This is a genomic window from Legionella cardiaca, assembly GCF_029026145.1.
In the GTDB taxonomy this organism is placed as follows: domain Bacteria; phylum Pseudomonadota; class Gammaproteobacteria; order Legionellales; family Legionellaceae; genus Tatlockia; species Tatlockia cardiaca.
In genome coordinates this window covers 1,255,001-1,312,671 of sequence record NZ_CP119078.1, presented here as the reverse complement: position 1 = coordinate 1,312,671, position 57,671 = coordinate 1,255,001, and the positions used below count along the sequence as shown (strand labels likewise).

Here is a 57,671-nt window from a genome sequence, read left to right as displayed (position 1 = left end):
AATGCTAACATCATTATGTGGTGATACCGTCTTTGCATCATAAGAAAGGTAAACCTCCATTGGCGCACACAAAGATAACAATTTTAATGTTAACTTACCAAAAAAGCCTGAAGTTACAAATCCATTTAAGCCTGATGAGGCTGCTGAGCTTACAAAAATATCATTAATAGATTCATCTTCCTGAATACCAAAAGATAGTTGTTTCTTAAAAAAGTGCATGATTCTCGCGGGAGCAGTAAGAAAAAGCCTAGTCAGTCCGATTTTCCAACCCTGCTCAAGCAAAATAGCAGTGCCTATTACGGCAGTCAGTAAAGCGGTAAATGGAGACACTGCAAACGAAAAAAAAACTTTACCTATTTTGCCTTGATATAACAGGTCTATAAAATTAAATAGTCGAGATATGGTTGCTAATACTATAAGAGGAGTGAAAAGTAGTGTTAATAAAATCGCACCTAACACTTTATTTAAAATTTTAAAGACTTCCATAACATCTTCCAAAACGAATGAACGGGGAATGTAATTTAATAGCGCATATTTGTCAAATATAAAGCAACTATAGGCTGGGCTGAAAAACCGCGTCTATTAACATTTGATTAATCGTAATAGCAGAAAATATTTCCGATTTGAATGAATTGAGACTTACTTGAAAAAGCTATTACCAACACCAAGGAATTCCTCTTTACAGTTCCAAAGTTCGGGCAGGTTTTCCCTCCCCTGCCCATGATTATATCGAATCTTACCTCGATTAAACGAACATTTAATTAAACACCTGCTTCTACTTTCTTTTTAATCGCCGCAGGCGATTCGATGACCGATGTCGGCATTCAACCAGGCGATATGCTTATTGTTGATAAAAGTATTGAGCCTACCCAGTCGCGAAGATTTAACGCAATATTCCAATTCAATCGGGTTTCGCTTGGTAAATCCAACCGATGATGTGAGGTATTTAACAACCGCTGCTAAATTTTGTCTTAAACGCATCTATCGCAAAGATATTCAATATCATAAATGTGGTGCGCTATTGGCAGATTTAATTGATAAGCAATATCGGCAAATGGATTTATTTCATCAACCCGCAGACGAGGACATTCTGCAAACAGAAAAAGTGATAAAACATATTGATGGGATTAATCAAAAATACGGACCGAGAACGGTGCGACTGGCAGCCGAAGGGTTTAGAAAATCATGGTCAATGAAGAGACAATTAAAGTCTCCCCATTACACCACACGATGGTTTGAACTTCCTGTCGCCTATTTAAAGTAAGTAGCCACTTAACGTTTTAAACGCTCATCCAATATACGACGAATCTCATCAGGGGAAGGTAGATTTTCGGGGATAAATATCCTACCGCCGGAAATATTTTTTAAATTATCTTTTTTAATTTTTCCTTTGGTCTGATTTTTTGAGGAATTTGGAGATTTTTTCATGATTTTGTCCTATAACAAATAAGGTACTTTTTAAGAGTAGCTCAAAATTTAACAAAGGGTTTTAACCATGTGTGATCGTTTCAACATCGATATCGATTATGAAAAATCAAAGAGCAATTCGGCATTCACCAAATTGAACCGCTTCCCTTTTCGTGCAATAGCTATTTCCTGTATTCTCTCCAGTGTGAAATGCTTTTAGAAAGAATTTCTTAAACCGCTGAGCTTACCCAAAAGCATATGCTTCTCACCTCGATTGAGCTTACGCTAATCTGAAAGATCTTGTCGCCAATTCACTGATGTAACGCTTCAGATTTACTTTTTCTAACGTTTCAACAAAGACCTGGTAAATTGTTTAATTGCAATCCAACCATGTTGCGGTTTTATAGGAACAATGACCTGTAGACCCTTTCCACTGGTCGTTTTAATGAACGATACCAAATTTAACTCATTAAAATATTTTCGAACTTCAAAGGCCGCGTCGACCACTGCTTTCCAAGGCACACAAGTGCTGGGTCCAAATCAATACAATCACATCAAAACGGTATTGATTTCGAGAATAAAGACGCCCTTTGGGTTCGGGCGTTTTTGAAAAATCCCTTTTAGCGTTGCTCTAACCCCATGTCATTCATCCATTTGATAAAGGCAAAAAAAAACCACCCGAAGGTGGTTGCAGATCAGGACGAGGCTTGCGCCTCAACTGAATCTACACTTTAAGTATAGTAAATAGTTAGACTTTTGCCTCACGAGATTTAGCACGGAGAAAAGCTTTTGCAATTGTTTCGCACGTCTCGTATTGTCTATGTCCCATAAGGTTTGTAGTTGTTTTGCAAGCTTTAAGTCAATGACATCACTTAATATAAAATCTCTCAATTGATAATCTAGACTTGTTATCGTGTCCCGAAATCTGTCATAGGATTCATTGCACCATAATCGTTTATCTCGCCCCACTTCTCTCCAAGTTTTACAAACAGTCAACTCACTTATAATTTCTTTTTTAGGCAGAAAATTAAACATTGTGAAAAGAATATCTCAATTATTCTGTAACATCGCAATAAAGGTCCATTAGACAAATGTTGCAATTTTAATACATTTTGAACAGCAATCAGATGGGTGATTTTACCCATTTAATTATAGAATCATCTAAGTTTTCATTGTGCCAGATAGTTTTTACCGCATATCTGGCAATGAGATAGCTAAAGACCTTAAGTACCCCTAGGTTGAACGGAGGATGGATTCCAGGTTCGAATGATCCTAGGGAAAATATTTATCTCTTAAAATTTATATAACGAGGATAGCGCCTGCAAAAAAAATCACGGATATGTACACTTTAGAGAACATGTTAGAATTCCGAACATTTTAAACCAGCTATAGGATTTAATATGCCCAACTTATTTTATAAGGACGGAGTAAACGCATTTCATGAAAGTAATTATGAAAAAGCTAAGAACCTATTTCTGCAATCAACTTATGAAAATCCTGAACATGCAAAAAGTTATTTTTATTTAGGTCAATGTCATTTTTTCTGTGATGAAAAAGAACAAGCTATTAACCCTTTAAAAAAATTTATTTACTTAGAGCAAAATAATTCTTCAGAAGTAGCTAATGTTTCTTATGCATTTGATGTAGTGGGTCAATGTTATGAGGCTGCAAATAAAGATACTGCGGCCTTAAGATGCTATGAGACAGCAACTCATGTTTTTCCATCTTGTGCTTCTGCTTGGCACAATATGGGCTTGCTATATCTAAAATCTGCTCAGCATTACCTCGAAACAGACCTACCAAAAAGTGCTAAATTTTTTAATGGAGCACAGAATTTTATTAAAAAAGCCTTAGAAATTTGCAGCGATAATCCAATGTTCTTACGTAGTATAGCCAATTGGTACGAGCAATATATTGAGCTTCTTAAAAAAGCGATTGAGGATGAAGAAACGACGCAGAAAAACATCACTAATAATTTTAATTATGCAATTCAGTATTACAAGAAAGCATTAGATGTATGTAAAGAAGATGATATTGGTCTAAAAAATATTATTTTATCAAATCTTACAGAATGCTTAGCGCAATGTGGTCACCATCTTTATAGAAATAAAGATTACAAAGAAGCACAAAAATATTATTTAGAAGCAATTCACTTGGATTCAGATCACCTTATTGTAATTAGCCAAATGGGAATGTCTCTTTTCAAACAGGAGTGCTTCCAAGAAGCAAGAAACTATTTTTCGTCTATTCTAGAAAAAACTCAAGATTCACAAGAAATCGCTGACGCCTGGTTAAATATTGCTTGCACCTATCGATTAGAAAAAGAATGGGATAAAGCAGAAGCGTCACTTAAACAAGCTAAAACATTAGCACCTGAAGATTCTTCTATTGCCGATGAAGAATTAAAATTAACCGATGCAAAACTGTCATCCTTGCTCATCTCTACACCGCAAACACTATTTAGTAACCTAAACTCTGTTCCCCAGAGTAGTGGAAATAAAGTTATTCAAGAACCAAATTTTAGCCCTATGTAAAATTATATTATGATTGATAGGCTTATTGCAGAAGATACTGAGCTTGATTTACTCAAAAAATTAATAAAATTACATCATGAAACACAGGGCCCTGAAGTAAAAAACAAAATTGTCCAAGGCTTAATGCTTTATAATCAAAGACACAGAAAGGATAAGGTTTATATTTATGATGAAATTAAAGGATTATTTAAATGAAGTTCATTACAAATATACAGAAAAAGGGATTAGAGATAATCCCAAAGACTTCCATAGAGGAACAACAGCTCTTATTATTTCGAATTACTTAAAAATATGGGTACCCCTTGACGATGCCTTTTATATGACTAATTAACTCATAATTGACCAGAGCGTTTTTAAACTTATAACCGAGATTAATAAACTAACCAAGAACATCAATAGATGTGCAGGAATAATTCGAGTTATATAAGCCGAGATGGGTGCCGCAATTGCTCCCCCTACCACTAATCCAATAATAATTGGCCAATACTTAATGCCAATAGTCAAAAAGAACATAATGGAAATGCTAATAGTTACTACACATTCTGCCAAATTTACTGAGCCAATGGTGTAACGAGCTATTTCGCCCTGAGCAAGTAAAGTCGATATGACAATAGCGCCCCAACCACCACCGCCTACGGCATCACAAAATCCCCCAACAAAACCAAGAATAATTAAATGCCATTTTCTCCGGGCTAATTTGTCAGGTATCTGGACGTCATAGATCACCACTGGATGTATTTTTTTACGCTGACGGATAAAATTAACTGCTTTATACACAATAAAACTTGCCATGATCAATAAATACAAAGCAATAAAAGGTTTAATTTGCACAGTGATTATGGTCAATAAGAAACTGCCAATAATTCCACCAAGTGCTCCAGGAATAACCAGAGAACGAAATAAATTATAATCAACATTTTTTAAAATTAGATGAGAGGCGCCCGAGAACCCCGTTGTAAATATTTCAGATGTATGCACAGCGGCGCTAGCTAACGAAGGAGGTATCCCTAAGGCCATTAGTATGCTCATACTGATCATGCCATAACCCATTCCAAGACCACCATCAATCATTTGTGCGCCAAAACCTATTAATACAAAGATAAAAAACCATGTATCCATTATTGTATTCACCTTGTATTTACTGGCTCTTTATCCTTGCCTAAACGCTCCTCCCTATCTTTAAAATTAAATTGAGTTGATTAGGCTAAATAAAATTACGGACTAATTTGTTTAGTTATCTCCTGTAGGATGCCAAGAACGTATCAACTCACCATCATAGTAAGGTACAGTTTGTGTAACATCTTGTTGTGCACAGGTTAAAATATCTTTTTCATAGCCTAATTTATGTAATCGTTTTGCAGCTTCTGTCCCTATCATTGCCGAATACAAATCATCTACTCCTTGGTATTTAATAACACCTGTTAAAAGCTTTTTGTGGGGAATATTATCGAAAATAAGCGAAGCAATATATAAATCATCCAATGCAATTTGCCCCCGCCAACCAGCCAAAACAATACTAATAAATCCACCATTGTGAATAGCAATTGAGCTAGCCAGAGCAGCACTTGCTTTTGCATTGAGGGCTGAACCAATGAGTACATGATTATTTATGCTTTTTGACGCCATGATACAAGCAGAACCATTTGTGGTTTTAATGGCCACGACTTCATGACGATTAAAGGACATTTCCTTAACCTCAGTCGGAGAGTTATTTAAATGACAACCATTTATTCGCTGACCATCTTCCTCACCAATGATCAACCCATCCCAATGGTGGATTGATTCAACAGGTTTAATAGCTTGAACACCTTTATCGAGTAAGGTAACAATCGTGCTGCTCGCTCTTAATACATCAATGACCACTACCGTATGATTTCGTTTCGCAGCAATTTTTGCCCCAGTTACACCAAGCAAAAACTCAACAACTAATACTGACATAATGTGTCAGCTCTTAACTGTCGTCTTAATGATTCAAGACTAATGACATCTTCAGGAAGAATATTACCAAGATTAACATCTACCCCTAGTTGATTAATAAACCAGGCTTGCTGTGATTTCTTAGGTGCTTCAAATATTAATTTTTCTGCTGGTAAAGCATTGATAAGAGTAAAAAATTCATCTGTGTTTATTTTTCCACAACTATCGAATAAGCCAACCGTACCTGATTCTCGTGCTTCAATAATAACTTTCCAACTACCAGTCTCTAACTCTCGATTTACCATATCTATTCTTTCATCAATGTGAATCGCATTATCAATATCAGGATTCTTATTACCAACTTCGCTCAACACAATGAAACCACAATCGCTTGCTTGCTTTATGCAATCAAGCTTTCTTTGATAAGGAATTGGCACCGCACCATCAGATATTTCAATGTAATTTAATTCTAGTTGCTTACATAAGTTCAAATAGGCATCAAAGCTCCCCTGTTTTTCTGCAATTTCATACAGAGTGCCACCAAAACAGACTTCACAATCTTTTTGTTGCAAGTGAACAATTTTTTCCTTAAGAATATCCTGTGATAATACAACAGCTGTCCCAAAACTAAATTTCACCAAATCAATATACTCCGAAGCAACGTTCAATAAGTCATTGAGTGCACCCACACCTAATCCTTTGTCAAGAAGTGAAGTTATCCCTACATCCCTCTTTTTAGAAGTTCTCTGAGGACAATTGATAAAGTCAAATAAAGTATTCATGTTGGTTTCCTCATCTTATCAACAATGCTGCATTACGCTCTATCCGCCAATTGAAAACGTTGGCTTAATTCGGTAAAAGCATTTAAGGTTCTATCAATATCATCATTGTTATGATTAGCAGTGGGAATCAACCTGAAAACGAGAACTCCTGCTGGAACAATTGGATAAGTCACCGCTATACAGAAAATATGATATTCCTCTCGAAGAGCCTGTAATATTTTTTTACCTAACTCGAGGTTACACTGTTCTCCGCTAAATCTTATTGCAGTAATGGGAGACTCTGTGGAGCCCAATTTAAAGCCTAGCTCCAACAAGCCTTGCTGTAATTTTTTAGCATTTGTCCACATTTTTTGGCGCAAACTATTATCTTTTACGAACTCCAGGGTTTTGAGTAACGTTGTAATCATTGCTAAAGGAATTGATTTTGAAGATAAATCTGCTCTGGAATTAAATGAAATATAAGAGATAATATCTTTCTCGCCTGCAAGCACTGAACCGATTCCAGCAAAAGTCTTTGCAAAGGTTCCAAAATAGATATCAACATCATCATGGCAACCCAAATGCTCAGCAGTACCACGGCCATTTTCACCCATTACGCCAAAACCATGCGCGTCATCTAAGAAAATTCTGGCATTGAATTGTTTTTTTAATTCACAAATTTCATTCAACTTGGCCAAGTCCCCGCTCATTCCAAAAACTCCCTCTGTAACGACAAGAGCACCTCCGTCACAATCATCAGCAGCCATAGTCAGCTGACGCTCAAGGTCATTCATATCATTATGTTTAAAGGGGTAAACCTTGGCATACTGTCTTGCTTGGGCTAAAAAAGCACCATCAATCATGCATGAATGAGATAAACTATCGATAACGATTGCATCTCCAGGCTTAACCAACGCAGAAATCGCTCCTATGACTCCCAAATAACCATAGTTAGAGAGATGACTTTGAGGTTTTTGTAGAAATTCAGCCAGTTTATTCTCAAGGAGCAGATGTTGGGCTGTGGTGCCTGTTAACTTTCTTGCCCCCATAGGAGTACCCAAACCATAACGAGCAGTAGCTTCTGCGGCTGTAGCAATAATTTCTTTATTATTTGCCAATCCAAGATAATCATTAATTGCCCACATTATCATTTCCTGACCATTAAAAATCATAGTCCGATCCGGATTCCCCTCAAGAATTGGCTCAATAAAATAATGATCAGAATTATTGTTAAATGCGGAAAAATTACTTGAAGCTTCCAAGCATTTCTCAAATAAATCGTGTTTGAATTTTTTACTCATGGCTAATTCCTTAACTATTGAGTGTGCGATGTTGCTCATCAATTAAATCATTAACTACAGCAATCACTGAGTTAATACAGGGTTTGGTAATTTTTTCCGGTTTAATTAGAATGTTTGCTTGTTTTAATAAATGGTTAAGATTATTAATTAGTTGTACTATCACCAGCGAATCAATGCCCATTTCAAAAAAATTATCATCTGTACCGATAGGTTTATTTTTATCCAAACCACTGACATAGCGAATTTCTTTTTCAATAATCTGCTGTAAATGCTTATTTCTTTCACTGATAGGTAAATCAAACCAGACAATACTTTCCTGAGTCAGCCTCTCTTCAGCGTTATTTGCAGCTGATGCTATCCTCGCGGTGTTACCCTTGTTTTTACTCTGCTTTTTTTGTTTTATGACTTGGTCATCAAGCCAATGTTTATTGGGTAAAAAAGGATAGTAAGGCAATGGTAATTCTGGTGTATTAAAAGAATCATAAACTCTCTTCCAATCAATGCGGCAATTAGCGAGGTAGAGAGTTTGTAACGCCTGAGAAATTTGTAACCAATCATCTTGATTTTTTCTTAAAGAAGGAAGAAGTTTTGTGGTTCTATCATCAGAATAACCGATAAAACCGCAAAGCACGGGCTGTGGCCCAATTTCCAGATAGATATTGCAGCCATTATGTTTTAAGGTATCGGCTACTGCAACAAAATTTACTGGTTTACGAATTTGATCCCTCAAGTAGGTCGCATCAAATGTTTTAACAATGTTGCCAGTTAAATCTTCAACCAAAGGTATGTGACCAACTCGATAAGTTATCTTGTTTGCTGATTCGTAAAACTCATCAAGGATTGAATCCATGCATTGCGAATGAAATGCACGAGTTGATGGCAACATTTTTGTGGAAATTTTTTCCTGTTTTGCCAACTCCGTTAGCCGTTCGATCTGCTCTAGTTCGCCGGATACTACAATTTGTGTAGAGGTATTGATAGCAGCCACATCTACTTTCTCTAAAGCATTCATCAAAATAAGCTGATTCACTGAGCTTAGCGTTGCTGACAACGCCAACATAACTCCGGTAGACGATGTCTTCTCCATCAACTTCGCTCTCATGCAGACTAGTTCTATAGCCTCCTCGAGATCCAAAATCCCACTAAAACAGGCTGCAGCATAAATACCAAGGCTGTGACCCGTTACATAAGCAGGAATTATCCCCCAATATTCCCACATCTTTGCAAGAGCATATTCAACGCTAAACAATATTGGCTGTACATATTTAGTGTCATTTAAAAGCTCCTGATTCTCTTTAACTAATTGTTCTATCACAGAGAATCCAATTTGTTTCTTAACCAAAATATCGCATTTATTCAAAACCTTTCTAAACTGCTGTGAGGTAGCATAGAGCTGTTTACCCATTTGCAAATATTGAGCGCCTTGTCCTGTAAACAAAAAGGCAATTTTTCCTGTATTTATACTTGGTGTTAGTTCTGGTGTGGAATGCTGAAGTTTATTGATCATCTCTTCTTTTTCAGCGGCATATATTGCAATTCTGTAGTTGAGATGTTGTCTCTTTAGAGCAGTATTAATGCATAAAGTCTGCAGGTCAGTAGTGGAATTTTTCAATAATTCAACATAGGTTGATTTTAGTGAAAGCAATGTTTCTTTGTCTTTAGCCGATATGACTAATAATGATTGAGGTAATTTCAGACCAGTCGTTTCAGCAGGTCTTTGTTCATACTCAGCTAAAGTGACGTGGACGTTTGTACCAGTAAATCCGAAAGAACTGACACCAGCATAACGTAGCCCTTTATTATTTTCCCATCGCAAATTTTCAGTGGGAAAAATTAGAGGAAAGCGAGTTGAATCAATGTGTGGATTAATCGTGCGAAAATGCAAATTAGGTGGAATTATCTTGTGTTTTAATATGAGCACGGTCTTAATAAACCCTGCTATCCCTGCCGCAGACTCTAAATGACCTATATTTGATTTAACCGCACCAACAATTAATGGATTATGTGCCGTCCGCTTGCTTGAAAAAATAGCACTCAGTGCGGCAATTTCAATAGGATCACCTAATTTGGTTCCCGTGCCATGACATTCAATGAAGCCTATTTCTTCTGGCCCAACTCCCGCATTAAGCAAACATTTTTTAATCAATGCTTGCTGAGCCAGGCCATTTGGGGCTGTTAAACCATTGCTCGTACCATCTTGATTAATACTGCTTCCCTTAATCACTGCTAAAATAGAATCCTTATCTTTAATAGCTATTGACAATGGTTTTAAGATAACAAAACCAAGTCCTTCGCTGCGGACATACCCGTCTGCATCCTCTGAAAAAGGCTTACAATGGCCCTCTGGAGATAACATATGTGCTTTCGTTAAAGCGATTGATAATTGAGGGGTAAGAATTAAGTTCACTCCTCCCGCAATCGCCAGTGTGCAATCTCCTTGTCTTATAGCATTGACAGCCTGATGAACAGCCGCTAGTGAGGAAGAACATGCCGTATCAATTGTCATACAGGGGCCATGAAAACCAAATAAATAAGCAACCCGTCCGGCGATCGCACTCAACGCATTACCTGAACCTAAATAAGGACTGATTGTTTCATTACCCTGCTTAAGTAATAAATGAGCATAGTCATTATTTGAAGCACCGATAAACACCCCTACATCTTGTTTACGTAAAGATTCAGGTGCTATGCCTGCATTCTCAAAAGCATGCCATACTGCTTGCAACGTTAAACGTTGTTGGGGATCAATATATCTGGCTTCATTTGCAGTGATATTAAAAAATGTTTCGTCAAACTGCTCTATTCCAGTAAGAAAACCACCTGATTTTGAACCTATTTTTCCCGGTTCATCATAATTTTCCGAATAAAATTCCTCTGCTTTCCATCGTTCACCAGGTACAGAACCTATCCCATCTCCCTTATTGACAAGAAAACTCCAAAATTCTTCTGGCGTATTAATATTACCAGGAAAACGGCATGACATGCCTATCACTGCGATATCTGTAGATACTGATTGTTTCTGTGGCGCTTCAGAAGGATTTATAGCCAATTGAGATGGATTAGATAAGTACTGTGCCAACTGATAAATAGTTGGATAGTTATATAGAATTGCAGGCTCAATGGCTTGACTAAACTCTTGCTCTAAAATGCCAGTAAGTTCCACCGCCTTGATAGAGGTTAAGCCAAATTCCGATAATGGTCTTTCTATATCCACAATCGAACTATCGCCTAAAACCTGAATTACACAATTCTTTAACCGCTCAACCACAGCATCATTAAGCTGTTGAGCTACCTCTTGAGATTCTATCTCCTCAGGTGAGAGCGTCATTTCATCTGCATGTAATTGGCGTAAACTAAGCGTTATTTTCAGATTACTCTCTAGATATTTTTGTTTTACCTTAAAGCGCTGTAATTTACCGCTGGTTGTTTTCGTGATGCATTTTGTAGTAGTTAATACAATGTCATAACTTTCAATATGCCAGGAAGCAATAACGTTCTCATAAATTTTTTTGATTATCTTTTTCTGCTCATCTACCAAGAGATTGCTTGATATTTCAGCAACAATAATTAGTTGTTCAGTTCCCTCCTTGATAATTGAAAAGGCAGCATAACCACCTTTTCGAATATTATCACTGACTCCAGCAATGGTTTCTTCAATGTCACTCGAAAAATAATTCCTCCCGTTGATAATAATTAAATCCTTAATTCGCCCGATTGGATATAAATGGTTATTCCATAAATAACCTAAGTCACCTGTACGAAAAAAAGATTCTTTTTTGCCGGAAATTTGGGCAGAAAAAACAGCTTGAGTCAGGGTTGGTTTATTCCAGTAACCATGAGCGACAGAGGAGCCGTTAATCCATATTTCGCCAATTTCCCCCTCTTTTTTCTCACATAAATTATCAGGATCGACAATGGTAACGTTTTGGTAGACATCTCCACAGTCAACCCTTTTTTCATATGAACCATTCACTTTAGTATCGGTTTCTTGATAATAACCACAGCTAACCATTAAAGTTGCTTCGGCCAGTCCATAGCATGGAAATAGAGCTTTTTTGTTGAATCCTATAGAAGCAAAGCGGGACGCAAAAGAGTCAAGGACCTTATGATTTATTGGTTCAGCACCACAAAAGGCATTCCGCCAGCGACTTAGATCAATACCTTCTAATTCTTCTTCTTTTATTTTTTTTACACATAACGCATAAGCAAAATTTGGCCCCCCACTCACAGTCGCATCGTGTTCTGAAATCATTTTTAACCAATTCACAGGCTTTTTTACATACTGGAACGGTGACATTAAAACAGCCTCTGCTCCTAAATAAAGTGGTTGCATGATGGCTCCAATCAATCCCATATCATGATACGGAGGTAACCAATTAGCGATGATATCGTCTTTTCGCAAACCAAATCCGTTTTTTATTTGTAATTGGTTACTCATGATATTTCCATGGGTAACCATAACACCCTTAGGGTCACCTGTAGATCCAGAAGTGTATTGCAAAAAGGCCAAATCAGAACCAACAGGTAATTTTGACTCGTCAATCGATAAATTTCGCTCTGGTGTTAAATTATCCGTAGAAAGCCAGTGAAACGTATCAAAATCCCAGTTAATATCGATAACGTTATTATTTTCGATGTAACGATTTGCTAATCTCTCAATCAGTGGAAAATTTCTCAGTGTTTTTAGCCATTTTAACTGTTTGATTTTGTTAACTATATCACTTGATGAAAGTACAAGCGTGGGCCTTGAGTCAGAAATAATATGTTGTAATTTTTCGATTAATTCTTTAGTAGACGGCGGGTAGACGGGAACAGCTACGGTATTAGATAAAAGGCAAGCGTAAAAAGCAACGATGTAATCAAGCCCAGGTGGGAAGACCAATAATACCCTATCTCCCTGCTTGGCATACTGTCTGAGATGATTGGCAACAGTCAATACTTTAGCTATCAAACCACCATATGATAAAGTCGCCACTTGGTTATATTCAACAAATCGGTAGGCTATTTTATCTGGCTCATTCAATGATCTTTCGAGCAAAACATCGATAATACTCGTTGTCATAATGTATGTTCACTTAAGGATTATGTTTTAAGGATTTCAGTATGAATGCCACACTCCCCTCCCTGACACTCCGTACCTCCCCATCGACCGTCACGCTCATGTTCTGCTGAGTCAATTTCCTTTTGTGAGCAATTTTTGCATCCCAAGCTACGATAGCCTTGTGCATATAAAGGGTGCACATCAATATGATTAACTGCTATATATCTCCAAATATCCAATTCAGTGAAATAAACAAGGGGATTAACCTTTTCCAAGCCTTGAGCAGACTCAATCGGTTGAATGTTAGCGCGAGTCTTTCCTTCAGTATTACGAACACCACTAAACCAGCATTCCCTATCTTGTACGGCTTGCTTCATTGCAGCAACTTTTTTATCTCGACAACAAGTATGTGGGTTTTCTTGAACATATTCTCTTTGTTGAAAATAAATTTTTTTGCAATTGATATTCCATTGCTGAATCAATCTATCAATATAATCATACGTTTCTTGAAACTCAGTATCGGAAATAAGAGAAAGGACAGTAACATTAGGAATAATACTTGTGACAATATGCATTAAAACCACAGAATCTTTACCGAATGAACTAGCAAGAAATAGTTGCTCCAAGGTATATTTTTTTGCAGTTTGAATAACAAGCTTGCGGGCGAATTGTACTTTATCGACATACCGCATAAAACACCATTGACGAAAAAACCAGAATATCTAAAAATGTAGAATCCAAATCCGATAAAGTCAATTTATTGATCAACTTGATCATATTTAAATCATAGAATCTGTTAATGTGCATTTACCCTCTATAGCCTTCCAGATAAAATGCCAACTTCCTCATGCATTCTGGCTTAAATCGTCCCAGTTTTAAGCTCATCTGCAACCGTCATCTTTTTATCGTCACCCCATCAATGGAGAAAGCTTTCGAGCCTTTTTCTCTGACTTCAGCGAGTAGCAAGACTTAGAGCAATGTATTAAGTACCATTCCATCACTTTTTTAAGATTTAGACTTGAATTTTTTTCAATAACCCTTATTAAGGATTCAACCAAAAACATATTTTATGGAGACAGCATGAACACATTAAGAAGAATGCCCATGTACCGTGATATGGGCCAGTTTTTTGATGATTTTTTCAATCTTCAAAAGCAGAATGATTCATCCTACATTGAAACAAGCACTTGGTCGCCTCTGGTTGACATTAAAGAAGAAAAAGACTGCTTTTTAGTCCTCGCGGACATTCCTGGGGTAAAAAAGGAGAACATTGATATTTCTTTAGAAAATCACGCTCTGACCCTTAAAGGCGAGCGTCAGTTTGAAAAAACCGAGCAACATCAAGGCTATACAAGAAGAGAGCGTACTCAAGGTCAATTTTATCGTCGCTTTACCCTTCCTCAAACTGCGGATGATGCAAAAATCACTGCACGATATATTAATGGAGTTCTTGAAATCAGAATACCTAAAAGAGAAGCTGCGACCGAGAAGAAAATCGAGGTTAATGTAGAAGAATAATCCACTAAGGCCTCTTTATGAGGCCTTTATATTTATAATGCAATAAAAACATAGTTTAAGATTTGACTAATTGAGCAATCGCCTCGACCCAAGATTTATTGTTATTCAAACAAGGAATTAAAGTAAATTCTTTTCCTCCTAAATCAATCCACTGCTCTTTAAGGCGCATCCCTACTTCTTCTAATGTTTCCAAACAATCAACTACAAAAGAAGGACAAGCAACTGCGAGATGTTGCGTTCCCCGCTCAATCAGTTCAGATAATAATTCATCCGTATAGGGTTTTATCCAAGGTGTTTTTCCAAGTCTTGATTGAAATGCCGTAGTATATTGATGTGCGTCTAACTTTAATTCTTTCGCAAGCAAACGACTTGTTTCAAAACATTGCGCCCGATAGCACGCTTGATTTTCCAAGCTTATTGAAGGGCAGTCTTTGGAGCATACCGTCTTGCATCCACTTTTAATAATGTGACGCTCAGGAAGGCCGTGATAACTAAATAATAAATGACAGTCCTTGTTTAAATGGCTTTGAATGACTTCACTTTGTGAAGCAATGTAGGCTGAATGATCATAAAAATCACGAACTACATGAAGCGATGGAATCACATCTCTTTGAGATAAGACGCGCATTACTTCTTCAATCGATGAGCCCGTGGCAGCAGAAGAATACTGAGGATATAAAGGAAGAATGGTAATTTCGTCGCATGTTTTTAATTGCTCGAGGGCTTGCTCTATGGAAGGAGTGCCATAACGCATGCCTAATGCCACGTGATATTGCTCTCCCAAGCGCTGTTGGGTAGAAATTGCCAAGTCCTGACTATACATCATTAAAGGCGAGCCTCGAGAGGTCCATATCGATTGATACGCATGAGCTGTATTCTTTGCTCTAAAAGGCGCGACTAGTCCATATACCAAAAGATAACGAACCATCGCTGGCAAATCAATCACTCGTTTATCTGTCAAAAACTCTCGCAAATAACGCTTAATGTTTCGCATCTTAGTAGAATCTGGAGTACCTAAATTAATTAATAACAATCCTTTCTTCATATAGCGGTTCTTTTAAAAAAAGTGCATCATAACTTATCATCAATACGCTTAACAGCAGTAAATACCTCTAAGGGTTGCAATAATCACAATAAGTAGGGTCGGCTTTTAACAAACCATCTCGTCGCATTTTGTATTCTTGGTGTTCACAACCAATACAACCCCAAACCTCTTCTTCATAAAAGGAGGTTGGAGAGCCACACAGCGCGCAAGGTAATGCGCCTTTAGTCGTTTTGAATCCAAAGCCTGGGCGTTGACATCGAGCACAAAGACTAGCAATTCGTTGTGTTAATTTATCCGCTAGCTCTCCAATCACCACCATTCGAGTAGGATTCATCATTGCACGCATGTCGGTTGCTAAAAGGAGCTCTTTTTCAGTTTTAAACCCAAGATCCAGATAGCGAGCCAAGCATTCTAAATTATTAACCCCCTTCGCCAACACATATTTATTGGAGGTCGCTTGTATAATGAGTGCATGAGATGGAAATCGAACTTGCTTAAGAAAGGCATTCAGATCCGTATTTTTGTTAATCGTTAACATTGCATAATTTGTTTTTTGACTTACTAGTTGCTCTGCTATCACCCAATCTCGCGTTCTATCAACAAACACCATCAGCTCGTGGGAGCTTGGAACAAACGGAAAGGCAGGATGAGGCCCAAAGCTTCCCTCAGAGGCAACAGCAAGTGCATAGTTATAGCGTTTTGCTGCTGTTTTAGCCTTTAAGAGGCAGGTTTCATAAGGGCTCCGAATTCGCGCAATCTCTCCGGTAAACGTCCCAAACTGATCTGTATCAAACTCGTGCACCCGTAAGGTGCACGATAATCTAGTCATAAAAGGTGCAGCCATTGCTTGCTCCTTTTCATGTTTTGACGCTAATAAAATATTTTTATTTTTATAGTACATGATTAAGTATTCATAATGTGAAAATAATCAAGCCTTGCCACCGAAACATCGGAAACAAACATGACCCCAGACTCCTTTTGAAACAGAGTTTTCATGCCTAAGGCTAAGGTTACGATCACCTCCTCAGGCGCCACTGCGATAAATAAGACTAATGAGGATTTATCATTAAACATCATTTTTCCTTCATGAAAGCCATGATGTCCTTTTCCAGAAACGTTTCGTATCAGTGTATATCCTGTCACTGATGCTTCGTCCATCATAGACGTAATCAGGTGCTCGTGTTCTCCTGCAACAATAATCTCAATTTTTTTCATTGGGTGTAAATTAATTCCAACATCTTTTCGCTCTTGAACTTTAACCACATTCATTTCTGTCTCCTCACTATTATTCTACGTAATTCCACTCACCGAATTGGTTTAATTGATACGGACGTTGATTGGTGGGATCGATTACGACTAAGTGGACCCATTGATTGAAAAACAGGTTTTTTAAGATGGTATGTTTTTTAATCACTTCAGAAACCATCTCTTTCGGGGCGTAAACAACCGTCAATAAACGCTGTGGTTCATGATAGACGTGTTTATCAGAACTCATCACCGATTGCAGGGGAAGTCCATGCATCAAATCGCTTCCATTCCCCTGCATCACTCCAATGGTGCCAACAACATTGTGAGTAACCTTGCTCCCACTTCCAAAGGCAACATTATCTAAGGTAGAAAACAAATATTGGGTATTTATCCATTCAGCCACCACCATGGGCGCAGTCAAAATCGTTTCGAGCAGCGACCCGTCATGGTCTTGCTCAAAGCGATACGAATGTAAGAAGCACCGGCCATCAAGAATAATATTTTTGGTTAAATACCGAGGTGCCGCAATAAAGGCAGCATTTCGTGCCAAGCCCCATTCAGGTCGTGTCTCAGACCAGTCTAAGCTTCGCCGTATGATGTCTTTATGGGGCGCACAACTCTGTAATTTGATCCCCCGCTCCTGGTTGGTTATAAGTCGTGCTTCTTTTAGATCCTTTTTAAGTTGACTTAAAAGCTCGGGATAAACAGGTTTTGCTACGTCCTCTGTATACAGTTCCACGCAGTCAGTCGTTGTATTATGGAGGGCTCCATAAAACACCGTATCCAATGGGATGTGCATGCCACAGTCTTCTAAGCCTTGTCGAACTTCGCGTTTATTAAGAATAGATGCTAATAGTCGCGCGTTGATACCCCCATGATTCCCACCGCAAGCCCCGCAATCAAGGGCCGACGCATACGGATTATTTTCGGTAGTACTTCCATGCCCGCAAAGAATAATGAGTTTCGCAAAACCAGAGGTAAGTCCCATAAGACGTAACACCGTTTCAGCATAACTAATCTGCTCTTGCAGGGACAAACCTTGCTCTCTATCAGTTTCACTTAACTCATAAGCGACTTTGGTCGGAATAGTAGGTTTCAACCAGCCCTTGATAGCGGATAATGAGTGCTCACTTAATTGCGGTGATAAAGATTTTAATGTCATGTTCAGACCACACCAAAGCCCTAAGGATTCGACGAGGGCAAAGGGTGTAGAGACATTGTGTTTGAGTTGCGTATAAAGGCTTTTACAATTGTTAATGAATGTTCTTCCTTGCTGATAACGTTCATAATCATCTTTATTTGCAGCGACTGGTATTTCTTTAATGGCATATTTTGGTTTTAACAATACAGGGCAACATTCTTTGTTTTTATTGGTATCAAATTCATCAATACGCACAGGCAGACCAAAAAATCCGGCAAAACCAAAGGTTTCATACTGCCCTAAAGATTCAATGGCGCGACGAAATGGCTCTGAACGAACATCAATACAAAAAACCAGTTGCGCGTTTCTTCGAGGAACCGGAGCAGGTTCCTTTTTTACCTCTGGCAAAAGCAGACTTAATAGCTTTTGCCGATAGGAATCTTCATTACTTTTTAATTGCGCCAACACTTTTTTAACCCAAAAACCATCGTCGATGCTTTTTTTTTCTTTAGCCGCATCAGGCCAGAGGATGCAGGTAAGCACTAAGCGAACTGCCAGAAAATCAGTGAGCGTTACTTCTGCTTCATCAGTTTTTTTTGAGTTCTGCCAGTCTGTTTTCCATTTGACGAATCCGGCCCATCCGGGTAGATAGGAAAATGTCTTTGAAAGAAACGCCTCTTCTTGTCCTTTTGCAACATGAAGTCTTTGCAGGCAAATTTTAATTGCCTCTTCTGCTGACTCAGGCAATTGCTTCAGAAATTCTTTGGCATCTTTTTTATTTTGGTGCACTTGCTTATCAAAATAAGCTAACTTTAAAAATCCAAAATAAAATCCTTTGTCACGATGAGGCATATCAATACTGCCTTGGCCAGCATCAAAAAAGCCACCACACCATTTTATCATTTGCAGATTAACCTCTTCCAATAGCAAGTTGCGTTCTACTCTTTGGCGCCTAAATCCACCTTGAGCTAATGCCTCCTCAAAGGTTTTTGCCTCAAATCCTTGCAATGGATTACACGCAATAAAAGTTTCAAGAGGCCACACAGGTGCGATGCATTTTGCTGCGTTATGTACTAACACCTGTAGCTCAAGATCTTTATTTTTTCCCGGGTGGAAGGTCATGCCATTTTTTTCAATTCCTGACTTTATCGTATCTTGTGCCGTTAACATTTTTGCAGTAGACATAAATGCTCCTCATACCGTTAGTAGTTGTATTCGTTTCGCAACGCAGTAACCGTTTTTCTTGAAGGTTGGCTTGAGTTAAACAAGTTCATGTAAAGCCAACAGCCCAGTTTTGATTGACCTATAAATTGATGTGCTCCTAGATTAAAAGCAGCCCATAAGGCGCCAAATAAAGCCATGATGATCCAATGAAATATCGATAACTGAGGTGCTTGCAGTGTTGAAGTGCTTGGAATTAACCACTGAATCAGTTCGATGCTTGCGCCATACATAAGACCTGAAAATAGGGCAAAAATAAGACCTGTGACTATACTTAACACCTTTTGGTGCGTGCCAATCCAGGTGAGCATGAGTTGTGCACCAGCGATAAAAACAAAGAACAAAACAAAGCTACTTGCCTCATGCACGGAGATAGACTTATGCGTTGCGACAGCAAAGGAGAGCATTGCTACCACACCACCGAGCAGAGATGTGAGGAGCATAAGGAGAGAGACTTTAGAAGAATTTGGCTCTGATTTTTTTTGTTTCACTGCCGAGCCAGAGCTTAAAAACAGGTAGGCTTTGAATAATCCATGCCAACACAGATGAGCGATGGCTGCAGCAAATAAACCCACTCCGCACTGCATCATCATAAACCCCATTTGTGCCATAGTGGAGCAAGCCAACATTTTTTTAATATCGTGCTGCATCAACTTCCAAATCGTACCCAGTAATGCGGATATAGAACCGATTATGAACAATACAGTTAACAATCGCGGATAGAAGATCATTAGTGGTGCAAATTTAACGATTAGAATTCCTCCACCATTAACAAGACCTGCGTGCATTAACGCTGAGACCGGCGTTGGTGAATTTAACGAACTGATAAGCCATCGATGAAAAGGGTATAACCCTGATTGGGCAAGTCCACCAATCAATATAAGACCCATTGAAAGTGAAGGTAATGCTATTTGCCCAGTGTTAGGAAGGTGGGTCAAAGTTGAAATAGAGCTTGTTGAATACGTGACACTTAAAATAATAAAAGCAATTAACAAACACACACTTCCTATTGACAGAGTATAAAAGGCTAAGAGCCCGGCGTTTTTCGAAGCCACCCATTCTTTCTTATGCATCATCAACAGCACGAGAAATAAATTAGAAAATGACCAGGAGGCCCAGAATAAAAATAAATTATCGGCAAGAACCATAAGCACGGCAGTTAATGTAAGTACCGATAAAAGAAGAAAAAAACGCCTGTAGATTCTGTCCCCATGCATGTACCTTAATGAAAAACGATGGACGATAAAACTCACTAGTAGTACTAAACTACATAACAACAAGCTCAGTGTATTGAAGCTAATTAGTATGTACACTCTAGGATTGTTTGATAAGGATAAATAAGAAAGTAACCCTAACCCAGTTAAAAATCCTACCCCAATACAATAACCTGCCCAGCGCGCAGCAGTAATTGGCCGAGAAATTAAAACCCAGTTAAAAGCGAGTGCACTAATTGGACAGGCCAACATAAGATATAAAAAAATTAGAACTATTGAATTCACATCATTCCCCATTAGAAATTGTTCTGCTACAATCAAAATGTATTAGATACACTGATATAAGTAAAATTAAAAATATTTATGTTTATTATTAGGAATTCTAATGTCATTAGACACAGTAACCTTACAATGCTTTTTAGCGGTGGCAGAAACTCTAAGCTTTACTAAAGCAGCCTCTCGCGTGGGCCGAACTCAATCGGCCATCAGTCAGCAAATTGCGAAACTTGAAAATTTAATTGAAAAAAAATTAGTTACCCGTGGCCGAGAATTGTCCTTAACTTCAGATGGCGAGCTTTTTTTAAGCTACGCGAAACGAATTTATGAACTGCATCGTGAATCGCTTGATCGATTTAAAACCCCAGAACTTCAAGGTGCACTTCGTTTTGGCCTGCCAGAGGATTTTGCCTCGATATTGCTCTCGGATATCCTGGTGGAATTTTCAAGACTTCACCCCAGAGTCATGCTTAATGTAGAGTGCGATTTAACCTTAAACTTAATTGAGCGATTTCATCAGGATGAATTTGATTTAATCTTGATTAAGACGAATGAAAAAAATCAAATTACTGAAGGCGTGAATGTATGGAATGAGCCCGTAGAGTGGGTAGGTAAAAGGGAGCTATTGCCCGTACTTAGTGATAAAACAATTATTCCATTAATTCTTTCACCTACTCCTTGCGTCTATCGAGGTAATGTTATTGAGTCTCTGAATCAACATCAATTAAAATGGCGCCTAGCGTTTAGTAGCCCGAGTTATGCTGGTAAAATGGCAGCGGTTCGCGCAGGCCTTGGGATCACCGCCATACAACGTAGTATGATTCCCAACTATCTGGATAGACTCGATAATTATTTTCTACCTACTTTAAAAGACATCCATGTATCCTTGATTAAAAAAGAAGCGGCAAACAAAGCAATTGACTCCCTGGAGTTTTTTATCATGGATAAATTAAAGCATTAAACTAAGGATATGATGAATCAAGGAATGAATTCGATTGTGGAGGTTTTGGATAAAGCCACCATTGCATCAATAGTCATGATAAGCGTGATAGCAAGCCTGCTTACCTTAAGCATACCTATTGCAGCCCAAACGTTAGTTAATTTGATTGCCTTTGGTAAATTAATGCAACCTGTGGTCACTCTAAGCGTCATGGTGCTTGTATTAATGATTGCGCTAGGAGCATTAAATGTATGGCAAAGTATTATTATCGAAGTCATTCAACAAAAATTAATGGTTAAAATGAGTCTTAACCTGACCCGTCAATTTACTCAATTATCATTAAATAATTTCTCGTCTCATCATGGCCCAGAGCTCGTTAATCGTTTTTTCGAAGTGCCCACCATTAACAAGGCCTTATCAAGTCTTTTACTCTACGGAGTGAATTTAAGTTTACAGCTTTTGTTTGGTTTAATCTTGTTGCTTTTTTATCATCCTCTCTTTCTTGTATTTGATGGATTTATCATATTAAGTATGATTTTGATTGTGTTATTACCTTATCGTAAAGGACTAGCAAGTGCTGAAAAAGAATGCACCGAAAAACATCAAATAGGCGCTTGGTTAGAAGAGTTGCTGACCAATCGGTATTTATTTCGCTTTAATAGTTACCATCGTTATGCGACTCAGCAAACGGATAAGCGCTTGGTTTCGTTTTTAAAAGCGCGCAATATGCATTTTAGACAACTCATCAAACATCAGATTGGTTTTTATCTCCTCTCAGCACTTGCCAGTAGTCTATTACTTGGCTTAGGAGGCTATCTGGTGATTAACAACCAATTAAGTTTAGGCCAACTCGTTGCGGCAGAAATTGTGCTTGGCGCATTAATCTATGCGTTTAAACGTTTTGGTGTTCTTTTGGAAAATTATTACGACTTAGTGGCTTCGGAGCATAAAATTGACATGGTTTTAAATCTCCCAACGGAACCTATCAATACGGCGTTAAGCGAACTGATTATTCCCATAAAGAACATCATGCTAGTTACTAAAAATCAAGAAAAAAAAATATCGTGCACTCCTGAAAATCCGCTTGTTATTTGCGCGAATGAAACACAACAACAAGGATCATGTACCGATTTTATTTTAGGATTTAAAAATAATACGGACCTCGCTCTTTATATCAACGAAACCTTCTGCCATGAAGAATACAGACGCTCCCTGCGGGAGCACACTCTACTGCTTAGAGATAAAGAATGGTTTGCTGGCAGTGTCTATGACAATCTATGCCTTAATCAATCGTCTTTTTCTATAAAGCAATTAAAAGAGCTTTTAATATCCTTGGGGCTAATGAATAAAATCATGCGCCAGCCTAACGGCTTAAAAAGTATCATTTACGATTGGGAGCAGGTATTTACAGAACTTGAGCTCATTCAACTCATGGTGATTCGTGCCTTGGTTGCTAAGCCGCAACTTATTATTATTGACGGTCTTTTTGATAAACTGACTACGAAAGACATCGAATTACTACTCGACCATTTAGCAACACTCAATGAGACGATTATAATTATAATAACTCACTATCCAAATCTCATTCCATTGTCCAATCGCCTGGTGCTCTCATGAAGCTACACGCTTATCAAATGATTGGCAAATTACCCAATCCTCGGAAAATTGCCAAGATCATTTTTTTAGTACTTTTGATTTTAATTTTATTTTTGGGTTTTACCCCTTGGCAACAATTTGCCCTGGGGAGTGGAAAGGTGATTGCTTTTTCTCCTACTGAGCGACTGCACACCGTTAACTCGCCTATTTATGGCAGAATTAAAAAATGGTACGTTGACGAAGGTTCACGCGTTAAAACGGGCGATCCTATTGTAGAGATTACCGACAATGATCCTGAATTACTCAAAAGATTGGAGCTCGAAAAAAAGGCTATTTTACTTCGCATCGAAGCGGCACAACAATCATTAATTGCAGGAAAAGCGAATGTGGATCGTCAAAAAAATTTATACCAGCAAGGTATTAATTCAAAACGCCAATACGAATTGGCGCAAATTGAATACGCCAAGTACCAAAATGAATTAGCACAGGCCAATATTGATAAAGTCAGCATTGATGTTCGCATCGCCAGACAACAAACCCAGCTCATTAAAGCGCATATCCCAGGAGTCATCTTTAAGCGTCTGACCGGACAAGAAAGCGTTGTAGTTAAAGAGGGAGAAATAGTAGCTGAGATTATACCTGAAACTGAATCAAGAGCCGTAGCACTCTGGATTAATGGCAATGACATTCCATTTGTTCATCTGAATCAAAAAGCACGCCTTCAATTTGAAGGGTGGCCCGCTATTCAATTTAGGGGTTGGCCGCAAATTGCTGTGGGTACTTTTGGTGGCAAGGTGGCCTTTATTGATCCTACCGATAATGGTATGGGGCTATTTCGTGCAGTAATTGTACCAGATGAGCCTTGGCCAGAGCCTGCCTTTTTAAGACAAGGAGTGCGCGTACATGGCTGGGTTCAGTTAGGCGAAGTGCCCTTGTGGTATGAATTATGGCGTCAGTTTAACGGCTTTCCTCCTGAGAGCTCAGCAGAAGAGGCTAGCTCATGAGAGCCTCAGACTTACCTAGGTTAATAATTATCCTTATCGGACTGAATGCTTTTTTGTGGGATTCAAAGTCCTATGCCTACACCCAGAAAATGCAAAAATTAAGCTTAATGCAGGTATTAAAAAGCATCGACACGCATTACCCTCAAATAAAAATAGCACGTCTTGAAGTAATTAAGGCGAGTGGCGCGTTTGTGAATGCACAGGGACAATTTGACCCCTCATTAGAAGCCAGTACTCGCTCGCAACCCGCCGGCGGTTATATAAATAATTACGGCGATACACAACTAACCATTCCGACCCTTTATAATGGCGTAAAACTTTTTGCCGGCTATCGTAATGGAGAGGGTAACTGGCCTATTTACTATCAAAACTATTTAACCAACTCCGGTGGAGAATATCGAGCTGGATTATCGCTTCCTTTGCTTCGTGATCGGCTAATTGATAAAGAACGAACCGGATTATTGTCTTCTGCTCAATTGATGTTGATGAAGGAACAGGATGCCAAGGCAATCAAAATAAGAATTTATCAAGAAGCGATTAAAGCCTACTGGCAATGGGTAGAAGCAGGCCTTCAATTAAACACATTTAAAGACCTTTTGCATTTAGCTCAAAGACGGCAACACGCCATTGAGCAACAGGCGAGCCTTGGGGATTTGCCAAAACTTGCCATCAGTGAAAATTTACAACAAATCATTCAACGAGAACAGCTGCTCAATCAAGGTCAAATGATATTTGAACAAGCAGCGATTAATTTATCTCTTTATTTTCGAGACCCAAAGGGCAAACCCCTGGCTCCCGGAGAACAATCCGTACCCTCCCTAACCAGCGCTTCAAATAACATCGCAGGAACACGGATATCACTTAGAGAACATCCTGGGATTAAAAAGCTTAACCATTACGCCAATATAATGAAGCTCAAACGCAATCAGGCCCGTAACGAGCTGCTACCTCAATTAGATGCAACTGCCTACACCTTTAAACAAAATGGAACAGGTGGCTACCCTTTATTAATTCCACAAGCAGCAATGGTCGGTGTCTCATTTAAATTTCCCTTGTTGCAAAGACAAGCCAAGGGTAATCTAGTCCAGGCAGAAAGCGAGTTACGACAAGTTCGCGTTGAGAAAAGATTTTTGTACGAGCAACTTAACAATGAATTTACAAACATGCTGATTGGTATCAACAGAAGTAGACGACAAGTCAGTTTGCTGAAAAAAGAATTAAGTTTGGCTCAAAAGGTACAGCACGGAGAAACAAAAAAATTTTATCAAGGGGACAGTACTTTATTTTTAGTCAATCAACGCGAGCAAATGACCACCCAGATAAAACTCAACACCTTACATGCACAGGTCCAATTAGAGGAGTTAAAGGCCAGGGCTCGCTATTTCGCTTCAACTCACAGAACAAATAGGTCTACACAACAAAATAAAAAAGGATAACATGAGTAGCGCGTTAGTTTGGTTTAGACAGGATTTGCGGTTAGCTGATAATCCCGCCTTTTTTGAGGCATGCACAAATTACGAAACAGTGATTCCAGTCTATATTTTGGATGAAAAAAACAGCTTTCTTGGCGAAGCCCAAGCTTGGTGGCTTCATCATAGCCTTCAGGCGCTCAATGATTCGCTTACTAATCAGCTTGGATTAACGCTTATTCTTCGCAAGGGAAATCCATTAGACATTATTTTAGATCTAGTAAAGACTTCAGGAGTTGAGGCGATTTATTGGAATCGATGCTATGAACCAAAGAGTATCGAGCGCGATAAAAAAATCAAAGCAATACTTCAAGAATCGGAAGTTGATGTCTTTAGTTTTAATGGAAGCTTATTGAATGAACCTTGGACCATAAGCAATAAAAATGGTGACTTTTTTAAAGTTTTTACTCCTTATTGGAAAACCTGCCGACAATTACTTTTTTCTCAGCCAGAACAATTAATAACCCATAATCCTGTTTCAATTGATGTGGTCAGTGATAAATTACAGGACTGGAAGCTTTTACCGCATCTCGATTGGGCATCTCGATTTGCTGATTTTTGGATGCCTGGGGAGAAAGGTGCACAACAACGGCTGAATGAATTTATTACCCGACACCTACAGGGCTATAAAATCAATCGTGACATTCCCGCAAAACAAGCGACCTCTCACCTATCTCCTCATTTACATTTTGGTGAAATAAGTCCCTGGAGTATTTTGAGAGCCGTTGAAGATGCCAAACTCGATCCACATTGCGATTTAGCAGGCGCCGAGCACTTTTTGTCAGAGCTTGGCTGGCGCGAGTTTTCTTATTATCTGCTCTACCATGTACCCTCATTACCCTATCAAAATTTTAAAAATGAATTCGATACCTTTCCTTGGCATAACAATGAGTCCTTATTAAAACAATGGCAAAAAGCGATGACAGGCTACCCCATTGTCGACGCGGGCATGCGGGAACTATGGGCTACCGGATACATGCACAATCGAGTAAGGATGATAGTTGCTTCTTTTCTCACTAAAGGTCTATTCATTGATTGGCGATTAGGTGCTGATTGGTTTTTAGATACTTTAGTTGACGCTGATTTAGCAAATAATAGTGCCAGTTGGCAGTGGGTTGCTGGTTGTGGAGCTGATGCTGCCCCTTATTTTCGTATTTTTAATCCCGTGCTTCAAAGTCAAAAATTTGACCCTAACGGGGTTTATATACGTCGTTGGGTACCAGAGCTTGCTTGCCTAAATAACATTGAAATCCATGCACCTTGGGAATCGACGAATGCTACATCCATTTATAGTACCATCAATTATCCTAAGCCCATTATTAATCACAGTGAATCACGTTCCAAAGCCCTGATCTATTACAGTCAATTAAAAAAAAGGACTAATCCATGAGTCTTTTTTACAATACACAATTTATAAAGAGGGGTTAACCCAAATTTGGAGAACTGATTTTGCGCCTCAATAATCTAATGAAATTAATCTTCTGGATTGTGCTTTTTGAAAGCATAGGCTTCCTACTGGGTTTACTAACGCGTGCGAATATTCATCCCTGGTATGCAAATCTTAATAAATCCTCCCTAACTCCCCCTGGGTTTACTTTTTCGATTGTTTGGACTTTATTATACGGACTTCTTGCAGTGATTGCCTGGATTCTATCAACCCAACGTCGAGCATATCCCAAAAATGTTGCAGTACTTTTTGCATTACAAATGCTTATGAATTGGGCCTGGACACCGCTATTTTTTGGGCTACATTGGTTGATTTCAAGTGCGTTTTTGCTTATTTGCCTTACCTGCTTGAATGTACTTTTAATTATTGAAGCTAAAAAAACACACAAAGCCATTGCTTGGTTATTAAGTCCCTACCTGTTTTGGCTGGTGTTTGCCTCGTATCTCAATGTAGTTATTGCATTAATGAATTAAAGAAGCCAAATCATAGATATTCGTATTGCAGGAACCTCTGGATTTATTGACACTTAGTTAGTGAACCCGGTTTGGTGAACCTTGCTGTGCTCTTGGATCTCCTTTTGACTACATGAGTCATTTTCTCCCTGTCTAAGCTGCTGTTGACAAGGGCTTTCAATAGTCTGGCATTACTAAATTCGAACGAAAGAATAGTCATCTACCTCTATTTAGTATTTCTAGTGATAGTCCCCTGATGACTTTCCTCGAAATAGATGATACGCATAAAGCGTGTATGCAAGAAGTATAGGAAGCATAATGATCACACCAACTAAAATAAACTTCAGCGTTGAATCCGGGGCTGCAGCTTCCCAAAGAGTCACCTGATGTGGGATTAAATAGGGATAAACACTAATTCCAATGCCTAAATAAGCACACAAAAATATAACGATACTGTAAATGAACGGTTTGTACTCACTTGCCACATTTAAGTTTTTCCAAGCTTTATAAATAGCAACGGTCGCAAGCAATGGTAGCGGACTTAACAAAAATACGTTAGGGACACTATACCAACGATGAAATATTTCATCACTATGTAAAGGGGTCCAAATACTCACAAAAATTAAGAATAAACTTACTAATACTAACAATCCTTGTGCGTGATGAATCATTTTACGCTGAAGCCTTCCTGTGCTTTTAATAATCATCCAGGTCGCCCCTAAAAGAGCGTACCCACAGACCAAAGCAATCCCCGTGCACAGACTAAAAGGGGTTAACCAATCGGGACTGTTAATAATCATTGACAACTCATCAATAGAAAAACCTTGGACAAAAGCACCTAGAATAACACCCTGGAAAAATGTCGCAGCAACCGAGCTGACTGAAAAAGCCCAATTCCAGATGGCTTTTGTTTTCTTTGCTTTGAAACGAAATTCAAAACTCACGCCTCGAAATATTAACGCAATCAGCATCAGCATGATTGGCATATAAAGAACCGGTAATAGTAGACCATAAATTTTAGGGAATGCACCATAAAGCATCGCTCCGCCAAAAACCAGCCACGTTTCATTGCCATCCCAAACTGGTGCTATGGAATTCATCATAGTATCACGTTCCTTTTCATTAGAAGTAAACGGAAAGAGAATGCCAATGCCTAAATCAAAACCGTCGAGGATGACATACATCATAATAATAAACCCAAGAAGTACTGCAAAAACAAAGGGCAACATTATTTTTTCTCCACAGGAAGGTCGGTCATGTACTGAAATGCATGATGCTCAGATTTATCTTCTGTTAATCTCTCTGGTCCATGGACAATTAGCTTGAGCAAATAATAGAGATAAAACCCAAAAACCACCCCATAAGCAAGAATAAGCAATGTAAAGGAAATCAACACCTCTTCATAACCTATTGAAGAAACTGCATCTTTTGTCTTTAAAAGATTATACACTACCCATGGTTGACGGCCTATCTCTGCAGTTAACCATCCAGCAATACTGGCAATAAATCCTAAAGGTACCATTGCAAGGCACCAACGATGGAACCAACGACTTACAAACAGTGTGCCTTTTAAATTCAAAAGAACGCCTACTAGAGCAGTAAGTAACATCAAAATTCCTATGCCGACCATAATCCGGAATGAAAAAAATACCGGAAGCATGCGCGGTTGCTCAGCTGCAGGAACTGAACTCAAGCCTATAAGTTCACCATCCCACTCATGGGTATTAATCAGGCTTGCAAGTTTTGGGACTGCAATTTCATTAAAGTTTGTTTGCTTTTCTTGCGATGGGATTGCAAACAATAAAAGGGGCGCTCCTTTTTGGGTCTGCCACACCCCTTCCATTGCCGCTGTCTTTAAAGGCTGGTAATGATGAACATTAATACCTACTATATCTCCAACCCCTATTTGTAATGGGACTACAATCAGTGCTGCCCATACACTAAACGATAAACACCTTTTGGCAATTAAGTTAAACTTTTGTCTTAATAAATAATATGCAGCTACGGCCATGATGACAAAACAAGTTGTCACATACGAAGCCAATAGCATGTGAATAAAACGTGGAATAAAACTAGGATTAAACACTACAGCCCACCAACTATCAACAATATATTTTCCCTCAATAAACTGATAACCACTAGGCGTTTGCATCCAGGAATTAGCGGACATGATCCAAAATGCAGATACAGTGGTGCCAACAGTTACCAAAAAAGTGGCTATAAAATGAAGCGTTGGCGGGACTCTTTTCCAACCAAAGAGCATCACTCCCAAAAATCCAGCCTCAAGAAAAAAGGCAGTTAATGTTTCGTAGGCAAATAAAGCACCTAAAACGTTTCCAAACTTCGTGATAAAGGGTCCAAAATTAGTGCCAATTTGGTAAGCTAGAACGATTCCAGAAACTACACCCATGCCAAAAGTCAAAGCGAAAATTTTAGTCCATAGTTTGCAAATCTCGAGATAAATTGGGTTTTTTGTTTTCAACCAGGTTGCTTCCATAATCACAAGAAATACAGCAAGACCCAAGTTTAATGTGGGAAACAAAATATGAAAACCAATGCTAAACCCAAATTGAATGCGAGACAGAATTTCTACAAGCATAAGTGGCCCCAATTGCATGAATCAATCAGTAAAATTCTAACATATTTATTCTTATGGAAGCGTTTGAAAAGGCAGTAATCATAAATTTTTATCCATTTGCCATTTAATCTATTAATATCTACTAACCAGAATTTAATGTGAAGACATTTTTATATCCGCTCAGCATCTAATGCGGTCAACACTTCATCTGTTTTTAACCAGAATGGTCTTTTTCTTTTCTTGGTTCATTTTTTCCAATTAAGGTACACACATTCAAGGCGGGGATTCTTTAAGCTTATCTGTATGTTGGTCTATAAAGCTCCAATAGAGGGAATTAATGGACATGCGCTTTCCCCTACTACTTCGGCAGGATTATAAACACATGATTTAAAAAAATTGCTCACTTTTGAATGTATTTCTCACTGGCAGCATAGGGCTTACTTGCCATAACCCCTCCGTCCGCATACAGCGCCATCCCCAATGTAGTTGCGCTCATGACGCCATTAAAGAACAATTTCGAACTCATGAAAATCTAAGGAAAGAAACAACTAATCCTTCATCAACACGAAAGAACAATGAGGGGCTGTTAGCATTACATACCTACAGCGGAATTCAAAAGGTAACTTATCTTTGGAAACATGAAAAGCAACTTTCCTGCTTACTCATAAGCTTTTACAGGTGAAACAAAACCTTGCGGTTTAATAGCCCAAAGGGAGCAATTAATTTTTTGTAAAATATTTTCAGCAGTATTACCAATAATAAATCCGGGAATGCCCGTTCTAGCGACCGTTCCCATAATTAAAAGATCAATTTTTTTCTCAGCAATAACGGAGGGAATAAGCTCCGTTGGACTCCCTTTTAAATAATGGATTGTAGGTTGTTTTTTTATGTTTGCCTCATGAATAAGGACTTGTAACAAACTATAATACGTCTCACCTTCAGACTTAACTGCATCATCAAGTTCTTTTGGAGAGATATCAACTAATACGCTATGGCGCAAATAATTTTCTAAAACGCAATCCCAACAAGAAATAATATGTAAGTTACTCTTATAATGTAAGGAAAGAATCTGTCCTAGTTTTAATAATTTACGCGCAAGATCATGCTCCTCAGGCTTCTCACTTTTTGGATCAACAGCAACAGCTATATTTTTGACCTCATCAGAAGTTGTTGGGTGATATAGAAATACAGGACATGGGCACTTTCGTAATAAAGCCATGTCTAAAGCTCTAAAACCTTTATGTTCGCTAGTCGTATCAGCGGCTTTAACGACAAGATCGTAAGAGTTACGAATTACTCGTTGAATAATACGAATATCAGGCGTAGTTCCCCACTCAATATCTAATTTAATTGATTTTGGTTTAAGCATATTCAAGTCTACTTTTGTTTTTTCAATGTTTTGTGCCATTCTTTCTAAAAGAAAAGTTTCATAAGAATTTTTATATTCAGCAAGACTATTCTCTAATGGTGGGCATACCATCAAAACATTCAATTCAGTATTATTATCTTCAGCTAATTTTATTGCATGTCTTAAGGCTTTAACTTCTTCTTTAGTAATATCACTTACAAACAAAATATTTTGAAATTGCTTCATTTATTCCTTCTCCTTAAGTTAAAACCTAAAGGGAGTTGAGGTAATCTCGACAGTGTTTCTTGGGGACCAATCTTTATTTCCGAGATTTTCAAGTGCTTGAAGCAGTGCCATATCTGTTTGGTATTCAGAATACGGAGGTTTAACTTTATTAGTATTGTCATTATAAGCAGAGCAAGTAAGTTACCAACTTCAAGTTCACGAAGGCTATTGCGAGGACTCCCAATTTCAAATTGGATTTCTTCACCATTTGCTGTTTCTTTTAACGCAATTAGCGAGTCTTTATAAGTTTTATTACGGTTATTTGTGCCATTTTTGGAGGTTCCTTGTAAGTGGTATAGGCCACATATCTGCTCAGTTTTAGCATAAATAGCTGTACAACCACCAAACCCAGACGAGAATAATTCTATTGATGAATCCAATTCCTGTATGATGCCAGGTGCATTCACGAAAACTTCCCTTTTTTCTTGCATCATCTTCCTATATACGAGGCTTCTATTTAAATTTTAAGGCAAAATAAAAATTTTTCCATGAAGCAGCTCAGATGAAACATTTCTGTATTATTGGTAATTTTACTGTTCCCATGAAATGATTGGTTGATAGTTAGAAAGTCTTATCATTAAATATTTTTAAATAGAGGGAGTTAAGCATGCTACATATCACAAAGGATCTGGAATTCCCTGAAAAATTGAATACTTTGTATGCAAAGGCAACTAAATATGAATGGATTTCTTTTTTATACATGATAAGTGCAACCATTTTTTCTTTTACTGTTATGGCAAACTCTCAAACGATGAAAACAGTTTGGCTGGAAGACATGCTGGGAATAATTCCCCCTGCTTCATTTTTAATTGCAAGCCGTATAATAAAATGGAATGCAAACCGACAATTTCCTTATGGTTATCATAAAGTCACAGGGATATCCTATTTTGCCAGCTCTTTGGCTTTATTTGGTTTAGGCGTTTATTTATTGCTCGATAGCGCTATTGTCTTGATTAAAAATGAACACCCATTAATCCCCTATGTTCATTTTTTGGGCTATTCTATTTGGCTTGGATATCTCATGATTATTGCTTTATTATGGTCAAGTCTCCCCTCCACAATTTTAGGTCATATTAAAATTCCTTTAGCTCATAAACTATATGACAAAATATTATTTGCCGACTCGAAAATGAATAAAGCAAGCTGGATGAGTGGCTTCGCAAGTATAATTGGAATAATTGGAATAGGTTTTGGATTCTGGTGGGCGGATGCAAGTATCGCTATTTTAATATCTTTCAGTATCCTTAATGATGGATTTTCCAATTTGAAAAATTCAATTTTGGATTTAATGGATGAGATTCCCAAAACCATCGACAAAAATAAAACCGACCCTATTCTTTATGGTGTGCGAGCGTTAATTAAAAAGAAAGAGTGGGTAAAATCATTTGAAACACGTTTTCGTGTGGTTGGCCATATCTTCTTTGGCGAAGTTTTTATTATTCCCAAAGAAGATATGATTTCAGCAGAAAAAATTCAAAATTTGCGTAATGAGATTGAGCAATATCATTGGAGGCTCCATGATATCACCATTACCCTTCTTCCCAAGTCAGCGGCAAATTAATCTATCTGATAATTTAGACCCTTAGGGAACCACGAAACGCTCTGGCACTATAATAAGACGGCGCCCTATTATGATATACAAAAACATGGTTATAACGTCGATCAGCAAAGAGCGCACCACCAAGCTTTCTAATATCTACAGGAGTTTTCAACCAACTTGACGTTTTTGTGTCGAAATTTCCAAGTTTCTGTAATTCGCGATATTGCTCTTCGTTTAAAAGTTCAATGCCCATGGCAACTGCCATATCAATAGCATTACTTTCTGGCTTAAATTCTTTTCTTGCTTCCCATCCTTCCCTGTCATAACAAATACTTCTGCGCCCTTTCGGACTTTCCGCTGAGCAATCATAAAAAATGTATTCACCTGTATTTTCATCATAGCCAACAACATCTGGCTCACCACCTGTTCTTTCCATTTCACAAAGCGACCATAATTTTTGGTTATTCGCCCCAAGCTTTGCCTGTACTTTTTCCCATTCAAGGTTTTTATGGCGATTCATATTTTTTGCAAAACGTTCCTTCAATACACTGAATAGCTCTTCACGTTGCGCGAGCGATAATTCCTTTTTGCTGTTACTATTGTTCATTGTTTACCTTTGAAATGTCTTTAACTTAACAATCTACTTTCTTGACTATTCTGCAGCAGCTAGAATGATATCTTTTGGCGATCGTATAACACCACCCGTATAATTCCTATTACCCGCAGCAAGATATTTATCCATTCTCTCTGGAGTTACATTGTTAAGACATTGCAACAATTTATTAACCTCACCATTACAATAGTAACTGTTGTAATCATAAAGTTTGCTGAATATCAAATTAGAACCTTCGGCTGAGAAATGAAACGCTTCATAGTTTGATAACTGCCACTGTTCGTTTTCTTGAGAAAGATAAAATGTTTTTACAGAAGGTTCATTTCCATGTGATGTTGATAACCCTGCAACCAGATAGACCCCCGCAATGTTATTTTGCGACCTATCCTTAATAATTTTTAATTCCTCGGCATGAGTATGTGAGGCCAACAAACCAATAACAGTTTGCTGGTACTGATTTACCGTTTTTAAAAAAGCAGTTTGTTCTTCGCCCAACCAAAAACCACTATGATCCTGGATGTTATTCCCGGGAGGAATATGCATAATGATTAAGGCTTTTTCGTGATTATTTTTGGCTCTTTCCAATTGTTTATCCAACCATTGAAGTTGCTCAGCCGCCTCTTGCTTTGTTGTTTTACGGCTTGGTGAAAATAGAACACTGTTTATGGAAATTAACTGAAGATGGGATTCAATGTATGCAGAATAGTAACCACTTATTGTATTTTCGGTAATAATGCAGGGGTAATGCTCTGCCTTACTGACAGCGCACATTGTTCCAACAGATAAAAAGCCATCGGACCAACCGCCAGCATATTTGGCAATCTCATAAGGACTGTTATATTCGCCGCGTGATGAATCCGTAAAAGGACCATAGTTTGTTTTGGGGGAGTCATTATTCCCAAATGTATAAAAAATAGGTATGTCAGGAAAAGTATCTTTTAAAACTCTAAAAACAATCGCTTCATTTTCTGACGCACTTTGTTGAGAATAGCGCATGTGTCCCGCAATATCCCCTAAAATTAGAATGAATTTAGGCTGTGCTACGACACCGTTCTTTATATTGTTTTCAACATCTAAAATTAATTTTTCAAATGAGGGATAGTCAAGATCATTATTTCTATCAGCCTTCAAAGGACTAATGTCCATTACATGTGTTGATGCCTGATCCAAATGAATGTCAGAAATGACTAAAAAATTACTTTCTTTATCGCTATATTGAGCTGTCACTGCTATTGGACATAACAAAAAAATAAAGAGAAAAAATAAGAATGCGGTATTTTTTTTCATCTTAATCCCATCGCTTAATTGGCCAATATTCTAACTTTTTTGCACAACAATGACAAAGAGTGCAAAAAAATTAAATTATTACGCGTTCCTTTCAGCAATTTACTTTTAACAAGTTGCAATTTAATATAAGTTTCATCTCATATGAAAATAAATTGTTATTCAATAAGTTACTAAAAAAAGCATGAAAAAAAGAGAATCCATTTTAGGTGCAGGAGCCATTTTATTAGCCACTCTGTTTTGGGGTATGACTTTTGCCTTTATTAAAGATGCCGTTGCCACATTAACACCATTTAATTTTTTATTTTGGCGATTTGGCATAGCAAGCATTTTGTTATTAATTATTTTTTGGAAAAAAATCAAATTTACCAAGCCAATCTTACACAACGGTATATTATTAGGTATCTTTTTAGCAGGTACAGTTATTTTTCAAACAATCGGTTTGCGCTATACAACAGCTTCTACCGCAAGCTTTATTACAGGCTTATCCGTTATTTTGGTTGCTCTCTTTGAATCTTTATCTAACAGGAGTTGGCCCTCTATCTATGTAATCAGCGCTGCTTTCACTGCACTTATTGGAGTGGGATTTATCACACTTTCAGAGGGACTTGCCATCAATCAGGGTGATCTTTGGGTTTTACTTTGTGCATTCTGTTTTGCAGGCTACATTCTGTACGCAGGGAAAGCTTCTCGCATTCATCAGCCTTTATCTTTAACTTTCATTCAATCCTCTTTTGTTTGCCTAATAGCGGGTTTAGCCAGTTTACTCACAGCAAGCATTGCTATTCCTCGCGAAACTAATGTATGGATTTCTATTCTATTTTGTAGCATTTTCGCATCCATTTTAGCGTTTATTTTACAACTTCAATTTCAAAAATATGTCAGTTCAACGAAAGCGGCGATTATTTTTTCTCTTGAACCTGTATTTGCCACTATCACTGCTGCAATTTACCTGAATGAACGTTTAACTCCACGATTCTTTGTAGGTGCTTTACTGATATTTTTTGCTATTTTGCTTTCAGAAAAGAGAAGCAAGCAAAAAGTAATACCACAAGAGTAATTTGCCTATTATCGCAAGAAGAATTTTATTGAAACAACTTGGCTTTTTATAATTAAATATGTATTAATTTAATACTTCCTTAATAATTCTCCGCTATCCTAACGCCCAGTTTATGTTCGGAGAAAATAATGTTTAGAGCTAGTGTTAATAGCAACAATAGAAAACTAAAAAATTATGCCTTACAAAAAGAGTACTTAATTATCGATCCAACGAATGAGAGACCTCTTTTAGGCACAGAAAGTGTACGCAGTTGCTGTGCTATATTTATTTACCACCCCAGTCGCAGTGCTATGGTGCATTGGGATGATAATACCTGTCATAATGATCTCGATCTTTTTGTCAAAGAGTTTCTAAAGGACGATTTAGCTTTAAAAGATTGTACAGTCACCCTTGTAGGCGGATGGCCTGATCATCCTGAGTCTAAAAAGTGCAGTGAATTTATAAAGACATATTTTACCCTGGATGGTGTTAAACTGAATTTAGAGCATTTTCAGGCAAAACGCTCAAAAGGTACCTGGTCTCAGCAAGGATTTTTTGAAGTTTATCTGGATGTGCGCACCGGAGAGATAGTTGTTAACTCTAACTGGCCAAAGAACCCTTCTCTGCCCGAAGATGTATACCGCGGTTTAGATTCACAAAAGCGCGATGCGAATAGAGAGATGCTCGATCTCACTCATTTACAAGATGACCAATTTCCAGATTCAGGAACACATATTTATCCTAGGGATAATTTTCATGACCTTCAGCAAAAGCAAGCCACTCAACTTTGCATGGCTGCGAAAAAAAATGATATACCTGCATTAATTAAACTTATTGATGAAGGAATTACTCATGTCAATGTCTCACCAAACAATGCAAAAGGCTGCACACCACTTCATTATGCTTGCCTGGCAGGTAGCTTTGAGGCCGCTTACTTACTTATTAAAAATGGCGGCGATTTATTGAAAACAAATGACGCGGGACGAACGCCACTTCATTATATTAATAAGGAAAACAACGCTTTAGAGTATAGAAAACTATCCACACTTTATCGCTTAGTGAAGTTTAATTCTATACAAAATCCGACATTCCTTATGGAGTTTTCTGTTTTCTCAAGACACCAAGAGCAGGTTAAATCTTCGCAGATAAGTGCAATATTAGGGTTAATTGAAAATGAAACAAGTTTAGCTGAGATCGAATCACAGCTATCAAATTTCGAACTAAACTAATCATAAAATATTTAACTATAGTGTAATTACATAGAGGCTGAGGAATAGTTTGATTAAAACAAGGATGTTTATAATGTAGCTGAATATCTGCTATTTCCCAGGCTTTATATAAATGCTTTGTAGAGCGTTTTTAAGTAGTCTTACCTAGACTTGATTAATTCCCACTAAATGAACTGTCAGATTTTCAAATCTTTCTGCTCAAGTGCCTTTTGCATGCTGTCATTTCAATTCATTACCTGAAAGAATTAATGTCTGTTCTAAAATATTTTATTTACCAAGTTTAAAGTTAACGCAGCATTAAATGGTATTATTAAGGATAAAAACTTGTTTAAAATGATTGTGGATGAACTTGAAATTAGTGTGAATAGTATTAGAACAACATCAGATAAAGAAAGCGCCAGACAATAGTAACGCACATCCAAGAGATGGCCAGTTTTTAAGTTTACTCACTTTTAATAGAGACTAACTTTGGCAAATAATTTTGAGGGATCATGAGAAAATTCATTTTACTGATGTATTTATTATTCTTTTGTTCATACAGCAAGGCTCATGAACAATGGCTTTTAACTACTCAGGAAATGAGTAAACTTTCAAAAGTATCGCCACCTCTAATATTTACCCAGCTGACTGTCTTTAATGGAATCATTTTGAGCTTGGCCCTATTAAGCTTATTAAGCTGGGTATTCATAACCAATAAAATAGAATCAGAACGTTTATCCCCATCTCAAAATCAAATCAACTGGGCTTTACTCTTAGTACGTATAGGAACGGGGCTCATGCTGATTTTATGCACCCTGGGTTTGTTACCTAAAATCAATGTTCCCTTATTTAAGGAGCCTACCTTATTTGCTCCAGATATTTTAATTAAAACTTTACCTGACTTTTGGTATTGGTTAATCTGGTTACAATTAGGATTGGGAATATTGTTGTGTATCGGAATATGTATACGCTTGACAGCTCTTGTATTGTTAATCATGCTTTTATTAACCTTAGTTTTAGTTGGTTATCCTTTATTACATTACAGTGGCTTTTATTTAGGAATAACACTTTTTTTAATATCGAATGGAGGGGGTGATTTCTCTTTATACTCTAATAAAAGAAGTTATATACACCCTATTTCCTTATTAATTCTGCAATGCACTACTGGCATCAATTTTATATTTTCTGCCTTGAGTATTAAATTGGCCACTCCTATGGTAGATATATTTCTATTGGAAAAAACTAACGCATTTACCTTCAATATTCCTGCCGATTATTTTGTTTTCCTAATGCTTGTTGTAGAAATAAGTTTTGGATTACTTTTTATATTGGGGCGTAAATTGTCTTTAATTTCATTTTTTATGTTAATTTTGTTTTTACTGCTGAGTATTAATCTGTCCGAAAATATATTAGCTCATAGTTTTATCTATGGAATTTTAGGTGTGTTTATGTTGCTTAATGGCTATCCATTGTTTTCTAGAGATAACAATCTCATTAATTAATATTCTTTTAGATAAGATGGTTATCTTTCAACGGGCGTTAATAATTCTGCCTTTTAACCCAAGCATGACCACCCACTTAAATAAAAGAATTCTGAGAGATTAAATTCTTTTTCCCATTGATCTGCGAAATACCTGACTACTAAATATTAATAGATAAACGCCGATGGATTGCAGTAGCTGCAATTGCTGCTTGACTGGTGGCAACACAAATTTGATTTAGACCTGACACAATATCTCCTGCCGCATAAACACCCAAAATGGAGGTTTCTTGTTTTTTGTTGACAACCAATTCGCCCTTTTTTTGTTGAGCATTTAAATCATAAGCAAGTTTGTTGTTTTTCACACAGCCCAAGGCTGAATATATATAGTCGAATTGTAAAGATACGTTATTAGAAAAGCTAATCTTCGCTTTTTTTAAAGATAAACTTATTTTATCAATATGAGCTGTTATTATTTCAATTCGGGATTCACGAATTTGTTTTAACTCTTTTCTTGACCACTTTACTTCATTTAACGTCAATAACGTTATATCAGAAGAATAATGGCTTAAAAAAATAGCCTCCTTTAAAGCTTTTTTATCGCCTCCCACTACTGCAACTGTTTTATTTATCACTTCGAAGGCATCACAAACAGGACAATGTCTGATTAACCCCCTGCGAATACCGTCATTTATATTACCTAACTGTGGCTCAATATCCTTTATTCCTGTGCACAATATAACGGTTTTAGCATAAAATTTTTTATCTTTTGTAATAATAACAAAATTGTTTTTACTTATATGCTGCAACAATTCTACTTTTTGATGAATAAAAGGGACTTCATAGTTTCTAACCTGGATATACAATCGTTTTAATAAATTTTTTCCGGAAATCCCCTGAGGAAAACCTGGGTAATTATGGGAACGTGGGATGAGTAAAGCACGACTATCTTTTGTATCAAAGACCAAAATTTTACGACGATAACGAGCTAAATAGAGTGCGGCTGTTAATCCTGCTGGACCGCCACCTATTATGATGCAATCCCATTGCTCATCCATTCTTACCACCGTGCACCGTGCGAGTTTCAGCGTTAGTTAAAATAACTTGGGGTTTCTTTAAACAATACAGTAACTCTTTGAGCTCTTTCATAACAATCCGCTGTCTGAATATCCTAATATATAAGCATAGTAAAAAAGTTAGCTAAGGGAGATCTTTTATTGACCTTAAGGTTCTCAGGGTTATGGAATAGCGGGCGCATTTAACAGGAGAAATACTATGCTCCCAATGCCATCTAATGTTATTTGATAGAAGATATAAAGAACCAGGCATAAGTTTGAGCTTAAATTGATGCTTTTTGTTTTTTCTTTCTCTAAATCGTATCTCACAGGCGCAGCCTAATGAAATTCCTACCACTTTATCAAATACAGGTGCATCACGATGCCATCCAATTCCTGCTCCAATCAAGTATTCGGTAATTAAAACCTCTGCCAAACCAGAAAATGGAAGATGTAAATAGTCAGCACATTGTTGAATCAGTTCATGAAGAAAAATAGGAGGAGGTGTCGTGGGTTCAACTTGTCTGGTTCCATAGATGTAATTTAAGCCGAAATGAACAACTCGACGTTTAGCTGGCTTTTCAAAAAGCACTATGTTTTGCCAATTTAATAATTGGATTTGACTTATTAGTTTTTTTTCTTCCCTCAGACTAATAAAATTGGGGACATAAGTAAGCCCCGCCGGAAATTCATTGGTAATCATTAGCTTAAACTTGCCTCAATTAACGCATGTATTATGTGCTTTTCTTATTTTCTCTTATGAGGCAGTGATCTAAAGTTAGAGAACTAAATTTTGATTATTTCTCAACCTATCCCACCTCTGATTTTTAATGCAAATAAATATTGCGTATCTTTATAGAAATAACGTTTATAGTGAAACCCAGTAAAAAATGAACACAATGGCCAAAGTCTTAAGATGAATCACTTTCCTTCTTTTAGGCCTCTATCCAAAGATCTGATGATAGCATCCACATCGACAGGTTTATTTTCTCGCAAGATTGAGGGATCCATCACATGTCTCTCGGCATGAGAGCCTCCAGAAATTTTTTTCAAATTTTCTTTTTTTAGTGTTGTTTTATTTGTCTTTAAAGAGTTTCGAGTAGACTTTTTCATAATTGGCCCTATAAAAAAAAGAAGTACCTTTAAGCATAGTGCAAATTTAACTTACGGGATCTTAAGTGTGGTCGTTTCATCAGTCGATATAAGCTTAAAGATTAATAAGAATTGAAGACTACCAAAATTCATATAAACCCAGGTCCAAACCTCATTTAAATTAACTCCTACTCCTGGAGATATTAAGCGTTGTTTTAAAATCGCAAATTGTGCTTTTTACAATTACATAGAGGTTTGAGGAGTAATTGTTTGATTCGGTACAGGGATATTACAATAAATTAGCAAATCATCAGTTGAGTTCTCTGCTATTTCTACAGGCTCTAAATTGCCACTTTGGTCTCTTATCCAAACCCCCGTTTCTTTGGCAGCATGTGGGTCGTAGGTAAAATTTCCAGCACAATTGATAATAATCACTCCATCGCCTTGAGCAACGTTGTCACGTATCGTTTGAATAACATTAGCTACAATTAAATGTACATCTATTGGTTCACTTTTTTTATTCTGTTCAGAGTTTAAAATTCCTTTTTTGTGATCAGCACAAATCTCTATACCAAAGCGAATACCATTTTGTGTAAAAATTGAAGAGGCATGCCCCGGATAAAAAATACTGCTTCCCGTATCAAGATAATCTTCAGCTTCAACCTGTTTACTATAACGCTTGGGTTTATTGGTTTGAGAATGAAAAAAAATAGATGCTGTATTTTTTATTAATTTTTTATCTTCAATTTCCTGTTCAAACGTGAAAAAACCGCGGAAATGATTACGCTGCCATGATTTAACTGCACTCACATACTTTGTTTTTTTTGTTTCATCTTGTAAATCCAAAGTTTTTTCGACGTACGCAGTACCGGGAATAATAATGGCTTGAGGATAATCGTTGGCCAACTGTTGGAAACGCTTCTCAGCCTCTAATAAATCCTTTTTGGAGTTAAAATTTCCCAGGATCGCCTCATCCTTATTTAATAGAGTATATTCCGGACACATAAAAATAAATGTCACCTCCGAATCCCAAGACTCTGATGACATCGCTTGTTCATAGGCCGATTTAAATTTTTCTTCAAGCAAATCGATTCTTTCGGCCAGACTTTTATCCTCCATGCTGAAACCGGGATCCCACATAGCAACCGTAATTGTTTTCATCAACATGCCCCCACCTGCTTTATAAATTATAGTGAATATTTTTATTTATTTATTTGACGAAAAACCCATCCTTAATGAGCACAATTAAAACTTGTTGTCCAATGTTAAAAGCCTGTTACAATTCTTAAGCATCAAACATCGCTATCACAAGGAGGTCACTTTGAGTCACAATCAAAAACAGATGTCGATACTGCTGGCAGTCGACAATAATGGCCGCAGCATTAATGCGCTGGTTTCTCAATATACGGTGTTTTTTAAACAACAACCTGAAAGCCGAACATTACTAGGGGAAGCGCTAAATTTTCGTCATCAAGCATCTTTGTTGCAAATCAATGAATTAGAACAAGTCACTCTCGGGAAAAAAGATTGGAAAAAAGTGGTGAAGGGTTATGAGGAAATACTCAACCTTGTTCATCAGTATAAGAAGGATTTCAACGATGCACAAAATTTGTTACTGGAAAAAGACTCCAGAAAAAATAGAGAAAATTTGGAAGAGAAAGCTCTTAAATATCTTCGATCCTTGGAAGCAGCACAAAACTGTCAAAAAAAACTGGCAACTATGCTGAATGATTCTATTGTTAACCTTCAATACTTAGAAACACAGCAGAAATGGTTGAATACAGAAATTTCAATATTTAATAAAACACTTAACAATTTGGCATTTGCCATTGCTGAAAGACAAATCACCAGCCTGAGAAAAGAAAATATTGATCTTAAAACCACCTTAGCCAATCTTCACCAACATTATACCAGTGCTTATGATTCCAATTATGGAGTCGGGACATTTTGGCGCTGGCTCAAAAATATATTTCAAAAAAGTGAGAGGAATCAGGAAATTAATTTTTTGGCAGCTGTATCGCATCATAAAGATTGTACCGATGCACAGCGCATGCAAGTTATCGCGCTAGTTCATGATAAAATAATGACTTGCGAATTCTTTGGTCAAAATAGCAAACTTCAAGGGATCCTAACCAAACTGTTGGGCACTACCGTTGGATTTAAAAAAGATGAACATAGCCTGGCCGAACTCTTGGACCAGGATGAGGCATTACGTAATGCCATGCCTGAGAGTTTAAGAAATTTTTATAATGAAAATAAAGAGGATTACAGAAAAATTGGTAGCGTTGAATTCATTCGCTCTTAACTTATCCTGGTGGCTAACATACACCATGACTAAATTACCAATGGTTAAATAAATCATCCTCTCGAACTTTGACAAAATGGCGCGTTGTCGTTGCTGGCCATCTCTATCCTATAGAGGCGAATTTTCAAATGTATAATTTCATTGAAAAGAAGCCGTTATGTATTTTATATTGGTTTGTTGCAACTTAATTGGAGATCTTAATGGCAAAGAATGCCCGTCTTTCAAAACTAATGGGTTTTAATATTCCCCACTTCAAAACTCTCTTTAAAATAAGTTTGTGTCTACCTTCTTTCTGTTTGCCGCTGTTAACTTACGCGGGCCAAATTAGCGGACTTCGCGATTCTCGCTATTGTGAAATTCTTTTGGGAGAAAACAAATTTAATATCGCTGTTTACAATACAATTGGACTTAATGATTGTCCTGAAGAGATCTGGAAAAAGATCAGTGTCGATTCAGTAAAACGTGAAACAGGCGTATCTTTTGCCAAATTAAATGGTCCTCGTTATTGGATGATTGATGGGATGACCAATTCCAAATTGGTAAATCCTGAACAAAAAACAATTTGCGGTCTAGACATGCGCAAAGCAGGTATTTTAAAACTCGATCTGATGGACATATTGACTAGTGCCAAGCCCTATAAAGAGCATCAGGTCGATCGCCAAACGACTTGGGTTTATAAAGCCGGAAAACCCATTTACGAACTCATTAATCCCCAAGGCCAAGTCTTTGTCATGCAATCTTACAGTATTGAGAAAAAACCTCAAAGCGCGACAACTTTGGAAAAACTAGGATCAGAACTCAGCTTGCCTAAAGGTTGGCGTTTTCGCGCAGGAATCCTAAAGAAAGACACTGACTTAAACGCGATTAATAATAAAGCCACAGTAGTGCAAGATAATTATTTAAATACCTACCAGTTAGCAACTCACGATTTTTTAAGTGAATAAATTGACAGGCATTGTTTTGAGTAGACAATTATTCAAAGCAATGCTGATAAATTTTTGAAATCGAAGGCTGTATTAATTAAGCACATCCAAAAAAATTTTAGAATCCACTCATTTTAACTTCGCTTGGCATGACATTGTGAGGTACGCTTAATACGTAGAGTTTGTTTTTTCTCTAAACAATCATAAATATTTAAGGTAAAATAGAGCACTTATTAAGCGGATTTTAAAAATGCCTATTTCACATATTTTACTAGCACTTCTCGTTGCTCTTGTTTGGGGAATTAATTTTCTTTTTGTTAAAATAGGACTTGAAGAAATATCCCCTCTGTTGCTTTGTACTTTAAGATTCACCCTTGCGAGTATTCCTGCTATTTTTTTTATAAAACCACCTGCCGTACCCTTTAAATTAGTAGCCTCCTATGGGTTAATTATGTTTGCTTTGCAATTTTCTCTACTTTTTTTAGGGATGCATGCTGGCATGACACCTGGAATGGCATCTTTACTTATTCAGGTACAAGTTTTCTTCAGCATGTTTTTTGCATCATTTTTTTTAAAAGAACGACCCAATCCCTTGCAAATTATTGGGGCTTTGGTTTCCTTTATGGGAATTGGTTTAGTTGCTATGCATTTTGATAGTAATATTTCCATTTTAGGTTTTATCTTAATTTTGAGCTCAGCCGCAACCTGGGGAGCAGGCAACTTAATCACTAAGAAAGCTAAAAATATCAATATGATTGCTCTGGTGATTTGGGGAAGTTTTGTTGCTGTTATTCCTATGCTTCTTTTAACTCTAACGTTTGAAGGTCTCGATAGTATTTTCAAAAGCATTCATCATTTGACCTGGCGCGGTACAACCTCTTTATTTTACATTGTGTATATATCCACATGGGTTGGCTATGGTGTATGGAATTGGTTACTTAGTCGCTATCCAGTAGGAATGATTGTACCGTTTACATTACTTGTTCCAGTTGTAGGCGTACTAAGCTCTGTTATCGTTTTAGGTGAACCATTTCAACTATGGAAATTAGCTGCTGGAATGCTGGTTATTAGCGGACTTTGCATTAATATCCTAAGCACTCGTTTGTTCTCAGTTAAGATGCGACAAGAGATCCTGGAGTAACTCTAGCACGTGAATTAAATATTTTTTTCTGGCCAAAAAATTCATTTTCTTCGTCTATAATTTTAAATTACCACGGAAGGATTTTGCGGTAATACGTTCACTGGAATGAACGTATTTAACCCAACTAACAAGGAGCAGTACTTTCTCAAGCTAAGGTTTGAGAATACTGAATAGTTATGAAAATACCTGTCCAACTGAAAAATCTTGGCGGCTCTATTCCTGAAGGTGATATTGCCTTACATGTTTCATATTTTACTAAAGCTGATGGTGAGGAACTGCGTCCTCAGAGTGATCTCTACCCCTCTCCTAAATCCGGTGAAATTGCGATTAACCTTGGAAACAACCTGGTTCGCAATAAAGATGTATTTTTTGGGGTTGTTTTTAAGTCAAATAACGTTTTGGCTCAGACAACTGCCCCAGCTACAGCACTAAAAGAAAATGTTCCTGTTACTCTCGAATTCGATTATAACCCTCTGGTTTTATCTGAACCTACTTCAGAGACTATTTCCCCGCAACCGCTGTTCGTTTACGGGCGCTTGCTTGAAAAAAATGGCAAGAAAAAAATGGAAGACATCCAGATCATTTTTGAAGCCAGTAGAACTGAAGAAGAACCGCTTCACCCTATTGCCAGTGTCAGAACAGAAGCTAGCGGCTACTTTTTTATTGAATATCCTGAGGGTAACTTTACCAATGCAGTTGCCCGCATAGGAACCCCAGTTAAAGAAAATCCGATACCCATCAGATTAGAAATAAAAAATATTGATGGTGAAACACCAACTCATGTTTTTCCCAAAAATGTTATCCTGGTTGCTGAGTTACTGGAGACAGAACAGCCGGCAGAAACTACTGAATGCGGATGTCAGGAATTGGATGTCCATGAAGCAAAACGCGTATTGGAAGAGTATTCCTTTTATAGTTTAGTGCGTACAACAGAACCTGAAATTCTTGGTTATATTTTGGAAGAAGAAGATGACATTACGCTTGATGATATTCTGACTCACCATCCTATACGCATTTGGGAAATTATTGATCCCATTATTAAATTGCCAGCCTTTAGCCATTTAGCAACTCGTGCAAGAGTTAATTTACCAGAAGTAACAGAGAGAACTACACGCACAGAAATGATAACCAGAGGCAGTGCTCGTGCTAGTGAAACGCCAAATGTGCCACAGGATAATGAATTAGCCGAAACACTACGCAATGTAAAAATTAATCGCGGCGTTTTAGAAAATTTTTTACAGCGTGAAACGAGCATCACCAAGGATAATATTGTCGATCTCATTGATATGAATGAAAGTCATCGTTTTAAAAAACGAATCGCACAAACAGAAACAAAAGCGCTTGGGCGAGTAATTTTAAATAATGAGAATGCAGTAGACTGGGACTTGGAACCTACTTTATATCAAGCCGTTTCAGTAGCTCATGGCCATTTGTTGCATTTTAAATCTGAATGGATTGCTGATGGTTATTCTCTGGGAGATTTGCTTTATAGTTTACCCTTAGCCCCTGGACAAAAAAAACAGATCGTTGTATTTGACTGGGAACGAAGAGAGTCTGCATCCAATGTTCAATCACTGGAATATGAAGAAAGTCTTTACAACTCTTTAAGTCGCGATAGAGATATTTTTGAAATCACAAAAGGCGTTATTGAAGAAAATATCTCGGGCAAATCAAGCGCGACAACGGCTAGCGCAAGTGCCGGTATTGGTGGTGTTGTTGGAGGACTTCTTTTTGGCGTATCAGGTGGCGTTGGTCATTCCGGCTCAACGGCTTCTCAAAAAAGCTTAAGACAAACTTCCGCCAGCGATTTACAAAAAATCAGGGATCGAATCACGCAATCAGCGAATGCTGTGCGCAGTCAACGGTCTTCCGTTATCCAGACAGTTTCTCAAGGTGAGCGTTTCGAAGTATCTTCAGAAACAGTTGCAAACTACAACCATTGTCACGCAATTACTATCCAATATTTTGAAGTACTGCGTCATTTTAAAGTTCGTCAACGCTTTGCCGAAGCTCGTGAATGTTTATTTGTCCCTCTGCTAATGAGTCAATTCGAATTGAATAAATTATTACGTTGGAAAGAAAGTTTGAGTTCAGCGTTATTAAATAGATCCCTATCTAAGGGTTTTGACGCTGCGGAACGCATTAAGAACAAATGGATTGATAGCAACTTCCCTTCCGGAACCTTTGCTTCCGAAAAAATTCTTAATGCCTCTGGCAACTTTCAAATTAAATTTATTATCCGACGACCTGAGGATAAATCAGTGGAAGTCGATGATTATTCGAAACCTATTTATGGTGGACAAAACATGATTGTCGGCTATCAAAAGAAAACTGTTGAAGATATTAACGAAGCAAACTGGCAAAGTTTGATTCCTTTCCTTGGGGCAGATACCCCCAAAGGTTTCTACGATCATCATTTAAAAGATGCTCGTAACAAAGATGCGGTATTTCATCAATTATTAGGTGAAAAAATTGCAACCGCCTTTGTTGGCGCACTGACATTTCATGTCGCTGACGAAACCGGTAACGAAATTTCATCAATGGAATTTGATACCACGTTAACTTCTCGTTATCGTAAAGAAGGCACACTTAATGTTGCTGTCCACTTCATGGGCCCTTCTCAGTTTAGCCGAGATAAACTTCACTATATTAAAATTCGTTGCGGTACAACCAACGTTTTGCCTGATTTTTCATCAATTATCGTTACCTCAGGATTTATTCGTTACAAAACCAACCACTATGAAGGTTTTTTATGTCGTTATGAAAGTATCTATAATGATCTGTCTCCAAGCGATGGCGTAACACTGTACGCTGGTCCAACAATTGATGAATTACGTGATCCACGTAAAGATGACATTGCTCTCGTTAATAATTTAATTGACCATTTAAATGACAATCTAGAGTACTTTCATAAAGCCATTTGGCTTAGCATGTCTCCGGAAAGACGATTTTTACTATTAGATGGCGTCATTCTGCCAGGAAAAGGTTTAGGGCGAAGTTTAGCGTCATTAGTAGAAAATGAATTGATTGGCATTGTTGGTAACAGTTTAGTTTTTCCTGTAGCAAAAGGCTTAAATCTCGATCCTAATTTTGGGACTTCCGATTCACTAACAGACTACTATATGGTCGCTGCTGGCGATCCCATCAATGTCAGCATCCCTACAAAAGGAGTCTACGCTGAAGCAATGATGGGGCATTGTAATTCATGTGAAGAAAAAGATGAAAGTCGCTTCTGGCGTTGGGAAGAATCCCCCATTCCTGACAGTCCCACAGCAATTAATCCTATTAGCACAGACAGTCGTCGTGCCGAACCAGGTAACTTACAGCCAACGGCCTTTCCTAATCCAATGGTTAACATCCAAAATGCACCGAATGCTCCCGATCCAACGGGACTTGGTGCTACGCTTTCCCTATTAGGTAAAGCGGATTCCTTCAGAGATATAACTGGTCTTGCTCAAAATCAAACCAATGCTTTAGAGGCGTTAAAAGCATCCTATGATGCAACCAAGACATTTGGTCAGGAAGCAGCGAAACTAGAAATACAAAAAATGATGGATAAACGATTGGATAATGCTATCAAGGCAATTAATAGCAATCCTAATTTAGACCAAAAACAAAAGATGGATCTTACTGAAAAGGCTTTAAACGCTTATCTTGGAGCCGGGGCAAATACCACTCAACCACCTAAAGATGCCAATGCTGATAAACTTCAGGATGGAATTAATAAAAATATCGATAAGGTTAATAACAGTAAGACCGGTGAAGTTTCAATAACCAAACCAGACGGTACCAAAGTCAATACAAAATTTGATGGAACCACGACTACCGGACCTGTAATTGAAACAAAGCTAGGTAAAGGTGGTATTACGCCTATTAAACAAGAAAATGAGAATGCTTGCTGGGCTACTGTTGCCACCATGATGATGCGCTGGAAAGATGGTAAAAATTATACCATTGCAGAAGTACTCACCAAAGCCGGCACTCCATATTTAAACTTCTACAATCAAAAAGCAGGTTTACCTTACACTGAAAAGCAAAACTTCATTAGTTCTCTCGGCATGAAAGGTGAGCCTGTATCAACTTATAGCGCACAAAATTACCGTGATTGGCTTGTTGAGTATGGTCCACTATGGGTAACCACTGATGCCGATCAAACGAAAGGATTTTCTGCTCATGCGTTGATCATTACTGGCATCAGTACTGATTTGAAATCTTTAGAGGTAATTGATCCAAATCAAGGCAAGAAATTAGTACAATCCTTTGAAGAGTTCTCCAATGCATTTAAGGAACTCATCACGGATAGTGCATTACTCCCACCAACTCAGGTGGTTCATTTTTTAGATAAAATTCAAGCAAGTGAAGGCAAAGAACCCACACAAGCAGATATCGTGAAAAGCCTCAATGAATTTAATCCAACATCTTCAGATACTTTAGTCATTAATACGGTTGAATTTAATACTGGAATTACAGGTATAAAAAATTATAAAGATTGGAATACTGATAGTTCAGTAATCCATAATCGTCATAAAAATTCTTACCGAGATCCATTTGGCATTAAGCACCTTGTATTACATGAAACCGCAGCAGATTCAGGCAATGGATTTGATGATTCAAATAATGAAACATCTCATATGTCAGTCAAACGAGATGCTACCATTCTCCAATTTAACGATCTGGTTGAATTCGAAAACCATGGTTCCGGCATGAACACCAGCGGTATTGGCGTTGAATTTGTTAACCGCGGCTGGCTATCCTCTTCAACCGATGACGGTGGTGAAGGCATCCCTGCAAAAGAATCTTCTCTAACTGCAGCACAAAAAGAAACCTATAAGGAAGCCAATGGCTATTTATGGGCATTCTGGGGATTTGGTTTTAATATCTATCGCGTCCCTCCTTCTCTTGATCAACTGGAAAAAGAAGTAGAGCTTGTAAAATGGCTCACAGTGGACTTACCCTCAAAACTACAGGCAATAAGTGGTATCTCTATTTATAATCTTTTCCCTTCAATTGATGACACTTGGCTGCAACTCGTTTCATACAACGACGTCAAAGATATTTGGACTTTCAAAGCAGCGGACATTCCTGCTGAAGCAGACCAAGCAATAAAAAATCTTTTTGTGATGACAACAGGTTACGAATATTTAGTTCCTACTAAAATACAAGACAAGAGTGGTATTATTTCTCATAATGCATTTTACGATAACCACAGTGATGGCTCATTCTTAACTTTATATACCTGGTTGCGTTTAGAGAAAGGAAAAACCAAAACGCAAGCCTATGATATTGCAAAAAAACTCATGAAAAATCATTTTATTCGAGCTTCTTTAACTAGTGATACCGATAAAAAAATCATCTTGTTAGATGTGAAAGATGCAAATTTGGTTTAAGCATCTCAGCTCATGTTTAGGTAACCGGAAACACTTTTGTTTCCGGCTATCTAAATAATTACCCTCTTGATTAAAAATAATCATCATAGATCTTTTTTTAACCCAGAAAATTGGTATAATAATGACCTTTTTGATTACAAAAACAATATTATGTTTAATGAGCTTATTGCAAATATCTTCGGTGGTTTATCTAAAATAGACAATTTACTAAACCAGGACGCTATTGATGAAGCATCTCAAGTATTAACAAGGACTTCCTCTAGTTTTAATATCCTTATAAGCAACATTCCTATAGACAATGCTTTACAGCGTAGTTTATTGCCTTTGCTGAGAAAAGAACTTACGGAAATCTCCACCAAATTTTATTTAGCGCTAACTTATAAGCGAGTAGATGGTTTTAATACAGCTACTCAACGATATGATTTCCCGCAAGCTAAGCAATTATATCAGGAAATAATATCTCTTTTAAAATTTATGAAGACAGAATACTTACATGCTGCCAAAGATGGTAAAGAACAAACCCCCGTATTTGTCGATTTTTTTAAACAGTATTCCCACCTGCTTCGCTCCTTTGAAGAGGCCGTCAATAAATACAATGCGGCAATAAAGGTAGCACAGGTTTGTAACAACCTCACTAAAGCCTTTAATTTTGGTGAAACACAACGACAGTTCGGACTAAATTTGGAGCAACGTTCACGATACACTTTGTTTCCTCGTGAATTTCCAATAACAAAAGAGACTGCAGACTCAGCTTCAAATCTAACGCTTTAGTCAGAGCAAATTTAAGAAATAGTCTCACAGACTATTTCTTAAAATTTTAGTAATTTTTGAGCAGGTCAAAATATTTACTTTTCAAAAATTATCAAAAATGGTAAATTTACACGCTCTCTGACTATAAAATGATTATTATGAAAAATTTAATTCTTATGCTGAAAGACAATATCGCTCAAACACGAATTTCGTTATCTAAAAATCAAGTAAATCAGGCGAAACAATACCTGGGTTCAGCCGCATTTAACTTGAAAGAATTACTTGAGACTCATCCACAAGATGAAGCAGTTTATACATTAACTGAAGAATTCAAAGAAATCACTGTTAAATGCACCATTGCTTACGTTTATACTTTATCAGATGATTTAGATCATGCTATTAATCAAAATAATTTGGCACACGCGAAGAGCATCTACGATACCATTAAAAATGAAGTAGATTTTCTAGTGGCAGAATATCAAGCTGCTGTTAAAAATAATGAACATCAATCGACAGTCTTTATTGATTTTCCCAGAGACTATAACTATTTAGCTCGCTACGTCCAGCAATCACTAGAAAAATATCATTCTGAAATTGCATTACAAAAGGTATGCACCAATTTTACTAATGCTTTGAATTTTACGGAAACACAACGTCAATTTGGGATGGGTATGAATCGCTATCGACAATTCTATCATTCTGCCCCAGCAACTGAGCAAGCTGAAGCGACTAGGTTTAATCTTACATATTAAACAATAGAACGAAGTGATAGATACAGAATTTAATAGATGAAAATTTGTTGGGTTACTCCCTGAAGGAGCATCCTATTTTTCTGAACACTCTGTTGATTTTTAATAAGCATATGTTTATATGTGGTGTCATTCCCGCGAAGGCGGGAATCTACCACCCTATTAATTTTTTACTTTAAAATCAAAATCAACAACGTATTAACGTATATGAATGCTGTCTGTAATCTTAACACCTTTGCTTAGCAATTCTTTTTTAATTCCCTGAAAAACATCGACATTAAGTGGATAGGTAGCATCCTCTATTAAAGAGCATTGAAATCCCTCAGCTAAAGCATCTTTAATGGTGTAATAAACACATATATCTGCACATAAACCACAAAAATAAAGATCAAAAGCTCCTTTTTCTCTTAAATAACCCGATAAGCCGGTACTTTTATCATGCCCATTGTCATAAAAACCACTATAACTATCGATATTTGGATTGATACCTTTACGAAAAATTGTCTCTATAGCCAGAGTTTCCAATTGTGGATGAAATTCAGCCCCCTGTGTTCCTTGCACACAATGATCAGGCCACAAAGTTTGCGTTATCCCTTGCACTATAATTTGTTCAAATGGTTGTTTCCCTTCATGACATGAAGCAAAACTTGTATGATTTGCTGGGTGCCAATCTTGAGTAGCCACAACCAAGTCAAAATAAGGCTGCAATCTGTTGATTACTGGAATAATCCCATTGCTATTTGGAACAGCTAGACTGCCTCCAGGCAAAAAATCATTTTGTACATCGAGAATAATTAATGTCTTCATAAAACTCTTTTGTGCTCTTGCATCAACTTATCACGTTCATCTCGTAACTTCGTACTTAAACCAACCTTATAAAGATGAGGGTTATTAAAACGTTTGTACTCTTCAGGTAACTGATTAACGCGATACTGGCAGTATTCCGCTATCTCTGAAAGGGATGACTCGGGTAATAGCGATTGTCCATTATTCATTACCTTTTGCAATAATGGTGCTTTTTTATATCCCTCAAGAGATAAGGATCTGGACACCTCAAATGGGTGATGCATTAGCTCGACTTCATTTTCACTATCCACAGCAATAATATCAGCCCCTAAGAACATTTCATGTTTGTCAAACACCCGATAAACCTGTTTTTTATCAGGTAAGGTTATTTTGCTAATATTTTCGGACAACTTAATGCGTGATTTCTGGTTTGCAAAAGCTAGTTTATAAACCCCGTCCAACGCGCCGTCAGGGTTACCTACCACTAAGTTAGTTCCAACGCCAAAAACGTCAATAGGCGCTCCCTGGTCGATTAAACTCTTAATCACATATTCATCTAATTGATTAGAAGCCACAATCTGTACATCATTCATACCGGCTTCATCAAGCATTTGCCTCGCTATTTTTGCAAGATACGCCAGATCACCGCTATCTAGACGAACTCCCTTTAACTGATATCCTTTAGCTTCTAATTCTTTCCCTACTATAATGGCGTTAGGTAGTCCACTCTCCAAGGTATTATAGGTATCAACCAACAACACGCTATTATCAGGCCAGATATTAACAAAATCGCGAAAAGCGTCTAACTCATTATCATAGCTTTGTATAAATGAGTGAGCCATTGTGCCTGAAGTAGGAATATGATAATCCCGCCCTGCGCAAACGTTACTTGTTGCATTAAATCCACCAATTATTGCAGCACGACTTGCATAATAACCGCCAGGTCCTTGAGCTCGTCGCAATCCAAAATCAAGTAATCCTCGCTCACCCGCTACTTGACGCATTCGGTTTGCTTTGGTTGCAATTAACGTTTGAAAATTTAAAATATTTAACAAAATAGTTTCAATAACTTGCGCTTCAATAATATTTGCTTCAACTGTTAAAACAGGACAAGTTGGAAAGATAACTTCTCCTTCACGACATGAATATAGTGTTCCTTTAAAGCGAAAATCTTGCAAATAATCAAGAAATTGCGGATGAAAATCTTGCTCTCTAAGAAAATCAATATCTTCCTGGGTAAAATGATAATTTTCGAGAATATCTAGCAGATCACTTAAGCCAGCAAAAACAGCGTAACCGCCTTTAAAAGGGAGTTTTCGAAAGAAATAATCAAAAATAGCAATTTGCTCTTGGGCGCCTTTTAAAAAGTAGACTTGTGCCATTGTAAGCTGATATTTGTCAGTGTAAGTACCTGTAAAACTAAACATTGATTGAAATCCTTTTAATTTTTTATATAAATTAAACTAGCTTACTTTGATTATAACTTTTCATTTTTTCTTTTTAGGTTTAAACCAGATCGCTATTTTCAGATATTCTTGAACCCCAGTGCTTGCGAAGGCTTCATCATTGCATAATTTTTGTAAAAAAAAAGCGGCCAGAAGGCCGCTTGGAATAAAGCCCTGACGATGACCTACTTTCGCATGAGGACGCCTCACACTATCATCGGCGCTGGTCTGTTTCACTTCTGAGTTCGAGATGGAGTCAGGTGGTTCCAGACCGCTATAGTCGCCAGGAAAACTGTTATCCTGCGGAGAAGCAAAGGGATTAAGCTTTGCCTGTCTCACAGGCTGGTAAAGTAAATTGCATTGGTTACACAAGCATGTCATTCAGTTGCCATACCTGAAGCGATTCAGGTTATATGGTCAAGACAATCAGCCAATTAGTACGAGTTAGCTTCACGCATTACTACGCTTCCACACCTCGCCTATCAACGTCGTAGTCTTCAACGGGCTTCATGGGAAAACTCATCTTGAGGGAGGCTTCCCGCTTAGATGCTTTCAGCGGTTATCCCGTCCGAACTTAGCTACCCGGCAATGCAACTGGCGTCACAACCGGTACACCAGAGGTTCGTCCACTCCGGTCCTCTCGTACTAGGAGCAGCTCCTCTCAATTTTCCTACGCCCACGGCAGATAGGGACCGAACTGTCTCACGACGTTCTAAACCCAGCTCGCGTACCACTTTAAATGGCGAACAGCCATACCCTTGGGACCTGCTTCAGCCCCAGGATGTGATGAGCCGACATCGAGGTGCCAAACACCGCCGTCGATATGAACTCTTGGGCGGTATCAGCCTGTTATCCCCGGAGTACCTTTTATCCGTTGAGCGATGGCCCTTCCATTCAGAACCACCGGATCACTAAGACCTACTTTCGTACCTGCTCGAGCCGTCACTCTCGCAGTCAAGCACCCTTTTGCCTTTACACTCTTGGTACGATGTCCGACCGTACCGAGGGTACCTTTGTGCTCCTCCGTTACTCTTTGGGAGGAGACCGCCCCAGTCAAACTACCCACCATACACTGTCCTCAACCAGGATTACTGGTCCAAGTTAGAACCTCAATAATAACAGGGTGGTATTTCAAGGTCGGCTCCATGCGAACTGGCGTCCGCACTTCTTAGCCTCCCACCTATCCTACACAGTTATCATCAAAGTCCAGTGCAAAGCTGTAGTAAAGGTTCACGGGGTCTTTCCGTCTAGCCGCGGGTACACTGCATCTTCACAGCGATTTCAATTTCACTGAGTCTCGGGTGGAGACAGCGTGGCCATCGTTACGCCATTCGTGCAGGTCGGAACTTACCCGACAAGGAATTTCGCTACCTTAGGACCGTTATAGTTACGGCCGCCGTTTACCGGGGCTTCGATCAAGAGCTTCTCCGAAGATGACCCCATCAATTAACCTTCCGGCACCGGGCAGGCGTCACACCCTATACGTCTTCTTTCGAATTTGCAGAGTGCTGTGTTTTTAATAAACAGTCGCAGCCACCTGGTCTCTGCGACCCTCACCAGCTTCGTTACGCGTGGTAACTAACCAGCAAAGGTGTACCTTCTCCCGAAGTTACGGTACCATTTTGCCTAGTTCCTTCACCCGAGTTCTCTCAAGCGCCTTAGTATTCTCTACTTGTCCACCTGTGTCGGTTTGCGGTACGGTTCTCTATAGGTTATGGCTAGCAGCTTTTCCTGGAAGCGGGGCATCAATGACTTCTCTGCACCACGTATGGTCAGAACCACTCAGCACCTCAGCGTTTCGAGAAACCGGATTTGCCAGGTCTCTCCGCCTACATGCCAGTACCGGGGCAACCAACGCCCGGCTCACCTAGCCTTCTTCGTCCCCACATCACCACCTATAAAAAGTCCAGGAATATTAACCTGGTTCCCATCGACTACGCTCTTCAGCCTCGCCTTAGGGGCCGACTCACCCTGCTCCGATTAACGTCGTGCAGGAAACCTGGGACTTCCGGCGAGAGGGTTTTTCACCCTCTTTATCGTTACTCATGTCAGCATTCGCACTTCTGATACCTCCAGCACACCTCTCGATGCACCTTCTTCAGCCTACAGAACGCTCCCCTACCACGTGTACTTAGTACACATCCGCAGCTTCGGTGTATAGTTTTAGCCCCGTTACATCTTCCGCGCAGGCCGACTCGACCAGTGAGCTATTACGCTTTCTTTAAAGGATGGCTGCTTCTAAGCCAACCTCCTGGCTGTCTGGGCCTTCCCACATCGTTTCCCACTTAACTATAACTTTGGGACCTTAGCTGGCGGTCTGGGTTGTTTCCCTCTTCACGACGGACGTTAGCACCCGCCGTGTGTCTCCCGTGATTCAATTAGCCAGTATTCGGAGTTTGCATCGGTTTGGTAAGCCATGACAGCCCCCTAGCCGAAACAGTGCTCTACCCCCAGTAATCATTCACGAGGCGCTACCTAAATAGCTTTCGGGGAGAACCAGCTATCTCCGGGCTTGATTAGCCTTTCACTCCTAGTCACACCTCATCCGATAATTTTTCAACATTACCCGGTTCGGACCTCCAGTTGGTGTTACCCAACCTTCATCCTGGACATGACTAGATCGCCCGGTTTCGGGTCTACTCACAGCGACTCGCGCCCTATTAAGACTCGATTTCTCTACGGCTTCCTTATTCAGTTAACCTCGCCACTGAAAGTAACTCGCTGACCCATTATACAAAAGGTACGCAGTCACACAGCCTAAGCCATGCTCCCACTGCTTGTACGCAAACGGTTTCAGGTTCTATTTCACTCCCCTCTCCGGGGTTCTTTTCGCCTTTCCCTCACGGTACTGGTTCACTATCGGTCAGTAAGGAGTATTTAGCCTTGGATGATGGTCCACCCATATTCAACCAGGATTACACGTGTCCCGGCCTACTTGTTCGTATGCTTAGTTCTTCATTAATACCACGTGTACGGGGCTTTCACCCTCTGCGGCCAGCCTTCCCAGACTGTTCCACTTCTATTAATGATAAATCATACCAGGCTCTTCCCCGTTCGCTCGCCGCTACTAGGAGAATCTCAATTGATTTCTTTTCCTTCGGGTACTTAGATGTTTCAGTTCCCCGAGTTCG

46 protein-coding genes, 2 rRNA genes and 1 pseudogene (2 of these 49 running past the window's edge) are annotated in these 57,671 nt (G+C 38.2%); 21 read left to right on the top strand and 28 right to left on the bottom strand.

Features of this window, described 5'->3' with window-relative positions:
- On the bottom strand, positions 1 to 486 hold the start of the coding sequence (locus PXX05_RS05685) for a hypothetical protein (protein WP_275090093.1). The gene continues 807 nt to the left of window position 1, outside the view; only the first 486 of its 1,293 coding nucleotides appear in the window; the start codon lies at positions 484 to 486; its stop codon lies beyond the left edge, outside the window.
- A gap of 185 nt (positions 487 to 671) precedes the next feature.
- On the opposite strand from PXX05_RS05685, the pseudogene PXX05_RS15130 reads away from it, so the two are divergent.
- Positions 672 to 879, top strand: a pseudogene (locus PXX05_RS15130) (LexA family protein); the annotation flags it as partial.
- Entirely contained in the window at positions 815 to 1,264 is a 450-nt protein-coding gene (locus PXX05_RS15085) for a DUF4113 domain-containing protein (RefSeq protein ID WP_420844633.1), read from the top strand. The pseudogene PXX05_RS15130 and the gene PXX05_RS15085, both read left to right, overlap by 65 nt.
- A gap of 8 nt (positions 1,265 to 1,272) precedes the next feature.
- On the opposite strand, the gene PXX05_RS05670 is transcribed toward PXX05_RS15085, so the two are convergent.
- Positions 1,273 to 1,428 carry a hypothetical protein gene (locus PXX05_RS05670; protein WP_275090091.1) on the bottom strand — a complete coding sequence of 52 codons (156 nt, stop codon included), beginning with the start codon at positions 1,426 to 1,428 and terminating at the stop codon, positions 1,273 to 1,275.
- Positions 1,429 to 1,749: 321 nt separating this feature from the next.
- Entirely contained in the window at positions 1,750 to 1,914 is a 165-nt protein-coding gene (gene ligD / locus PXX05_RS15080) for a non-homologous end-joining DNA ligase LigD (RefSeq protein WP_338034435.1), read from the bottom strand.
- 893 nt (positions 1,915 to 2,807) lie between these two features.
- Between ligD and PXX05_RS05665 the strand changes: the two genes are divergently transcribed.
- Positions 2,808 to 3,941, top strand: a complete 1,134-nt coding sequence (locus PXX05_RS05665; protein ID WP_275090090.1) for a tetratricopeptide repeat protein — start codon at positions 2,808 to 2,810, stop codon at positions 3,939 to 3,941.
- Between the two features lie 9 nt (positions 3,942 to 3,950).
- On the top strand, positions 3,951 to 4,136 hold the full coding sequence (locus PXX05_RS05660; protein ID WP_275090089.1) for a hypothetical protein: 186 nt from the start codon (positions 3,951 to 3,953) through the stop codon (positions 4,134 to 4,136).
- A 132-nt stretch (positions 4,137 to 4,268) separates the two neighbouring features.
- Here PXX05_RS05660 and PXX05_RS05655 read toward each other — a convergent pair whose 3' ends face one another.
- The 6 genes from PXX05_RS05655 to PXX05_RS05630 all read right to left on the bottom strand — a co-directional run bounded on the left by PXX05_RS05655 (position 4,269) and on the right by PXX05_RS05630 (position 13,653).
- Positions 4,269 to 5,060, bottom strand: coding sequence for a sulfite exporter TauE/SafE family protein (locus tag PXX05_RS05655; protein WP_275090088.1), 792 nt, complete (start codon positions 5,058 to 5,060; stop codon positions 4,269 to 4,271).
- 111 nt (positions 5,061 to 5,171) lie between these two features.
- Positions 5,172 to 5,879, bottom strand: coding sequence for a 2-phosphosulfolactate phosphatase (locus tag PXX05_RS05650; RefSeq protein WP_275090087.1), 708 nt, complete (start codon positions 5,877 to 5,879; stop codon positions 5,172 to 5,174).
- Positions 5,867 to 6,640: a phosphosulfolactate synthase gene (locus PXX05_RS05645; RefSeq protein WP_275090086.1), complete on the bottom strand. Its 774-nt coding sequence runs from the start codon at positions 6,638 to 6,640 to the stop codon at positions 5,867 to 5,869. Before PXX05_RS05645 ends, PXX05_RS05650 begins: the two co-directional genes overlap by 13 nt.
- Before the next feature lie 32 nt (positions 6,641 to 6,672).
- Positions 6,673 to 7,920, bottom strand: a complete 1,248-nt coding sequence (locus PXX05_RS05640) for an aminotransferase class I/II-fold pyridoxal phosphate-dependent enzyme (RefSeq protein ID WP_275090085.1) — start codon at positions 7,918 to 7,920, stop codon at positions 6,673 to 6,675.
- A 10-nt stretch (positions 7,921 to 7,930) separates the two neighbouring features.
- Positions 7,931 to 12,982, bottom strand: coding sequence for a type I polyketide synthase (locus PXX05_RS05635; protein ID WP_275090084.1), 5,052 nt, complete (start codon positions 12,980 to 12,982; stop codon positions 7,931 to 7,933).
- A gap of 20 nt (positions 12,983 to 13,002) precedes the next feature.
- Positions 13,003 to 13,653 carry a phosphoadenylyl-sulfate reductase gene (locus PXX05_RS05630; RefSeq protein WP_275090083.1) on the bottom strand — a complete coding sequence of 217 codons (651 nt, stop codon included), beginning with the start codon at positions 13,651 to 13,653 and terminating at the stop codon, positions 13,003 to 13,005.
- A 388-nt stretch (positions 13,654 to 14,041) separates the two neighbouring features.
- Here PXX05_RS05630 and PXX05_RS05625 point away from each other — a divergent pair, with 388 nt between their 5' ends.
- Complete coding sequence (locus PXX05_RS05625) at positions 14,042 to 14,479, top strand: Hsp20/alpha crystallin family protein (RefSeq protein ID WP_275090082.1); 438 nt, start codon at positions 14,042 to 14,044, stop codon at positions 14,477 to 14,479.
- Between the two features lie 55 nt (positions 14,480 to 14,534).
- On the opposite strand, the gene hemH is transcribed toward PXX05_RS05625, so the two are convergent.
- The 5 genes from hemH to PXX05_RS05600 all read right to left on the bottom strand — a co-directional run bounded on the left by hemH (position 14,535) and on the right by PXX05_RS05600 (position 20,633).
- The gene (gene hemH, locus PXX05_RS05620) at positions 14,535 to 15,524 is read right to left on the bottom strand and encodes a ferrochelatase (RefSeq protein ID WP_275090081.1); all 990 of its coding nucleotides are present in this window, start codon (positions 15,522 to 15,524) and stop codon (positions 14,535 to 14,537) included.
- 67 nt (positions 15,525 to 15,591) lie between these two features.
- Positions 15,592 to 16,368 (bottom strand): DUF6671 family protein, encoded by a 777-nt coding sequence (locus PXX05_RS05615; protein ID WP_275090080.1) that lies wholly within the window; start codon positions 16,366 to 16,368, stop codon positions 15,592 to 15,594.
- A gap of 59 nt (positions 16,369 to 16,427) precedes the next feature.
- Positions 16,428 to 16,793: a P-II family nitrogen regulator gene (locus PXX05_RS05610; protein ID WP_275090079.1), complete on the bottom strand. Its 366-nt coding sequence runs from the start codon at positions 16,791 to 16,793 to the stop codon at positions 16,428 to 16,430.
- Between the two features lie 16 nt (positions 16,794 to 16,809).
- Entirely contained in the window at positions 16,810 to 19,098 is a 2,289-nt protein-coding gene (locus tag PXX05_RS05605; RefSeq protein WP_275090078.1) for a DUF2309 domain-containing protein, read from the bottom strand.
- Positions 19,099 to 19,115: 17 nt separating this feature from the next.
- A complete protein-coding gene (locus PXX05_RS05600) occupies positions 19,116 to 20,633 on the bottom strand; it encodes a proton-conducting transporter transmembrane domain-containing protein (RefSeq protein WP_275090077.1) in 1,518 nt (505 codons plus the stop codon).
- Positions 20,634 to 20,733: 100 nt separating this feature from the next.
- On the opposite strand from PXX05_RS05600, the gene PXX05_RS05595 reads away from it, so the two are divergent.
- The 6 genes from PXX05_RS05595 (at position 20,734) to PXX05_RS05570 (ending at position 27,553) form a co-directional block, all read left to right on the top strand.
- A complete protein-coding gene (locus PXX05_RS05595) occupies positions 20,734 to 21,585 on the top strand; it encodes a LysR substrate-binding domain-containing protein (RefSeq protein WP_275090076.1) in 852 nt (283 codons plus the stop codon).
- Between the two features lie 9 nt (positions 21,586 to 21,594).
- Positions 21,595 to 23,181 carry an ABC transporter transmembrane domain-containing protein gene (locus PXX05_RS05590; RefSeq protein WP_275090075.1) on the top strand — a complete coding sequence of 529 codons (1,587 nt, stop codon included), beginning with the start codon at positions 21,595 to 21,597 and terminating at the stop codon, positions 23,179 to 23,181.
- Positions 23,178 to 24,164 (top strand): HlyD family secretion protein, encoded by a 987-nt coding sequence (locus PXX05_RS05585; RefSeq protein ID WP_275090074.1) that lies wholly within the window; start codon positions 23,178 to 23,180, stop codon positions 24,162 to 24,164. The genes PXX05_RS05590 and PXX05_RS05585 overlap by 4 nt, the downstream gene beginning before the upstream one ends.
- Positions 24,161 to 25,600: a TolC family protein gene (locus PXX05_RS05580; protein ID WP_275090073.1), complete on the top strand. Its 1,440-nt coding sequence runs from the start codon at positions 24,161 to 24,163 to the stop codon at positions 25,598 to 25,600. The genes PXX05_RS05585 and PXX05_RS05580 overlap by 4 nt, the downstream gene beginning before the upstream one ends.
- A gap of 1 nt (position 25,601) precedes the next feature.
- Complete coding sequence (locus PXX05_RS05575; protein ID WP_275090072.1) at positions 25,602 to 27,023, top strand: cryptochrome/photolyase family protein; 1,422 nt, start codon at positions 25,602 to 25,604, stop codon at positions 27,021 to 27,023.
- Between the two features lie 77 nt (positions 27,024 to 27,100).
- Positions 27,101 to 27,553 (top strand): TspO/MBR family protein, encoded by a 453-nt coding sequence (locus PXX05_RS05570; protein ID WP_275090071.1) that lies wholly within the window; start codon positions 27,101 to 27,103, stop codon positions 27,551 to 27,553.
- A gap of 218 nt (positions 27,554 to 27,771) precedes the next feature.
- On the opposite strand, the gene cydB is transcribed toward PXX05_RS05570, so the two are convergent.
- From cydB to PXX05_RS05550, 4 genes are all read right to left on the bottom strand, one after another.
- On the bottom strand, positions 27,772 to 28,761 hold the full coding sequence (cydB, locus tag PXX05_RS05565) for a cytochrome d ubiquinol oxidase subunit II (RefSeq protein ID WP_275090070.1): 990 nt from the start codon (positions 28,759 to 28,761) through the stop codon (positions 27,772 to 27,774).
- Entirely contained in the window at positions 28,761 to 30,131 is a 1,371-nt protein-coding gene (locus PXX05_RS05560; protein WP_275090069.1) for a cytochrome ubiquinol oxidase subunit I, read from the bottom strand. The genes cydB and PXX05_RS05560 overlap by 1 nt, the downstream gene beginning before the upstream one ends.
- Before the next feature lie 637 nt (positions 30,132 to 30,768).
- The gene (locus PXX05_RS05555; protein ID WP_275090068.1) at positions 30,769 to 31,704 is read right to left on the bottom strand and encodes a universal stress protein; all 936 of its coding nucleotides are present in this window, start codon (positions 31,702 to 31,704) and stop codon (positions 30,769 to 30,771) included.
- Positions 31,701 to 32,150: a hypothetical protein gene (locus PXX05_RS05550; RefSeq protein ID WP_275090067.1), complete on the bottom strand. Its 450-nt coding sequence runs from the start codon at positions 32,148 to 32,150 to the stop codon at positions 31,701 to 31,703. Before PXX05_RS05550 ends, PXX05_RS05555 begins: the two co-directional genes overlap by 4 nt.
- A gap of 200 nt (positions 32,151 to 32,350) precedes the next feature.
- On the opposite strand from PXX05_RS05550, the gene PXX05_RS05545 reads away from it, so the two are divergent.
- Positions 32,351 to 33,304 (top strand): cation efflux transmembrane domain-containing protein, encoded by a 954-nt coding sequence (locus PXX05_RS05545; RefSeq protein ID WP_275090066.1) that lies wholly within the window; start codon positions 32,351 to 32,353, stop codon positions 33,302 to 33,304.
- Between the two features lie 13 nt (positions 33,305 to 33,317).
- Here the strand turns inward: PXX05_RS05545 and PXX05_RS05540 are convergent, their stop codons facing one another.
- Together PXX05_RS05540 and PXX05_RS05535 are read right to left on the bottom strand one after the other, a co-directional pair.
- Positions 33,318 to 33,890 carry a DUF4256 domain-containing protein gene (locus tag PXX05_RS05540; protein ID WP_275090065.1) on the bottom strand — a complete coding sequence of 191 codons (573 nt, stop codon included), beginning with the start codon at positions 33,888 to 33,890 and terminating at the stop codon, positions 33,318 to 33,320.
- A 45-nt stretch (positions 33,891 to 33,935) separates the two neighbouring features.
- Complete coding sequence (locus PXX05_RS05535) at positions 33,936 to 35,183, bottom strand: metallophosphoesterase (RefSeq protein WP_275090064.1); 1,248 nt, start codon at positions 35,181 to 35,183, stop codon at positions 33,936 to 33,938.
- 181 nt (positions 35,184 to 35,364) lie between these two features.
- Here PXX05_RS05535 and PXX05_RS05530 point away from each other — a divergent pair, with 181 nt between their 5' ends.
- The 3 genes from PXX05_RS05530 (at position 35,365) to PXX05_RS05520 (ending at position 38,929) form a co-directional block, all read left to right on the top strand.
- Positions 35,365 to 36,240 carry a DMT family transporter gene (locus tag PXX05_RS05530; protein ID WP_275090063.1) on the top strand — a complete coding sequence of 292 codons (876 nt, stop codon included), beginning with the start codon at positions 35,365 to 35,367 and terminating at the stop codon, positions 36,238 to 36,240.
- A gap of 128 nt (positions 36,241 to 36,368) precedes the next feature.
- Positions 36,369 to 37,448, top strand: a complete 1,080-nt coding sequence (locus tag PXX05_RS05525; RefSeq protein ID WP_275090062.1) for an ankyrin repeat domain-containing protein — start codon at positions 36,369 to 36,371, stop codon at positions 37,446 to 37,448.
- A 491-nt stretch (positions 37,449 to 37,939) separates the two neighbouring features.
- A complete protein-coding gene (locus PXX05_RS05520) occupies positions 37,940 to 38,929 on the top strand; it encodes a DoxX family membrane protein (protein WP_275090061.1) in 990 nt (329 codons plus the stop codon).
- A gap of 139 nt (positions 38,930 to 39,068) precedes the next feature.
- On the opposite strand, the gene PXX05_RS05515 is transcribed toward PXX05_RS05520, so the two are convergent.
- From PXX05_RS05515 to PXX05_RS05500, 4 genes are all read right to left on the bottom strand, one after another.
- On the bottom strand, positions 39,069 to 39,965 hold the full coding sequence (locus PXX05_RS05515) for an NAD(P)/FAD-dependent oxidoreductase (protein WP_275090060.1): 897 nt from the start codon (positions 39,963 to 39,965) through the stop codon (positions 39,069 to 39,071).
- Between the two features lie 142 nt (positions 39,966 to 40,107).
- Complete coding sequence (locus PXX05_RS05510; protein WP_275090059.1) at positions 40,108 to 40,665, bottom strand: alpha-ketoglutarate-dependent dioxygenase AlkB; 558 nt, start codon at positions 40,663 to 40,665, stop codon at positions 40,108 to 40,110.
- Between the two features lie 218 nt (positions 40,666 to 40,883).
- Positions 40,884 to 41,075: a hypothetical protein gene (locus PXX05_RS05505; RefSeq protein ID WP_275090058.1), complete on the bottom strand. Its 192-nt coding sequence runs from the start codon at positions 41,073 to 41,075 to the stop codon at positions 40,884 to 40,886.
- 222 nt (positions 41,076 to 41,297) lie between these two features.
- Complete coding sequence (locus PXX05_RS05500; protein ID WP_275090057.1) at positions 41,298 to 42,221, bottom strand: hypothetical protein; 924 nt, start codon at positions 42,219 to 42,221, stop codon at positions 41,298 to 41,300.
- Between the two features lie 154 nt (positions 42,222 to 42,375).
- Here PXX05_RS05500 and PXX05_RS05495 point away from each other — a divergent pair, with 154 nt between their 5' ends.
- The 6 genes from PXX05_RS05495 (at position 42,376) to PXX05_RS05470 (ending at position 52,312) form a co-directional block, all read left to right on the top strand.
- A complete protein-coding gene (locus tag PXX05_RS05495) occupies positions 42,376 to 43,359 on the top strand; it encodes a hypothetical protein (RefSeq protein ID WP_275090056.1) in 984 nt (327 codons plus the stop codon).
- Positions 43,360 to 43,559: 200 nt separating this feature from the next.
- Positions 43,560 to 44,303: a hypothetical protein gene (locus PXX05_RS05490; RefSeq protein WP_275090055.1), complete on the top strand. Its 744-nt coding sequence runs from the start codon at positions 43,560 to 43,562 to the stop codon at positions 44,301 to 44,303.
- A 229-nt stretch (positions 44,304 to 44,532) separates the two neighbouring features.
- A complete protein-coding gene (locus tag PXX05_RS05485) occupies positions 44,533 to 45,423 on the top strand; it encodes an EamA family transporter (RefSeq protein ID WP_275090054.1) in 891 nt (296 codons plus the stop codon).
- A gap of 176 nt (positions 45,424 to 45,599) precedes the next feature.
- Complete coding sequence (locus PXX05_RS05480) at positions 45,600 to 50,810, top strand: papain-like cysteine protease family protein (protein WP_275090053.1); 5,211 nt, start codon at positions 45,600 to 45,602, stop codon at positions 50,808 to 50,810.
- 150 nt (positions 50,811 to 50,960) lie between these two features.
- Entirely contained in the window at positions 50,961 to 51,581 is a 621-nt protein-coding gene (locus tag PXX05_RS05475) for a hypothetical protein (protein ID WP_275090052.1), read from the top strand.
- A 137-nt stretch (positions 51,582 to 51,718) separates the two neighbouring features.
- Positions 51,719 to 52,312 (top strand): hypothetical protein, encoded by a 594-nt coding sequence (locus tag PXX05_RS05470; protein ID WP_275090051.1) that lies wholly within the window; start codon positions 51,719 to 51,721, stop codon positions 52,310 to 52,312.
- Positions 52,313 to 52,507: 195 nt separating this feature from the next.
- On the opposite strand, the gene pncA is transcribed toward PXX05_RS05470, so the two are convergent.
- The 4 genes from pncA to PXX05_RS05450 all read right to left on the bottom strand — a co-directional run.
- Entirely contained in the window at positions 52,508 to 53,116 is a 609-nt protein-coding gene (pncA, locus tag PXX05_RS05465) for a bifunctional nicotinamidase/pyrazinamidase (RefSeq protein WP_275090050.1), read from the bottom strand.
- Positions 53,113 to 54,522, bottom strand: a complete 1,410-nt coding sequence (locus PXX05_RS05460; RefSeq protein WP_275090048.1) for a nicotinate phosphoribosyltransferase — start codon at positions 54,520 to 54,522, stop codon at positions 53,113 to 53,115. Before PXX05_RS05460 ends, pncA begins: the two co-directional genes overlap by 4 nt.
- Before the next feature lie 190 nt (positions 54,523 to 54,712).
- Positions 54,713 to 54,828, bottom strand: a 5S ribosomal RNA gene (rrf, locus tag PXX05_RS05455).
- Between the two features lie 125 nt (positions 54,829 to 54,953).
- Positions 54,954 to 57,671: ribosomal RNA gene (locus PXX05_RS05450) — 23S ribosomal RNA — on the bottom strand (it continues 177 nt past the right edge of the window).

What these genes read in the sequence shown, in the direction of transcription:
- PXX05_RS05610 (WP_275090079.1), bottom strand. Translation starts at nt 16,793, where the DNA reads ATGAATGTGGTTAAAGTTCAAGAGCGAAAAGATGTTGGAATTAATTTA.
- PXX05_RS05490 (WP_275090055.1), top strand. Translation starts at nt 43,560, where the DNA reads ATGGCAAAGAATGCCCGTCTTTCAAAACTAATGGGTTTTAATATTCCC.
- PXX05_RS05515 (WP_275090060.1), bottom strand. Translation starts at nt 39,965, where the DNA reads ATGGATGAGCAATGGGATTGCATCATAATAGGTGGCGGTCCAGCAGGA.
- PXX05_RS05535 (WP_275090064.1), bottom strand. Translation starts at nt 35,183, where the DNA reads ATGAAAAAAAATACCGCATTCTTATTTTTTCTCTTTATTTTTTTGTTA.
- PXX05_RS15085 (WP_420844633.1), top strand. Translation starts at nt 815, where the DNA reads ATGTCGGCATTCAACCAGGCGATATGCTTATTGTTGATAAAAGTATTG.
- PXX05_RS05660 (WP_275090089.1), top strand. Translation starts at nt 3,951, where the DNA reads ATGATTGATAGGCTTATTGCAGAAGATACTGAGCTTGATTTACTCAAA.
- PXX05_RS05460 (WP_275090048.1), bottom strand. Translation starts at nt 54,522, where the DNA reads ATGTTTAGTTTTACAGGTACTTACACTGACAAATATCAGCTTACAATG.
- pncA (WP_275090050.1), bottom strand. Translation starts at nt 53,116, where the DNA reads ATGAAGACATTAATTATTCTCGATGTACAAAATGATTTTTTGCCTGGA.
- PXX05_RS05595 (WP_275090076.1), top strand. Translation starts at nt 20,734, where the DNA reads ATGTCATTAGACACAGTAACCTTACAATGCTTTTTAGCGGTGGCAGAA.
- PXX05_RS05530 (WP_275090063.1), top strand. Translation starts at nt 35,365, where the DNA reads ATGAAAAAAAGAGAATCCATTTTAGGTGCAGGAGCCATTTTATTAGCC.
- PXX05_RS05500 (WP_275090057.1), bottom strand. Translation starts at nt 42,221, where the DNA reads ATGTTGATGAAAACAATTACGGTTGCTATGTGGGATCCCGGTTTCAGC.
- PXX05_RS05520 (WP_275090061.1), top strand. Translation starts at nt 37,940, where the DNA reads ATGAGAAAATTCATTTTACTGATGTATTTATTATTCTTTTGTTCATAC.
- PXX05_RS05590 (WP_275090075.1), top strand. Translation starts at nt 21,595, where the DNA reads ATGATGAATCAAGGAATGAATTCGATTGTGGAGGTTTTGGATAAAGCC.
- PXX05_RS05570 (WP_275090071.1), top strand. Translation starts at nt 27,101, where the DNA reads ATGAAATTAATCTTCTGGATTGTGCTTTTTGAAAGCATAGGCTTCCTA.
- cydB (WP_275090070.1), bottom strand. Translation starts at nt 28,761, where the DNA reads ATGTTGCCCTTTGTTTTTGCAGTACTTCTTGGGTTTATTATTATGATG.
- PXX05_RS05615 (WP_275090080.1), bottom strand. Translation starts at nt 16,368, where the DNA reads ATGGCTGCACCTTTTATGACTAGATTATCGTGCACCTTACGGGTGCAC.
- PXX05_RS05630 (WP_275090083.1), bottom strand. Translation starts at nt 13,653, where the DNA reads ATGCGGTATGTCGATAAAGTACAATTCGCCCGCAAGCTTGTTATTCAA.
- PXX05_RS05575 (WP_275090072.1), top strand. Translation starts at nt 25,602, where the DNA reads ATGAGTAGCGCGTTAGTTTGGTTTAGACAGGATTTGCGGTTAGCTGAT.
- PXX05_RS05555 (WP_275090068.1), bottom strand. Translation starts at nt 31,704, where the DNA reads ATGAAGCAATTTCAAAATATTTTGTTTGTAAGTGATATTACTAAAGAA.
- PXX05_RS05480 (WP_275090053.1), top strand. Translation starts at nt 45,600, where the DNA reads ATGAAAATACCTGTCCAACTGAAAAATCTTGGCGGCTCTATTCCTGAA.
- PXX05_RS05670 (WP_275090091.1), bottom strand. Translation starts at nt 1,428, where the DNA reads ATGAAAAAATCTCCAAATTCCTCAAAAAATCAGACCAAAGGAAAAATT.
- PXX05_RS05655 (WP_275090088.1), bottom strand. Translation starts at nt 5,060, where the DNA reads ATGGATACATGGTTTTTTATCTTTGTATTAATAGGTTTTGGCGCACAA.
- PXX05_RS05665 (WP_275090090.1), top strand. Translation starts at nt 2,808, where the DNA reads ATGCCCAACTTATTTTATAAGGACGGAGTAAACGCATTTCATGAAAGT.
- PXX05_RS05625 (WP_275090082.1), top strand. Translation starts at nt 14,042, where the DNA reads ATGAACACATTAAGAAGAATGCCCATGTACCGTGATATGGGCCAGTTT.
- PXX05_RS05545 (WP_275090066.1), top strand. Translation starts at nt 32,351, where the DNA reads ATGCTACATATCACAAAGGATCTGGAATTCCCTGAAAAATTGAATACT.
- PXX05_RS05645 (WP_275090086.1), bottom strand. Translation starts at nt 6,640, where the DNA reads ATGAATACTTTATTTGACTTTATCAATTGTCCTCAGAGAACTTCTAAA.
- PXX05_RS05510 (WP_275090059.1), bottom strand. Translation starts at nt 40,665, where the DNA reads ATGATTACCAATGAATTTCCGGCGGGGCTTACTTATGTCCCCAATTTT.
- PXX05_RS05540 (WP_275090065.1), bottom strand. Translation starts at nt 33,890, where the DNA reads ATGAACAATAGTAACAGCAAAAAGGAATTATCGCTCGCGCAACGTGAA.
- PXX05_RS05640 (WP_275090085.1), bottom strand. Translation starts at nt 7,920, where the DNA reads ATGAGTAAAAAATTCAAACACGATTTATTTGAGAAATGCTTGGAAGCT.
- PXX05_RS05475 (WP_275090052.1), top strand. Translation starts at nt 50,961, where the DNA reads ATGTTTAATGAGCTTATTGCAAATATCTTCGGTGGTTTATCTAAAATA.
- PXX05_RS05470 (WP_275090051.1), top strand. Translation starts at nt 51,719, where the DNA reads ATGAAAAATTTAATTCTTATGCTGAAAGACAATATCGCTCAAACACGA.
- PXX05_RS05525 (WP_275090062.1), top strand. Translation starts at nt 36,369, where the DNA reads ATGTTTAGAGCTAGTGTTAATAGCAACAATAGAAAACTAAAAAATTAT.
- PXX05_RS05650 (WP_275090087.1), bottom strand. Translation starts at nt 5,879, where the DNA reads ATGTCAGTATTAGTTGTTGAGTTTTTGCTTGGTGTAACTGGGGCAAAA.
- PXX05_RS05505 (WP_275090058.1), bottom strand. Translation starts at nt 41,075, where the DNA reads ATGAAAAAGTCTACTCGAAACTCTTTAAAGACAAATAAAACAACACTA.
- PXX05_RS05560 (WP_275090069.1), bottom strand. Translation starts at nt 30,131, where the DNA reads ATGCTTGTAGAAATTCTGTCTCGCATTCAATTTGGGTTTAGCATTGGT.
- PXX05_RS05635 (WP_275090084.1), bottom strand. Translation starts at nt 12,982, where the DNA reads ATGACAACGAGTATTATCGATGTTTTGCTCGAAAGATCATTGAATGAG.
- hemH (WP_275090081.1), bottom strand. Translation starts at nt 15,524, where the DNA reads ATGAAGAAAGGATTGTTATTAATTAATTTAGGTACTCCAGATTCTACT.
- PXX05_RS05605 (WP_275090078.1), bottom strand. Translation starts at nt 19,098, where the DNA reads ATGTCTACTGCAAAAATGTTAACGGCACAAGATACGATAAAGTCAGGA.
- PXX05_RS05485 (WP_275090054.1), top strand. Translation starts at nt 44,533, where the DNA reads ATGCCTATTTCACATATTTTACTAGCACTTCTCGTTGCTCTTGTTTGG.
- PXX05_RS05585 (WP_275090074.1), top strand. Translation starts at nt 23,178, where the DNA reads ATGAAGCTACACGCTTATCAAATGATTGGCAAATTACCCAATCCTCGG.
- PXX05_RS05580 (WP_275090073.1), top strand. Translation starts at nt 24,161, where the DNA reads ATGAGAGCCTCAGACTTACCTAGGTTAATAATTATCCTTATCGGACTG.